The 41,129-nt window shown below is 34.8% G+C and carries 43 protein-coding genes and 1 riboswitch; of the genes, 33 read left to right on the top strand and 10 right to left on the bottom strand.

From position 1 onward, the window contains the following. A partial coding sequence (locus tag ACODS7_RS18975; RefSeq protein WP_488827307.1) for a collagen-like repeat preface domain-containing protein occupies window positions 1-821 on the bottom strand: 821 nt, incomplete at its 3' end. Between the two features lie 226 nt (window positions 822-1,047). Then, the gene (locus tag ACODS7_RS18970; RefSeq protein WP_243168088.1) at window positions 1,048-2,313 is read right to left on the bottom strand and encodes an ATP-binding protein; all 1,266 of its coding nucleotides are present in this window, start codon (window positions 2,311-2,313) and stop codon (window positions 1,048-1,050) included. A 139-nt stretch (window positions 2,314-2,452) separates the two neighbouring features. Here ACODS7_RS18970 and ACODS7_RS18965 point away from each other — a divergent pair, with 139 nt between their 5' ends. Further along, window positions 2,453-3,298, top strand: coding sequence for a DUF72 domain-containing protein (locus tag ACODS7_RS18965; RefSeq protein ID WP_016082293.1), 846 nt, complete (start codon window positions 2,453-2,455; stop codon window positions 3,296-3,298). A 215-nt stretch (window positions 3,299-3,513) separates the two neighbouring features. On the opposite strand, the gene ACODS7_RS18960 is transcribed toward ACODS7_RS18965, so the two are convergent. From ACODS7_RS18960 to deoD, 4 genes are all read right to left on the bottom strand, one after another. Further along, window positions 3,514-3,708 carry a DUF3924 domain-containing protein gene (locus ACODS7_RS18960; RefSeq protein WP_029441834.1) on the bottom strand — a complete coding sequence of 65 codons (195 nt, stop codon included), beginning with the start codon at window positions 3,706-3,708 and terminating at the stop codon, window positions 3,514-3,516. A gap of 121 nt (window positions 3,709-3,829) precedes the next feature. Continuing rightward, window positions 3,830-4,360, bottom strand: a complete 531-nt coding sequence (locus tag ACODS7_RS18955) for a tyrosine-type recombinase/integrase (protein ID WP_000806236.1) — start codon at window positions 4,358-4,360, stop codon at window positions 3,830-3,832. Window positions 4,361-4,467: 107 nt separating this feature from the next. Then, window positions 4,468-6,282, bottom strand: coding sequence for a sensor histidine kinase (locus ACODS7_RS18950; protein ID WP_029441835.1), 1,815 nt, complete (start codon window positions 6,280-6,282; stop codon window positions 4,468-4,470). Between the two features lie 309 nt (window positions 6,283-6,591). Further along, window positions 6,592-7,299, bottom strand: a complete 708-nt coding sequence (gene deoD, locus ACODS7_RS18945; RefSeq protein WP_000110707.1) for a purine-nucleoside phosphorylase — start codon at window positions 7,297-7,299, stop codon at window positions 6,592-6,594. Window positions 7,300-7,475: 176 nt separating this feature from the next. Between deoD and ACODS7_RS18940 the strand changes: the two genes are divergently transcribed. Next, window positions 7,476-8,264, top strand: a complete 789-nt coding sequence (locus ACODS7_RS18940) for a DUF8832 domain-containing protein (RefSeq protein ID WP_043935494.1) — start codon at window positions 7,476-7,478, stop codon at window positions 8,262-8,264. Between the two features lie 4 nt (window positions 8,265-8,268). On the opposite strand, the gene mprF is transcribed toward ACODS7_RS18940, so the two are convergent. After that, window positions 8,269-10,848, bottom strand: a complete 2,580-nt coding sequence (mprF, locus tag ACODS7_RS18935) for a bifunctional lysylphosphatidylglycerol flippase/synthetase MprF (RefSeq protein ID WP_000010853.1) — start codon at window positions 10,846-10,848, stop codon at window positions 8,269-8,271. A 183-nt stretch (window positions 10,849-11,031) separates the two neighbouring features. Here mprF and ACODS7_RS18930 point away from each other — a divergent pair, with 183 nt between their 5' ends. The 14 genes from ACODS7_RS18930 to ACODS7_RS18865 all read left to right on the top strand — a co-directional run bounded on the left by ACODS7_RS18930 (window position 11,032) and on the right by ACODS7_RS18865 (window position 24,085). Further along, window positions 11,032-11,421: a hypothetical protein gene (locus tag ACODS7_RS18930; protein WP_000584361.1), complete on the top strand. Its 390-nt coding sequence runs from the start codon at window positions 11,032-11,034 to the stop codon at window positions 11,419-11,421. Window positions 11,422-11,443: 22 nt separating this feature from the next. Next, window positions 11,444-11,935 (top strand): YpuI family protein, encoded by a 492-nt coding sequence (locus ACODS7_RS18925; protein WP_029441840.1) that lies wholly within the window; start codon window positions 11,444-11,446, stop codon window positions 11,933-11,935. Between the two features lie 105 nt (window positions 11,936-12,040). Beyond that, window positions 12,041-12,955, top strand: a complete 915-nt coding sequence (locus ACODS7_RS18920) for a superoxide dismutase (protein ID WP_001075742.1) — start codon at window positions 12,041-12,043, stop codon at window positions 12,953-12,955. A gap of 112 nt (window positions 12,956-13,067) precedes the next feature. Further along, window positions 13,068-14,192 carry a D-alanyl-D-alanine carboxypeptidase DacB gene (gene dacB / locus ACODS7_RS18915; protein WP_029441841.1) on the top strand — a complete coding sequence of 375 codons (1,125 nt, stop codon included), beginning with the start codon at window positions 13,068-13,070 and terminating at the stop codon, window positions 14,190-14,192. After that, window positions 14,185-14,781, top strand: coding sequence for a spore maturation protein SpmA (spmA, locus tag ACODS7_RS18910; RefSeq protein WP_000247811.1), 597 nt, complete (start codon window positions 14,185-14,187; stop codon window positions 14,779-14,781). Before dacB ends, spmA begins: the two co-directional genes overlap by 8 nt. After that, entirely contained in the window at window positions 14,778-15,308 is a 531-nt protein-coding gene (gene spmB / locus ACODS7_RS18905; protein ID WP_000029514.1) for a spore maturation protein SpmB, read from the top strand. The genes spmA and spmB overlap by 4 nt, the downstream gene beginning before the upstream one ends. Before the next feature lie 289 nt (window positions 15,309-15,597). Continuing rightward, complete coding sequence (gene rluB, locus ACODS7_RS18900; protein WP_029441842.1) at window positions 15,598-16,326, top strand: 23S rRNA pseudouridine(2605) synthase RluB; 729 nt, start codon at window positions 15,598-15,600, stop codon at window positions 16,324-16,326. Window positions 16,327-16,432: 106 nt separating this feature from the next. Beyond that, window positions 16,433-16,954, top strand: a complete 522-nt coding sequence (gene resA / locus ACODS7_RS18895; RefSeq protein ID WP_016082287.1) for a thiol-disulfide oxidoreductase ResA — start codon at window positions 16,433-16,435, stop codon at window positions 16,952-16,954. A gap of 121 nt (window positions 16,955-17,075) precedes the next feature. Next, a complete protein-coding gene (gene resB / locus ACODS7_RS18890; RefSeq protein WP_029441843.1) occupies window positions 17,076-18,701 on the top strand; it encodes a cytochrome c biogenesis protein ResB in 1,626 nt (541 codons plus the stop codon). Between the two features lie 14 nt (window positions 18,702-18,715). Further along, entirely contained in the window at window positions 18,716-19,873 is a 1,158-nt protein-coding gene (gene resC, locus ACODS7_RS18885) for a cytochrome c biogenesis protein ResC (RefSeq protein ID WP_243168089.1), read from the top strand. A 302-nt stretch (window positions 19,874-20,175) separates the two neighbouring features. Continuing rightward, window positions 20,176-20,892 carry a DNA-binding response regulator ResD gene (resD, locus tag ACODS7_RS18880; protein ID WP_016082284.1) on the top strand — a complete coding sequence of 239 codons (717 nt, stop codon included), beginning with the start codon at window positions 20,176-20,178 and terminating at the stop codon, window positions 20,890-20,892. Next, window positions 20,892-22,667: a sensor histidine kinase ResE gene (gene resE, locus ACODS7_RS18875; protein ID WP_029441845.1), complete on the top strand. Its 1,776-nt coding sequence runs from the start codon at window positions 20,892-20,894 to the stop codon at window positions 22,665-22,667. Before resD ends, resE begins: the two co-directional genes overlap by 1 nt. Before the next feature lie 136 nt (window positions 22,668-22,803). Further along, complete coding sequence (locus ACODS7_RS18870; protein WP_029441846.1) at window positions 22,804-23,385, top strand: cob(I)yrinic acid a,c-diamide adenosyltransferase; 582 nt, start codon at window positions 22,804-22,806, stop codon at window positions 23,383-23,385. An 85-nt stretch (window positions 23,386-23,470) separates the two neighbouring features. Next, on the top strand, window positions 23,471-24,085 hold the full coding sequence (locus ACODS7_RS18865) for a peptidoglycan DD-metalloendopeptidase family protein (RefSeq protein ID WP_016082281.1): 615 nt from the start codon (window positions 23,471-23,473) through the stop codon (window positions 24,083-24,085). A gap of 153 nt (window positions 24,086-24,238) precedes the next feature. On the opposite strand, the gene ACODS7_RS18860 is transcribed toward ACODS7_RS18865, so the two are convergent. Next, window positions 24,239-24,925 (bottom strand): hypothetical protein, encoded by a 687-nt coding sequence (locus ACODS7_RS18860; RefSeq protein WP_000711797.1) that lies wholly within the window; start codon window positions 24,923-24,925, stop codon window positions 24,239-24,241. Window positions 24,926-25,173: 248 nt separating this feature from the next. Beyond that, window positions 25,174-25,313, top strand: a riboswitch (FMN riboswitch). 162 nt (window positions 25,314-25,475) lie between these two features. Here ACODS7_RS18860 and ACODS7_RS18855 point away from each other — a divergent pair. Continuing rightward, window positions 25,476-26,054, top strand: coding sequence for an ECF transporter S component (locus ACODS7_RS18855; protein WP_000810856.1), 579 nt, complete (start codon window positions 25,476-25,478; stop codon window positions 26,052-26,054). Between the two features lie 121 nt (window positions 26,055-26,175). Here ACODS7_RS18855 and ACODS7_RS18850 read toward each other — a convergent pair whose 3' ends face one another. Further along, a complete protein-coding gene (locus ACODS7_RS18850; protein ID WP_001151993.1) occupies window positions 26,176-26,424 on the bottom strand; it encodes a ferredoxin in 249 nt (82 codons plus the stop codon). Between the two features lie 304 nt (window positions 26,425-26,728). On the opposite strand from ACODS7_RS18850, the gene ACODS7_RS18845 reads away from it, so the two are divergent. The 12 genes from ACODS7_RS18845 to ACODS7_RS18790 all read left to right on the top strand — a co-directional run bounded on the left by ACODS7_RS18845 (window position 26,729) and on the right by ACODS7_RS18790 (window position 36,695). Then, window positions 26,729-27,790: a YpbB family protein gene (locus ACODS7_RS18845; protein ID WP_029441847.1), complete on the top strand. Its 1,062-nt coding sequence runs from the start codon at window positions 26,729-26,731 to the stop codon at window positions 27,788-27,790. Next, entirely contained in the window at window positions 27,780-29,309 is a 1,530-nt protein-coding gene (gene recQ / locus ACODS7_RS18840; RefSeq protein WP_016082279.1) for an ATP-dependent DNA helicase RecQ, read from the top strand. The genes ACODS7_RS18845 and recQ overlap by 11 nt, the downstream gene beginning before the upstream one ends. Further along, window positions 29,309-29,872 (top strand): CPBP family intramembrane glutamic endopeptidase, encoded by a 564-nt coding sequence (locus ACODS7_RS18835; RefSeq protein ID WP_001025783.1) that lies wholly within the window; start codon window positions 29,309-29,311, stop codon window positions 29,870-29,872. The genes recQ and ACODS7_RS18835 overlap by 1 nt, the downstream gene beginning before the upstream one ends. 22 nt (window positions 29,873-29,894) lie before the next feature. Beyond that, complete coding sequence (locus ACODS7_RS18830; protein WP_001231555.1) at window positions 29,895-30,374, top strand: LysM peptidoglycan-binding domain-containing protein; 480 nt, start codon at window positions 29,895-29,897, stop codon at window positions 30,372-30,374. A gap of 67 nt (window positions 30,375-30,441) precedes the next feature. Next, window positions 30,442-31,218: a metallophosphoesterase gene (locus ACODS7_RS18825; RefSeq protein ID WP_243168090.1), complete on the top strand. Its 777-nt coding sequence runs from the start codon at window positions 30,442-30,444 to the stop codon at window positions 31,216-31,218. Beyond that, on the top strand, window positions 31,218-32,093 hold the full coding sequence (locus ACODS7_RS18820) for a MerR family transcriptional regulator (RefSeq protein WP_016082276.1): 876 nt from the start codon (window positions 31,218-31,220) through the stop codon (window positions 32,091-32,093). Before ACODS7_RS18825 ends, ACODS7_RS18820 begins: the two co-directional genes overlap by 1 nt. A gap of 77 nt (window positions 32,094-32,170) precedes the next feature. Further along, window positions 32,171-32,779, top strand: a complete 609-nt coding sequence (locus tag ACODS7_RS18815) for a genetic competence negative regulator (RefSeq protein WP_016082275.1) — start codon at window positions 32,171-32,173, stop codon at window positions 32,777-32,779. Between the two features lie 311 nt (window positions 32,780-33,090). Continuing rightward, window positions 33,091-34,377, top strand: a complete 1,287-nt coding sequence (gudB, locus tag ACODS7_RS18810; RefSeq protein WP_000225172.1) for an NAD-specific glutamate dehydrogenase — start codon at window positions 33,091-33,093, stop codon at window positions 34,375-34,377. Window positions 34,378-34,457: 80 nt separating this feature from the next. Next, entirely contained in the window at window positions 34,458-34,667 is a 210-nt protein-coding gene (locus tag ACODS7_RS18805; protein ID WP_016082274.1) for a hypothetical protein, read from the top strand. A gap of 92 nt (window positions 34,668-34,759) precedes the next feature. Next, window positions 34,760-34,996, top strand: a complete 237-nt coding sequence (locus ACODS7_RS18800) for a DUF3961 domain-containing protein (RefSeq protein ID WP_001983018.1) — start codon at window positions 34,760-34,762, stop codon at window positions 34,994-34,996. A 79-nt stretch (window positions 34,997-35,075) separates the two neighbouring features. Continuing rightward, window positions 35,076-35,606, top strand: a complete 531-nt coding sequence (locus ACODS7_RS18795) for a peptidoglycan recognition protein family protein (protein WP_001240655.1) — start codon at window positions 35,076-35,078, stop codon at window positions 35,604-35,606. Window positions 35,607-35,714: 108 nt separating this feature from the next. Then, window positions 35,715-36,695, top strand: coding sequence for a YpdA family putative bacillithiol disulfide reductase (locus ACODS7_RS18790; protein WP_029441849.1), 981 nt, complete (start codon window positions 35,715-35,717; stop codon window positions 36,693-36,695). A 35-nt stretch (window positions 36,696-36,730) separates the two neighbouring features. On the opposite strand, the gene ansA is transcribed toward ACODS7_RS18790, so the two are convergent. Further along, window positions 36,731-37,705, bottom strand: coding sequence for an asparaginase (gene ansA, locus ACODS7_RS18785; RefSeq protein ID WP_080117234.1), 975 nt, complete (start codon window positions 37,703-37,705; stop codon window positions 36,731-36,733). A 180-nt stretch (window positions 37,706-37,885) separates the two neighbouring features. Here ansA and ACODS7_RS18780 point away from each other — a divergent pair, with 180 nt between their 5' ends. The 4 genes from ACODS7_RS18780 to fni all read left to right on the top strand — a co-directional run. Further along, complete coding sequence (locus ACODS7_RS18780) at window positions 37,886-38,059, top strand: YpfB family protein (protein WP_016082271.1); 174 nt, start codon at window positions 37,886-37,888, stop codon at window positions 38,057-38,059. 129 nt (window positions 38,060-38,188) lie between these two features. Beyond that, entirely contained in the window at window positions 38,189-38,866 is a 678-nt protein-coding gene (cmk, locus tag ACODS7_RS18775) for a (d)CMP kinase (protein ID WP_098629016.1), read from the top strand. Between the two features lie 333 nt (window positions 38,867-39,199). Then, window positions 39,200-40,348, top strand: coding sequence for a 30S ribosomal protein S1 (rpsA, locus tag ACODS7_RS18770; RefSeq protein WP_016082270.1), 1,149 nt, complete (start codon window positions 39,200-39,202; stop codon window positions 40,346-40,348). A 12-nt stretch (window positions 40,349-40,360) separates the two neighbouring features. Next, window positions 40,361-41,129, top strand: a 769-nt coding sequence (gene fni, locus ACODS7_RS18765) for a type 2 isopentenyl-diphosphate Delta-isomerase (protein WP_488827287.1), incomplete at its 3' end; no start/stop codon positions are given.

The following is a 41,129-nucleotide window of genomic DNA, read 5'->3' as shown; positions in this document are numbered from 1 at the left end:
GGACCTTGAGCCCCAGTAGCACCTTGAGCGCCAGCCGGACCTTGAGCCCCAGTAGCACCTTGAGCCCCAGTAGCACCTTGAGCACCCGCTGGACCTTGAGCCCCAGTAGCACCTTGAGCGCCCGCTGGACCTTGAATACCTTGAGCACCTTGAGGTCCAGTAGCACCTTGAGCACCTGCTGGTCCCTGAGCACCTTGAGGACCTTGAGCCCCAGTAGCGCCTTGAGCACCAGCCGGACCTTGAGCACCGGTAGCGCCTTGAGCGCCCGCCGGACCTTGAGGTCCAGTAGCGCCTTGAGGTCCAGTAGCCCCAGTAGCCCCCGTAGCACCAGTAGTTCCTCCACCTAGGCAACCAGATCCATATCGAACTAAGATAGCTTGAATTTCTGAAATGAGTTTAACGAGATTATCGATAGCACAGCAATCAATTTTGAATAACTTAGCGATATACAATAAATAATTAAGCAGGCTTTGTAGTTCAACGTATAATGCTCCGCATGAGAAAGGTGTTGTTTTTAAAATAGTTAATAGGTTAGCAATAATAGAATTTCCGATTTGTTTTTGTGCAGGAGACAAATCTAAGCAATTAAGGAATTTCTGTAGGTTATTTAGGACATCAATCAAGTTATTGATATTAACTTGAGAATGGTTTTGAAAGACAGCTTGAATAGCTTGGCCAAGAACTTGAAGAAGTCTAACAAATTCTTTAAGTTCGGACTTAGAGATGTTGATATAACTACAAGCTCTTACTTCGCAACAATCATTACCATAAAATACTTTTCCTTTATTTTTATTGTTCATCTTTTCATTCCTTTCTTTCATAGAATAAATAGTCGTTACTATATATTAAAATGAAATTTAAATTAAATTCGTGATGGACAAACTACTATTTCTCAAAAAATAAGAAGTTTACCTACCTAACACGAACAATAAAAAAGTAGAAAAAAATCTATATGTTTTAAAGAGAATAAATTAGCATAAAAAACTCCCTTTAATTGTTAGAGTTTGCTTAACAATTAAAGGGAGTTCATAGAACAGCATTATCATTTTATAAGTTAATTGCTTCACGATTTACTTTAGGTAAAATCGGAATAGAGATAGTGAAGGTTGTGCCGTCTGGAGCACTAGTCATTTTGAGCGTACCGTTATGATTTTGAATGATTTTTTTTGTTACTGACAAGCCTAGTCCTGTTCCCGAATCCTTCGTTGAGAAGAATGGATCAAAGATATATTCTTGAATAGCTGGAGGAATACCAATTCCGTTATCTGTGAAAGTAATCCGAACGAAGTTATCTAGGCGATAACTAGTGATTTGAATAGAAAGAGGTTTTTCGCCTTGAGCATCGACGGCATTTTGAAATAGGTTTAAAAATACTTGAACAAGTTCATGTTGATCAATATTGACTAAAATATCATCTAATTCATTAGAAAAGTTATAATCAATTGAAATGTTATGCAAGAAGACTTCACTAGCTAGTAACTGTTGAATATAGTCGCGTAAAAATGTATTGATGGGAAACGGTTCTCTTGTAAATTCACGTGTTTTTGAAATCGCTAAAAATTTTGTAATAATATTATTTGCACGATCTAATTCAGGGATAAGCAAGTTTTTAAATAACTCTTTATTTGATGGAGAAACACTTTCTTGTAAAAATTGTAAGTATCCGCGTACTGTTGTAAGAGGATTTCGTACTTCGTGTGCAATTCCAGCTGCGATTCGTCCTGCTAACGAAAACTTCTCTGCATCACGTTCTGTATTTAAATAATGAAAGACACTAATAACTCTAAAAATCTCACCGTTATAATCACGAATAATTCGGTTATTTATAATGCCATAGTTTTTGTCTAAAACTTCTTCATTATATATTTCTGTTCCGGTTCTTAATGTTTCAATTGCTTTGATTTTTTCTTCCGGCAAGTTTAGTAATTGTTGAATTGGTTTTCCAATAATATCATTGCGTATTACACCGAAATCATCTGCGGCAACTTGATTACATAAAGTAATATTCCCTTTATTATCGACAAAGGTTACATGATGTGAAAAAGCATCAAAAATATGAACAAAGTGTTTTTCAAGTTGTTCAAATAAAAATAATGAATCACAAGTAAGTTGAAAATTAGCGTCTTTAGTCTCTTTTGGTATTTCTTGAATGGAATGAGTTGTTCTGGTTTTCTTTATTTGTAAACCAATATGTGGATTTTTGTATGTGAAATGATGTGGTAATTGATTCACAAGTTCTTCATAAAAACGTACTTTATTTTCTAGTTCTTCAATTCGTTTTTCATGAAATACAGTAGCATTGTTTGGAAGCATAAATAAATAACCCCTCATTTTAAAAATTCTTCCATATAGTATATCATATTTTTATAAGGATACTCTTAAAGAAAAGGCTACATGATGCAAAGTGTTTGGAAAATGAATAGAAGATGAAGTTAAAAAGGGAGGGATATATGTGCTGTTCATTGGGGTGACAGGATGGGGAGATCATAATTCTTTATACATAGATTCCTATGAAAATAGAAATAAATTACGAACATATAGCGAGTATTTTCCTATTGTAGAGGTGGATAGTTCATTTTACGCGATGCAACCTGCACGAAATTATATAAAATGGGCAATGGAAACGCCGAAAGATTTTTCTTTTGTCGTAAAAGCGTATCAGGGAATGACAGGACATATGAAAGGTGAAATTCCTTTTTCTACGTTCGATGAGATGTTTGATGTGTATAAACAGTCTATTCTTCCTTTAATAGAAGCTAATAAATTAAAAACAATTTTATTTCAATATCCACCATGGTTTGATTGCAAAAAGAAAAATGTAGATTTTCTTCGATATACGAAAGAAAAAATGGAAGGTTTACCATGTGCAATAGAATTTCGAAATCAAACATGGTTTTATCCAGAAATGAGAGATAAGACGTTACAGTTTCTAGAACAGGAGAAATGGGTTCATACAATTTGTGATGAACCACAGGCTGGAATAGGTTCGGTGCCACTCGTGCTAGAGGTTACGAATTCAGACATGGCATTAATACGTTTTCACGGTCGAAATGTTCATGGTTGGCTGGATAAAGGGGAAAATTGGAGAGCGGTTCGCTGTTTATATCGCTACAACAATAAAGAACTGGAAGAATGGATTGAACGACTAGAGCAATTAAAAAAGAAAACAAAGGATATATACGTACTGTTTAACAACAATTCAGGTGGGGATGCAGCAGATAATGCGAAACAGCTTATGAAAATGATGAACATTACATATGGTGAGCCGAAGCCGGAGCAATTAAATTTTTTTGAATGATAATAAACAAGAAAGGCACTGTACAAACAGGGGGAATGTACAGTGCCTTTCTATATGAAAAAGAGGGGTAACAATGTTACTGAGCGTTTGGTTGATTCATCAATTGTTGGCTTCATAATAAATGATAATGGTTATCATTATCATTGTCAATGGTTTTTCTAAAAATATATAAAAAACTTTGTATATTTTAAATAGAGATAAAAAAAGAACAGCGATTAATGCTGTTCTTTTCCGTTGACGAATTGTTGTAAATCAAAAGGAGTTATCGCTTGGATAAATTCTTTTGAGATAAGTGTTTGAACGAGAGTGCTCTTAGAAATAGAAGCACCTGTTTTCTTTTCATAAGCTTGTTTTAATAAATCAAGTTTTTCAGCCGTTTCTTGCGGTAATTCAATTGTAAGTGTGTTCATAATTTCTCCCCCTTATTATTAGAGTACCACTACAGTATAGGAGAGACAAGAAAAGAGAATATGAAATATAAAAAAGGTTACCATTTTTTTATATGGTAACCTTTTTTATGTATAAGAGCTATTAAGCAATACCGATATACTTTAAAGTTTTTGATGGAGTACTGTGATCAAAGAAGTGTTGTAAAAATGCAATATCAACACCTGATTTGTATGCACAATAGCCCCAAGTTTTTCGAAGTGTATGTGAGCTAATCCCTTCTAATCCAACTTCTTTTGCAGCTTTGTTTAAAATGTACCATGCATGTTGTCTCGTAATAGATTTTGTTCCTTTTTGAGATTTTAACAATGGTTCATTACGTTTCCAAGTTTTACGTTCTTTCATGTAGTCTTCGATTGCGTGCTGTAAGTCTTCATTTACAGCAAACCATTTATGTTTCTTCACTTTTTCATTGTAAAATAAAATGGAATGGCGAACATTTTCATTTTCATCGATTACATCACTAACTTTTAATTGTAAGATTTCACTTACTTTTAAGCCAGAATTTACAGCTAATACGAATAATAAGCCATCGCGTTTCGAAGATTGTAAAAGTATATTTTTGATAGTTTCTAATTGTTTTTCGTTTTGAATAGGTTGTCCTGCTTGTTTCATTTCACGCACTCTCCTCTTTTATATGTGTAAAGGAAAGGATTAACTTGTTTCTTACTATAAAGGGAGAGTGTGAATTTCATGTGAACTCCTAGTGAAATTAAGACAAATTATTTGACTTCTTTTACTTTTTGTAAATTGAAATAGAATACAACACTGTTAGTCGTATTATACACACCGTACTCGGCATGATGGAGGTCTAAAATGTTTTTTACAATAGATAATCCGAGACCGGTACCTCCGGTGTGACGGCTACGAGATGCATCTAGACGATAGAAGCGATCCCAAATTTTTTCAAGACTTTCTTCAGGGATAGGGTTTCCTGTATTTTCGATTTCGACTTTTACGGTATCTTCTGCTTCTATAATGGAGACTTGTATTTTTTCTCCATCTGGCGTATAACGAATTGCATTACTTAGTAAGTTCACAACTACTTGCTCAATACGACTACGATTTGCTTTAACAAGTATAGAAGGGTCTGCATCGACGTTCACTTGTAAATGCTTTTCTTCCATGCTAAATAATAATTTTGTATAGACTTGTTGCGTTAATTCACCGATTGAGAACGTCGTCATATCTAGTTTGTAAGTACCAGATTCTAACTTTGCTAATTCTAACATTTCAACAATCAGCCTGTTCATATTTTCTGTTTCTTCTAAAATAACATCAGTATAATACGATGTATCTTTACTAACACCATCTTTAATTCCTTCTGCAAAACTTCTAATTACACTTAGAGGTGTTTTTAATTCGTGTGATACGCCAGAAATGAATTCTTTTCTTGTTTTCTCTAATTGACGTTCACGTTCAATATCTTGTTGTAACTTTGTATTGGCAACATTTAATCGATCGATTCGATCTTTTAAATTTACAGATAATGTATTGATACTGCCGGAAAGCCCGCCAATTTCATCGTCGGCTGTAATAGGTAATTTCTCGCTGAAATCAAAATTAGCCATTTTTTTTGTAACACGATTCATTTTAATTAATGGCTTAACAATGATTTTTGAGTAGTAGAAGGATAACAAAATAATAACGAGAAACACGATGATTAAGGCATAAACATAATAATCTTTTAAAACGAGCATCGCTTCATTAACAGGCTGCAAAGATGCTATCGCAAAAGCGTATTCTGTAATCTTTCCGTTTTCCATAATAGGCTTTACAAAGATACTATTTTTTATATTTTCTCCGCCATCTAATATGAAAGTGTTTAATTGGTTCGAGTTAGAAGTACCATCTCTAATAATATCTGCAAAATATTGAACGGCTTGTAATGTTTCAATATCATTTGCAAGACGAACCTCAGCTTTGGATGGGAGCTGTAACTTAGTTATAACACCTGTAAAGACGATGCGAGTTGTAGATTTGTATCGGCTCCCAAGTCTATTCTTAGAAGGGTTACCATTAATTGACTGGAAATCCGAATAGAAATGTTCGTTTTGCCATTGATTGTAATTCGTTCCTAATTTTTGTGGTGTGATTATATTATTTTCTTGTACGACTCCATCAACATTGATTATTACATCTTTTTTTAAACCTAAATTTTCGAATTTATTATATTCTTCTGGTGTTAAAAGATTATTGAGTGGAATGGAATACTGTTTAGTATCGTTGGGATTATATACATCGATATAGTAATTGTTATCACTTTTAATAATACCGTTAGAATCCAAAAACTGCATATCGGCATTTGTTTTATCATGAAATTCTTGTCTTAGTTTTCTAACTTTTTCATAACTTTTATCACTTTTGTCATAATTATCTACGAATTTTTCAAAAGCAGTTTGGACTGTTTTTACTTTTTTATTAATATAAAATTTCTCTAAAAATAGAGATTGTCCTAGGAAAAAAAGTAGGAATATGATTGTAAATAAAGTTGATGTTAATAAAAATAGTTTAAAGACGATACTTCTGTTTTTCACTGCGTCACCTCTTATGAGAAATACTGTAAATGATTTCTTTATCCCGCTTTAACCGGCAATAAGACTCCCACTTCAAAATTCGGCAAATACAAGAGAGTTAGGTGGGAGATCAACTGCCCGTAAAAGTCCGATTGGCTCAACTCATAATCAGTGGGGAATGGGAAAAATCCCCACTGATTAAAGTTTCACTTTATTATAACAAACGTTACAAGAAAGTAGAGGGGAGAAATCTGTCTCTTTATAAAATAGTTATTTATAAAAAGTCACATAAAAAGAACTCACCAGACGTATGACGAGTTCTTTAATGTATTATTGTTGAATTGCTGCATCTAAAGCGATTTCAATCATTTCGTTAAATGTAGTTTGACGCTCTTCAGATGTTGTTTCTTCGCCAGTGAAGATGTGATCGCTAACTGTTAATACAGATAATGCATTTACACCGTATTTCGCTGCTAATGTATAAAGAGCAGTTGTTTCCATTTCTACTGCTAATACACCGTAATCTCCAAGTTTTTTAACCATGTCCATGCTTTCGCGATAAAACACATCTGCTGTTAAAACGTTACCGACACGAACGTGTAATCCTTTTTCAGTTCCAGCATCGTAAGCTTTCTTTAAAAGATCAAAGTTTGCAGCTGGCGCGAAATCAAATCCTGGGAATGTTAAACGGTTCATATTAGAATCAGTACAAGCCGTCATTGCGATAATAACATCACGAACTTTTACATCTTTTTGAATTGCACCGCAAGTTCCAACGCGAATTAAATTTTTAACTCCGTAGCTTTGGATTAATTCGTTTACATAAATAGAAATAGAAGGAACACCCATACCTGTACCTTGAACAGATACACGTTTTCCTTTATAAGTTCCAGTGAAACCTAACATACCACGTACGTTATTATAGCAAGTAACGTCCTCTAGAAATGTTTCAGCGATATATTTTGCACGTAATGGATCACCAGGTAATAGAATAGATTCAGCGATTTCGCCTTGTTTTGCTTCGATATGTACACTCATGAAAAGTCCTCCTTATAATGTATTGATAGAAATCAATATCATTTGCATTATACACTACGAATCCTTTCAATTAAAATCTTTTTATTATTTGTAATATGTGCAAAATAGGAGGATTTCATAAATCATAATCTAGAATATATATCTTAAGAAGTTTTGTATGAATAGAGACAATAAAAATGGTAGGTGATGTTTTGAAAAATCTTGTCATTGGGCTTATTGCGTTAGTACTTATTGTGGCAGGAGGATTTTACATAAAAAAATATCAAGAAAACGAAGAGACTGTAGGAGATGTTCAGGAAGTAAAGTGGGATGTTTCAAATGGAAAGGGAAATGAGAAAGTAGATATTGTATTTCAGTTGTTAAACAAAAAGAATAATGAAATTCGTGGTGTAAATGATCAAATTCGGGCAGTGATTGTAGACGGACAGCTAAAAAACATACAACAAATTAAACCTACATTTGCAGGGAACGGGTCATATAAGTTATCTTCCAAAATAGCGAAAGACGAAGAATATACAATATTTTTATACGAAGATAAAAATAAGTCCGTAGAGTCATTCGCTAGGAAAGATTTTGGTAGAACGAAAGAGGAGAATAATAAGAAAAAAGTGAAATTTCCAATCGACAGTGTACTTACAAAAAAAATAGGAGATTATGAAGTTTCTCTTTTATTTGGAGCATTACATCCGAATGAACCAGTTACGTTAACATTTCAGTTTCAAGCGAAAAAGGGTGAAAAATTGAAATTACATTCAGAGAGAGGAGAAGTAGAGTCACTCTATATCGTGGATGAAACGAAGGAGAACTTTTTATACGCTATGCCTGTAGATACGGATGAGCAATTACAATACCGGATTACATTTCCTGCCGAGGGCACGTATAAAATGTGGGGGGATTTCTATATAAATGGTAAGAAGTATGAAAAAGAATTTATTGTACAAGTGCAAAAAAGAAAAAACAGCTAAGAATTTAGCTGTTTTTTCTTTTTCCTATTAATTTTGTTACAGAGAGCATTGTAATTGGTAAAGAATGATTCTTCCTAAATGCTAAATATTTACCGCTCCATGCTGGTTTATATTTTTCTTTAAAATGTCGTAATCCGCTGAAACTATACGTATAACGAACGTTATTAAAGATTGCAGCAGCCACTCGTTCAGACCAGAAAGACTGTGTAGATAAACCAACATTTGAAAGTGGTGCCATACCAATATTAAAGGAGTGGTATTCATTTTCTTTTGCCCATTGGAATAAGTGGATGAAAATTGCGTCCATAATGCCGCTAGGCGCATCGGGATAATATCGCATTAAATCGACAGATAATGATCCGTTTTGATATACGGGCATGAATGTTGTGAATGCAATAATTTTTCCATCTGCATCAGATAATGTTGCGATAGGAGCGCGACTAATATATTCACGATCGAAGTATCCGAGTGAAAAACCTTTCTCTTTTTTTCCACCAAGCCATGCATCTGAAACTTTTCTTAATTCTTCATATAATTCGTCTGAGAAAGGTGGCTCGTGAATAGAGAATGTATAGCCTTCTCTTTCAAAACGGTTGAAAGTAGCTCGCATGCCAGCACGTTTCTTTCCTGTTATTGTAAATGTATTTAAATCAACAACAGCTTCTTCACCGAGCTTAAAGAAGTTATAACCAAAATCGTGATATAAACTCATCCATTTGCTTTCAATTTGGTAGAATACACAAATGTATCCAAATCGATCAGCCTCAGCTAAAAACTCTTGCAATACAGTACGATAGGAGGAAGGGTCCCCAATTGGATCACCTAGTACAATAAGTCGTTTTCCAGTTATTGAGAAGAGAATGAGAGCTTTTCCATCGCTACTGAAAAAGAACTGTTTATCTCCTAAAAAACCTAAATGACTAAGTACATTTCCGCCATGTTCATCTAAGAAGTTTTGTAATCTTTTATCATTAGCTGGTTGCCCGGGAAATTCATTTCGATAACGATTTGCAATGAGTGAACCAATTAGTAAAAAAGTAGGAACAAAAAAGGCAGCTGCTAATGCACTTCGTTTCACTTGTGTAATATTACGAACGACAAAATCAGGTTTGAATGCTTCTTTTGCACCTGCAAATAAAATACCTAAGTTTTTATATAAATATAACGTTACAAGTAGGAATATAAAAACTTTTACGATATCGGAAAGTGAGACTTCCATTTTCTCACGTACAAACCTTTTACGAAGCATATACAATACAGCGAGTACGATTAATAAAATAAACGTTTCTTCAACATCAATTCCTTTTAGTGTATTAAAAATAGCAGCTCCAATTAAAGAAACAATCGTCATATAATAAGAACGTTTTGTTCCGTAATATATTCCCCGTGAAAGAATGAGGAGGAGAATACCGAATGTTAGCGATAAGCTAAAAGAAAATTGAATAAGGTGTTTTGGAGCTAGAATATGTAAGGCGTGTGCCCGATTTATACTTGTCGGTAGAATGGTTGATAAAATAACCATTAAGCCAGCAAATACCGTTAAAGCAGCAGATGCCCAAGAACCTAACTTTCCTAGAAAGTCACGCTGCAAAGTCCATATAACACCAGTTGTCTCTAGTGCAGGCGCAATAAAAGGTTTATCTTCAAACTTTTTAATGGCTACTCCTGTCATTTCAAAAGCTGCAAAAATGAGACCAAGGCAGAATGGTAAGATGTAATAGACGAGACGATATAATAACATAGCAGGGAGTAAAACACCTGTATCGATGCCGTATTGCCCAAGCCCAGTTAAGAAGACAAGATCAAATGATCCAAGGCCACCAGGAACAAGACTAACGACACCAGCTAAAGCAGCAATGACATATACGCCTAAAAACTTTTGGAATTCGATTTCAATGCCAAATAATAGTAATATGACGTACATAACAATACCAGCAGATACCCATTCGACTAATGAAACTAATGAGTATAAAACAGTTGGATTTTTCTCCTCTTCTTCTTGTCCCTCTGTTTGCGTCGCTTTTCTATTTTTTAATTTAGAAAATCCAATATATATAGGGACGAAAAGAGCGAAGAAGATAAGAACAGGCCATAGCCATGGTTTTTCATGTAAAATAAATCTCGTGTCTAATATTCCGATAAGACCAAGAAATGAAAGAATGGCTAATCCATTAATAAAGGCAGTTGTCATCCAAGCGATACTTTTAATAAGTTTTCCATTTTCTTTTATGTATGGACGATAAAGCATTGTGCGTACGCCGGCTCCAACGAGACCGCCAAACCCGATAAATCCATTTAAAGTATTAGCAATCCACGAGATACGGAAAATCTTTTGGACAGGGATATCAGCTTTTAAGTAACGAAGCATAACATAGTCATAAAAGAACATTGTTGATACAGCAAATGCACCAAGTGTAATTGCTAAAAAGACTCCTCCAGTTGGAATGTTTTTGATTGTATCAATCGCTTCTAAAAAAGAAATGCCCGCTAATTCTTTTTTTGCTTGAAAGAATACAATTGTTAATACAACAAATGGGAAGATAATTTTCCCGATTTGTAAGAAACGTTTCCATGAAAACGACATAAATACAACTCTCCTTGTGTAAGAAAACTGAGACAATAATATTATTATGACAAACTTCAAGAAAAATAAAAAGGTAAATTCCTGTATAGGGGAGCTATTTTTTATATAGGTATATTTAAAAGAATATTTTGTTTATCAGAAAATTAAGTTAGAATAAGATGAAAGAAGGAGGAGGGGGAGTATATGATTATAAAAGGTTATGTAGGATATGAGTTAGAAAAAGCGAAACCTAATACATCAGAAGACTTTTTTAACAGATCTGAAGTGACATATATATTAAATGATAAAGAGAAAACTTTTTCGGTTTTATACGTTCGATATTTTGAAGAAGTTTTACAAGAAATTACTCCTTTTGAAGGAAATCCAGTGTATAAAGTAGAAGAACAAAACATATATTTGCGCGATATTGTAGCGATATGTTGTTTAGTGAAAGATAGGGAGCTTCGTGCGCAAAAACGTTTGTATTTAAATAATATGGAAGAATTTCAACAATATTTTGATGAGGGAACGGTGTCGAAAGTACAAGAAATATTGGCTGAATTACATAAAAATAAAAGAGTAGAAATAGCGTGAAATGGCAAAGGAGAGAGAAAAAATGTCTAATTTGATGGTTGAAAATCAAACAGAACAAGTTTCTATATTTTTAGAAGATGCTATTTATTTGATAACCAATTATGTAAATTATCATACGTTGCCTTCTTTATTAGAGGAGACACCGGCAGGGAATGAGCAATATTATAAAGGGTTATTAGCATCAATGAGACGACTTCTCGTTTTTTGTGAAGAAGGACATGATGCATGTTTTGTTTTGTTGAATAGTCAGCCATTTCGAAAAACAGCAGCTGAAAAAATTTTATATAAAATTTACCATCAAGTAATTGCAGAGTTTTTTTCACCGAAGAGTGATTATTGGTATGAAAATAGTCGGTCTGCATATACAGGAAAAAATTCTATCGTTTTTCAACAAACACCACCTGCATCTTTGGGGCAAGTGATGAAGAGTTTAGAAGGTAAATTTCAATTGATGCGTGAAGAACTAGAATATTATGAGACGGATTATCAGACAAAGATGTTACACAAATATTGATTGAGAAAAAGAAGCTAAGGTGACTTAGCTTCTTTTCCTTTTGTACAGTTATATAAGGGATTTTCGTTGAATATAGTTAAGTGGATAGCATTAGGGAGGTGCAACATGAATCAGCAAGGTGTATTTACAGATTACTTTCATGAAGTAGAAAATTGGTGTGAAAGTGTTCTTCATGTATTAGATAGCCGCGCAATGGAAGTGTATGATGTCCATATGCTTGCTTATAAAATTCAGACGTTATTAGAGCGTATGAAAGAGCATGAGTATGAAACAGATGCAGAGTTTATGTATGAAATAAGCGATGATGTAGAACATATTCAGCATCACTTGCAGGAAGTATTTATGCAAGAAGAAGAGGAGTATGAATTATATGAAAGAGGGGATAGTGAACGAGCTGTTCCAATTGGAGGACATACACTCCCACCATTACCTTATCCGTATAATGCGTTAGAACCGTATATTTCTAAAGAAATTATGATGTTACACCATGATAAACATCATCGTAGTTACGTGGAAGGGTTAAATAAAGCAGAGAAGATGATGGAAGAAGCGAGAAAAACAAATCAATTTGATTTAATTAAGCATTGGGAAAGGGAAGCGGCTTTTCATGGATCAGGTCATTACTTACACACAATATTTTGGAATAACATGAAAAAAGATGGTGGTGGAAGTCCAAGAGGTGCTTTTTCACAACAAATCGAACAAGATTTTGGGAGCTTTTTACGTTTCCAAAAACATTTTACAGAAGCGGCCTCTAAAGTAGAAGGTTCAGGCTGGGCAATTCTCGTTTGGGTGCCCCGGTCTGGAAGGTTAGAAATTTTGCAAAGTACACTTCATCAATTATTTACACAATGGGATACGATACCACTTCTTGTACTAGATGTCTGGGAACATGCGTATTATTTACAATACCAAAATCGAAAAGATGAATATATTAAAAACTGGTGGAATGTTGTAAACTGGCCTGATGTAGAAAAAAGGTTTGAAACTGCGAAACAAATTGAATGGACACCATATTAGACGCAAATTCCCTGCGTCTTTTTTAATGGAAGCAGAAGGAAGATTTCGTTCATATTTTAAAAGGCCAAGCATACACTTGTACAAAAAGTGCCAAAAGGACGTGGGGGGAAATATGAGACGAATTTGTGTAATCATTACGCTTCTTATTATGTACGCAAGCGTTATGCCGATTCCTACATATGCAAAGATGAACAGCAATGTCAGTGCTCGAAATGCTGTATTAATGGAGCAACAGTCTGGTCGTGTATTATACGGAAAAGCAGAACATGAGCCGCAAAAAATTGCTAGTATAACAAAAATCATGACCGCCTTGTTAGCTGCTGAATCAGGGAAGATGAAAGAAATGGTATCAGTTAGTAATGAAGCGGTGAGAGTGGAAGGATCGGCAATCTATTTAAAGCCTGGACAAAAAGTGAAGTTAGAAGATTTAGTATACGGACTTATGCTTAGATCTGGTAATGACGCAGCGCAAGTAATTGCTGAAAGTGTGGGTGGGAGTATAGATGGATTCGTATATTTAATGAATGAGAAGGCAAAAGAAATTGGAATGAAAGATACTCACTTCTCAAACCCTCATGGTTTAGATGGAGATGGATCACATTATTCGTCGGCTTACGATATGGCATTATTAACAAAATATGCAATGGGGAACGAGAACTTTAAGAAAATCTTTGGAACAAAAACGTATAAATCAGATTCTTGGGATTACCCGTGGAAAAATAAACATAAGCTGGTGACATCTTATTATGAATTTGCAACAGGAGGAAAAACAGGCTTTACGAAGAAAGCAGGAAGAACGCTTGTTACAACGGCATCAAAAGATGGACTAGATTTAATTGTCGTAACTTTGAGTGCTTCTAGTGACTGGGATGATCATATGAATTTGTTTGATAAAGGTTTTGAACGTTTCAAACAAACGAAAGTTTTAGGACAAGGAGCAATTGCTGAAATAAATGAAAAGAAGTATGCCAACCATGTTTATACGAAAAATGGTTTTTCAGTACCGTTAACTGAAGAGGAAAGAAAGAACGTGGTATTAAAAGTTGAACTTGATAAAAGTGCAAATCTTAAGGACGGAGTAAAGGTTGGAAAGACAGATGTTTATGTTGGTAATGAGAAAGTTGGAGAACGGAATTTATTTTATAGTAAACGGAAGTTAGTAGCTACAACGGGACTTTACTGGAATAATGTGAAAGAGATTTTTTCTTACATGATAGGTGTTGGGAACGATGGTTAATCTCGTATGGGTAGCGATGGCTGTTATTGGGATTGTATACGCCATGATAAACGGAACGATGGAAGAAGTGAATAAAGCTGTATTTGACGGGGCAAAAGATGCAGTAACGATTTGTATAGGACTTATTAGTGTTTTAGTATTTTGGCTTGGTTTAATGAAAATTGCAGAGGAAGCGGGACTGTTAAAAAAGTTAGTTACACTTTTTATGCCGATAGTAAAGAGGTTGTTTCCAGAAATACCGAAGGATCATCCGTCCATGGGATTTATTTTATCCAATATGATGGCAAACTTTTTTGGTCTAGGTAATGCAGCAACTCCTCTTGGTATTAAAGCGATGGAACAACTAAAAGAGTTAAATGGAGGAAAGGATTCGGCGAGCCGTTCTATGGTGACGTTTCTAGCATTAAATACATCGGCTATTACATTAATTCCTACGACAGTCATTTCGATTCGAATGACGTATGAATCAGCGAATCCTACTGAAATTGTTGGGGTAACTTTTATTGCACAAGTACTTTCTATGATTGGAGCAATTTGGATTGACCGCTATTTTTACCGAAGAAGGAGTAGAAAGGGGCGGAAAAAATGAGTATTGTAAATACAATTTCCTTATGGGTAATCCCTTGTGTAATTGGTTTTATCCTTTTATATGGGACGATAAAGAAAGTGCCGACGTATGAATCGTTCGTTGAGGGAGGAAAAGAAGGGATTCAAATTGCAATTTCCATTTTACCGTTTATGGTTGGAATGCTTGTGTCTATTTCTATATTCCGATCGTCAGGTGCGCTAGATGCAATGATATCAGTAATGAAGCCAATGTTAGATTTAATTCATGTTCCAGCAGAAATCGTTCCATTAGCACTAATACGCCCTATTTCTGGCTCTGCTGGTCTAAGTATTACGACTGATTTAATTGCCACATATGGGCCAGATTCATTCATTGGGAGATTAGCTTCTACGATGCAAGGGAGTACAGATACGACTTTTTATATTTTAACAGTATACTTTGGAGCTGTTGGTATTAGAAAAATGGGAGATGCATTAAAAGTAGGTCTTTTTGCAGATTTAATCGGAATTATTTGCTCGATTGTCTTTGTTTCTCTATTGTTTCAGTAAAGCTATTCATTTTTTATGCTATTTCGCGTATAATACGTATACGACCACTATTAAGGTGTAGCTTAATAGTGGTTTTTTTATGCAGTATTTTTGACAAAATGATGAACTTTTATTGTGAGAAATATGAAAAATATGGACAATAATAAAGGATAAAAACATGATTTGACCTTTATATGTTTATTATCATCGCTATGTTGTTTAAGTGAGATGGAGCGAATAACCGTAAAGCGTATGCGGTTGCCAAGTCTTTCTAATGTAAGGTAAGATAAATTCGAGGTGAAAAAAAGAAATGGAACGATTACAAAAAGTGATTGCGCAAGCAGGTATTGCATCGAGAAGAAAGGCTGAGGAATTAATTCAGCAAGGAAAAGTAAAAGTTAACGGAAAAATAGTGAAAGAGTTAGGAACAAAAGTAACTCCTCAAGATAAAGTAGAAGTAAATAACATCCCTCTTGAAAAAGAAGAACCTGTTTATTTTTTACTATATAAACCAACTGGTGTAATTTCAAGTGTATCAGATGATAAAGGTAGAAATGTTGTAACAGACTTTTTCCCTGAAATTACACAACGTTTATTCCCAATCGGACGTCTAGATTATGATACGTCAGGAGTATTATTAATGACAAACGACGGGGACTTCGCAAATATATTAATGCATCCTAAATATAAAGTTGAAAAAACGTATGTTGCAAAAATAAAAGGTCCACTAACAGGTGAGAAAATTCGTATGTTAGAACGCGGTGTTGCACTAGAAGATGGTAAAACAGCACCAGCACATGTGAAAATCATTTCTTGGGACAAGCGTAAAGAGATGGCTATTGTACAATTAACAATTCATGAAGGACGTAATCGTCAAGTGCGTCGTATGTTTGAAGCGTTAGACTGTAAAGTAGTGAAATTAAAACGTGAACGTTATGCTTTCTTAGAAGTAGGAAGCCTGCGACCTGGTGATGCGAGAGAATTGACACCACATGAGGTGAAACAATTACGCGCGCTTGCTTCTACAAAGCCAAGATAAGCTATAGAGTTAAAAATTCACCAGTGGAGTGCTCTGCTGGTGATTTATTCAATACAACATTTACAGAAGATAATACATAACATTTACCGAGGAGAGGAGAGGTAATATGAAGAAAAATCGCTTATTATTTCGCGTTATTATTCTACTCATTTTATGTGGTGCTGTAGGATTTACCCTTTATCAAGGATTCTTTGCTAATAAAGAGAAAATGCAAATCGGAAAAGAAGCACCTAACTTTGTTGTGACGGATTTAGAAGGGAAGAAAATTGAACTAAAAGATTTAAAGGGGAAAGGTGTATTTTTAAACTTTTGGGGCACGTGGTGTAAACCTTGTGAAAAAGAAATGCCTTATATGAATGAGTTATATCCAAAGTATAAAGAAAAAGGCGTTGAAATCATAGCGTTAGATGCAGATGAAACGGATATTGCAGTAAAGAACTTTGTGAACCAATATGATTTGAAATTCCCAGTTGCAATTGATAAAGGACAAAAGATTATAGGAACGTATGGAGTAGGTCCATTACCGACAAGCTTTTTGATTGATAAAGATGGAAAAGTAATGGAGCAAATTATAGGTGAACAAACGAAAGAACAGTTAGAAGGGTATTTAAAGAAAATTACTCCGTAATAAAGAAAGCCTTTACATAAGAGGTGCGTGTCTATAGTGCCTCTGGTTTAAAAATTCTGAGTATTGCGGTAACTCGAGGTTAGAATATACAATAGTACATATAGATACAGGGGCGGTGAGAGTGTTGAAAGAAATTAAGTGTGAATGTGGACATGTTAATCCGATAGGAACCGTTTTTTGTGAAGCTTGCGGGAAACCATTTGAAAGCAATGAAAATGCAAAACTATTGGATATGCGCTATGAGGGGAGTGCACGGAGATCTCTCACGCAAACAAAAACGATAGTCGATAAAATTTGGAGCTTTTTCTCTTCTGTAAAAGTGGGTGTATGGCTAATCGTTATAACTTTAGCTGCATCAGCGATAGGAACTATTTTTCCGCAAGAAATGTACATAACTCCAGGGATTGCACCAGCTGAATATTATAAACAAGAATACGGATTTTTAGGACAATTATACTATCAATTAGGATTTAATAATTTATACGGTTCATGGTGGTATATGATTTTGATTGCTTCTATCGGTATTTCACTTGTGATATGTAGTTTAGACCGCGTTATTCCGCTTTATAAAGCTTTGAAAAAGCAAGGCGTAAAAAGACATCCTAGCTTTTTAAAGAGACAGAGAATATATGGGACTGGTACACCGCAAGATGGTGACCTGGAAACAGTGCAAAAGAATTTAAAGAAAAGAAACTATAATGTGAAAGTGGAAGACGGAAACGTTTTAGCAGAAAAGGGACGCTTCTCGCGTTGGGGTCCATATGTAAATCATATCGGTCTTATTATCTTTTTATTCGGTGCGATGCTTCGTTTTTTACCGAGTATGTACGTAGACGAAGCACTTTGGTTACGTGATGGTGAAACGAAAGAAATACCAGGGACGGATGGACAATACTACTTAAAAAACGAGAAATTTATAAAAGAAGTTTATGATAAAAGTAAGGACAAGGAAGTTTTTGAGGAAGCGATTGATCGTGTAGGCGATAAAATGATTGCGAAAAACTTCCAAACGAATGCTGTATTATATAAAGCTGTGGGTGAAAATATAGTAGGGCAAAAACCAAAGTTGGAAAAAGTAAAAGAAGCGGAAATTCGAGTGAATGAACCACTGAAATTTGATCAATTTGCAGTGTATCAAGTGGATTATAAAGAAAGTGAATTTAAAAGTATGTCCTTCAACTTGCAAAATAAAGAAAATAATCAAAAATGGGGACCGATTAAAGTAGATTTAACGAATCCTAAGGAAAAATATGATTTAGGAAATGGTTATTCTCTAGAACTATTAAGCTATTTTCCTGATTTTTATTTTGATGAGAATGGAAAACCAAATACAAAAACGAAATTACCGAACAATCCTGCATTTGTATTTAAAATGTTTACACCTGAAACACCGGATGGTGAAGTGAGTTTTGTTGGTATTCAGCAAAATATAGAACCTGATGGAAACAACAAATACAAAATGTCGTTTGCAGGTGTTGAAATGCAAAATGCAACAGCACTTACTGTAAGAAAAGATTTAACGCTTTGGATTCTCGGTATTGGAGGATTTATATTTATGGTTGGTGTCATTCAAGGTATGTATTGGAATCATCGCCGTATTTGGATACAACGGGTTAATGATGAATGGTGGATTGCAGGGCATACGAATAAAAATTGGTTCGGTTTAAAGAAAGATATTGAAAGAGTAATAGAAGGTACAGCAATTCCACAGCCAAATGATAAAGTAATTGATAAAAAAATTAGTTAAGGTGGGGAAACGATATGGTGCAAATAAGTAGTAACTTTCTCTTTACCGCATTTATTTTATATTTAATTGCGACTCTATTTTTTGGGGGAGCCATTAAAGAAAAGGGTCATAAATGGGCAAATATAGGAATAACAATTACAATTTTAGGGTTTATAGCACAAACAGTATATTTTGTTACAAGGTGGATTGCATCAGGGCATGCGCCAGTTAGTAACTTTTTTGAATTCGGTACATTTTTCGGCATGATGCTTGTAGGAGCATTTATTGTAATGTATTTTATGTACCGCGTAAGTATAATCGGACTATTTGCATTACCAGTTGCGCTTTTATTAATTGCCTATGCAAGTATGTTTCCGAGGGAAATATCTCCGCTTATTCCATCATTAAAAAGTAATTGGTTACATATTCACGTGACGACTGCAGCAGCAGGACAAGCAATTTTAGCGATTAGTTTTATTACGGGCGTAATGTATTTATTGAAAAATGTAGATCAATCAACGAGAAGTAAACGGACATTTTGGCTAGAGATGGTAGTATTTACACTTGTTTGTACAGTTGGATTTATTGGAGTAACAATGGTATTTTCTAGTATGAAATATGAAGCGAAGTTTCAATGGATTGATAAAAATGAACAACAACTGGAAATGAAGTATAATCTTCCGGCTTTAGTTGGACCGCATGAAGGGAAGTTACTGACAGAAAATAAATTAGAACCGGCAGTTGAAGTTCCAGCGATTGTAAATGCGAAAAAATTAAATACTGTTATTTGGTCAGTGTTAGTTGGAACATTACTTTATATTGTATTAAGACTTGTTTTACGGAAGCGAGTATCGGCGGCACTTCAGCCGTTAGTAAAGAATACGAATAGTGATTTACTAGATGAAATCGGATATCGATCTATTGCAATTGGATTCCCGGTTTTCACATTAGGAGCGTTAATTTTTGCAATGATTTGGGCTCAAATAGCGTGGACGCGTTTTTGGGGCTGGGATCCGAAAGAGGTTTGGGCACTTATAACGTGGCTCTTTTATGCTGCAGTACTACATTTACGATTATCTAAAGGGTGGCATGGAGAGAAATCAGCTTGGCTTGCAGTAATTGGTTTTGCAATTATTATGTTTAATTTTATTGTAGTAAACTTAATTATTGCCGGTTTACATTCATATGCATAGAGAAATAAAATAGGAGAGTGCATGTCACTTTCCTATTTTATTTTTGTCAACTTTTCTTCTTTTTTGAGAAAAACATGACAAAGTAGCGGTTGATTTTGTAAAATGATGTCGAGGACATTATATACTGTTCAAAAAAAATACATAGTTTTGGAAAAAAATTGAACAAAATTTATTATTCTTGTGAAGCATAATATGGGAAGTGAAACATTTAGAAGATTGCTTAAATAAACGAGAATAGCGCAACATAATAGTAAAGAAGGGTAGGTGTGAACCGCTGAGGTGAGAGTACGCAGCGGGTAGAGATGGAAAATGAATCAAGAATTTTAATTGTAGATGATGAGGATCGTATTCGTCGTTTATTGAAAATGTACTTAGAAAGAGAACAATACACAATTGAAGAAGCAGATAATGGTGATACAGCTTTAGAAATGGCGTTGCAAAATGATTACGATTTAATCTTATTAGATCTTATGATGCCTGGTAAAGATGGCATTGAAGTATGTAGAGGGGTTCGTGAGAAGAAAGCGACACCAATTATTATGCTGACAGCAAAAGGTGAAGAAGTAAATAGAGTACAAGGATTTGAAGTTGGAACAGATGATTATATTGTAAAGCCATTTAGTCCACGTGAGGTCGTGCTACGTGTGAAAGCGGTATTACGTCGTGCTGTACCAACAACATTTTTTACACAAGATACAACAACAAAAGATGTTACTGTATTCCCGCACTTAACAATTGATAATGATGCACACCGTGTTACTGCAGATGGTAATGAAGTAAACTTAACGCCGAAAGAATATGAGTTACTATTATTTTTAGCGAAAGCTCCTGATAAAGTATTCGATCGTGAGCAACTGTTAAAAGAAGTATGGCAATATGAATTCTTCGGAGATTTACGTACAGTTGATACACATGTAAAGCGTTTACGTGAGAAGTTAAGCAAAAAATCACCAGATGCAGCGAAAATGATTGTTACTGTTTGGGGTGTAGGTTACAAATTCGAGGTTGTGAACGACTGATGCTTTGGAGAAGTGTAGTAGGGAAGTTATGGATGACCATATTACTTCTCGTTTCGTTTGTTCTTGGATTTGTTGCGATTTTACTTTCACAGTTTTTTAGAACGTATTATGTTGATATGAGTGAAGCTAGGCTTCAAAAAGTCGCAACAAGTGTTTCGGAGTTAATTGAAGAAGGTGCCGATGTAAAAACGATTGAGAATATCGCGTACAAATTCTCTGATCCACTTTCAAGGATTATTATTGTAGAAGATGGTAAGGAAATCTCTTCTTCACCGAAACAAGAAGGGTTAGTCACCCTTACAATGGATGATTTAAAAGAAGATAAAGAATTAGCTGCTGTTTTTACGGACAAAAAAGAAATTAAAAATAACGTTAGAAAAGCGTCTAATAGTAGGAAGAATAAAAACACCGAAAATGATATTATGATCGTAGGAAAACCAGTGCAATCAAAAAATCAAAGTGCAGTGTTCGTATATGAATCTTTACAAGTACCGATACAAGGTATGGAAAGAACGACTGATTTTATTTTCTTATCGGCTGGAATTGCGATTATATTAACAACTTTCTTTGCGTTCTTCTTATCTACTCGGATTACAGCACCGCTTCGTAAAATGCGTGAGGTTGCTTTTGAAGTGTCACGTGGTAAGTTTGATGCAAAGGCTCCTATGGTATCTCAGGATGAGATTGGTGAGCTTGCAACGGCCTTAAATCAAATGGGAAAACAGTTGAAGTTCAATATGAACGCCTTGCAACAAGAAAAAGAGCAGTTAGCAAGTATTTTGAGTAGTATGGCAGATGGGGTTATTACGTTAAATCAAGAAGGTGAAGTTGTAGTAATCAATCCGCCGGCCGAACATTTCTTACAAGTTTGGCAAGAAGAAAAAGAGATAGAGCTAAGTAAAAAACTACCTTCTGAACTTGTGGAACTATTCCATCTCGTTGTAGAAAGCGAACAACAACAAGTTGTTGAAATTAATTTACAAAAAGGGAACTATGTAGTTCTTATGACGCCGCTTTACAATCAAACGAAAATTCGTGGAGCTGTAGCAGTACTGCGAGATATGACGGAAGAACGTCGTCTTGAAAAGATGCGTCAAGACTTTATTGCGAATGTATCGCATGAACTTCGTACACCAATGGTAATGCTACAAGGGTATAGTGAAGCGATTTTAGATGATATTGTGCAAACGAAAGAGGAAATTGATGAGTTTGTTCAAATTATTTATGATGAATCTGTTCGTTTAGGTAAACTTGTAAATGAATTGTTAGATTTAGCTCGTATGGAAAGCGGTCATGTAGAGTTACATATTGGTGAAGTGGATATACATCCGTTTGTTGAAAAAATTGGTCGTAAATTCCAAGGGATTGCAAAGGATAAAGAAGTTGAACTAACAGTTGATTTCCGAAATCCGATCGAAGAATATGCGTTTGATGCAGATCGGATGGAACAAGTGTTGACGAACTTGATTGATAACGCAATTCGTCATACGAATGCGGGTGGACATGTAACGCTTGTAATTGATACGAAAAATAATGACCTCATTTTTGAAGTGCAAGATTCGGGTGCAGGCATTCCAGAAGAGGATATTCCATTTTTATTTGATCGTTTCTATAAAGCTGATAAAGCAAGAACACGTGGGAAAAAGGGTGGAACAGGACTCGGGCTTGCGATTGCGAAAAACATTGTTCAAGGTCATGATGGTAAAATTTCTGTTTCAAGTGTTGTTGGAGAAGGAACTACATTCTCTGTATATTTACCGAATCGTATAATTTAGATATACGTTTTTAAAGTTGATAATGAATAAAGTTCTGCTGTTTTTTATTTTTTTGTAAACTCAATTAAATAAAGAATGGTAGAACTTTTTTCTATCTTGGTCGAATTAAGAATAACAAGAGAGGTGCTGTGAAGAAATGAAATTATATACAAAAACAGGAGATAAAGGAACGACAAGTGTAATAGGTGGCAGGGTGGATAAAGATGATATCCGTGTGGAAGCTTATGGAACAATAGACGAGGCAAATTCTCATATTGGATATGCAATGACTAAGCTTCAAGGCGGGGCTTTTAGAGATATTTACAATGAGCTCGAAAATATTCAACATGAGCTATTTGATTGCGGAGGAGACTTGGCAATAGTGGAACAAAAAATTCCTTATAAAGTGACAATTGAGATGGTTGGTAGCTTAGAAAGAAAGATTGATTTGTATATAGAAGAAGCCCCGGCATTAGAGCGCTTTATTTTGCCAGGTGGTAGCGAGGCGGCGGCTGCTATTCATATTGCACGTACCATTGTAAGAAGAGCAGAACGCTCTATAGTATCATTGCAAAAAGAAGTGAATATAAATGAAGTTGTCTTAAAGTATGTAAATAGATTATCTGATTATTTGTTTGCGATAGCTAGAGTAATAAATGCCCGATTACAAGTGAAAGATGTGGAGTATAACCGTAGTGCATTAGTTTTTCGTGACAAGAAAGAGAAGGAAGTGAAGTAATTCACTTTCTTTTTTTTGTATACTTTTTTCTGTAATATACCAAAATAGAGAAGGTATGGTGTTAACTAGAAAACGGAGGATGTATATGAAAGTTTTAAAATGCGGCGTCATGTTATTGAGTATACTGTTTGTATCTCAATTACATGTTTACGCAGAAGAAAATCGATGGACATGGCCTGTTGAAGGTCAGATAAGTGATTATTTTGGGACAAGGCATGGAAAACACTATGGTATTGATGTGGCTGCGCCGATTGGAACGCCTGTGGCAGCTATCCAAGATGGTAAGGTAACGAAGTCTTATTATTCAAGTAGTTATGGAAATGTTGTATTTATTAAACACGGAGAATATGAGGCTGTATATGCACATTTAAATAAGAGATATGTGGATCAAGGAGATTATATTTCAAAAGGAGAAAAAATTGGAGAAGTAGGGAACACGGGAGAGTCGCGAGGTGCACACTTACATCTAGAACTTCATCAAGGAAGATGGACGATGGCGAAAAAGAATGCGATGAACCCATTGCTTGTTTTAAGTGAACAAAGAAATGAAGTTGTTTCTTCATCATTATATGTCGTACAAAAAGGGGATACTTTAGTTAGTATTGCACGGAAATTTAGTATGACACTTAAGGAAATTAAAGAAAAAAATGGATTGCAGCAAGAGCTAATTTATCCTAATCAACAATTATATGTTAAGTGAAGGCAACGTCTCAAAATTTAAACTTTGAATATTCTTAAATAAGGTTCAATGTAAATGAAATTATATGGGCGCTTCTGCTAGAAGTATTGAGTGAATTAGAGTATCTATATCTAAAAGAAAACCGTCCCAAAATTTATTTTGGGACGGTTTCTTTTACCAAAAAATAAAGACACATATAAATCCAGAAATAGCTAAATAGCTATATAAGTAAAAAACTTTTGTTCTTGTTTTCTCTTTTGTTCGAAACAGTACGATAGTCGGTTCAATTAAACCGATTGTCAAACAAAGTAGGCCAAGAAGCATACAACCAATTGAAATAGAATACAGGGCGATTTGTGGTGCTTGAAATGGAATCATCCATTTTAATAAAAATGCAATAAGTGCAGTGTAACAAATGCTACCGATGTATTTATTCAGTGGTGTATTAGAACGAAAACCGGGAAGTTTTTTTAAGAAAGAGCGGGAAACAACTTCTGTTTGTAAAGATGTATGCTCTTCAATAATTTTTTGAGCTTCTTTTCCTTTTTGAAAAAGAGATAAGATCCAATTTCGCTCACCCTGAAAAATAAATTGAGAAGTTGTCAAATAGTGATCAATCTTCACTTTATTCCAACTCTTCCACGGATGACGCTCACACAATTTTAATTTACTTTCTGTTTTTTTATCATACTGATAAATACTGATGCCATCTTCATCGAAAGTAGCATAGTATGTCTCGTTTGAGAATGTACCTAAATCGATTGGGCAGTAGAAAAGTAATTCTTTTTTTAAATAAAAGTATTCTTTTCTTAAATTTTTTTTCATCGCTTCTCGAATAGAATGTCTCTTTTCTTTTTTCATGACATTTCCTCCATAACTCAGAAAATGTTCTTATCTTAACAATTCAATATCTTATCACTTTTAATTATATATGACTAGGGAATTCAAAAGAGAAATGCCGAATAATAAAAAATATGGATTGTATTGTAAAATATCTCGCAATTTATTTGTTGTTACGAAAAATAAACAACTAATTATAAATAAGTTACAATTTTTTAGTTCACAATGTTATGAGGTTGTTGTATAATGAAGGGGAAAATAGAATATCGGTCTATCTTCGGGGCAGGGTGAAAATCCCGACCGGCGGTGATGAACTATTTATGATTTTGTTCTAAGCCCGCGAGCCGTTAAGGCAGGATTTGGTGCGATTCCAAAGCCGACAGTATAGTCTGGATGGGAGAAGATGGAGGTTCAAGCGTTCAAAAAAGATATGGATTTGAACGTCTGTTTGATGTGCCTTAAATTCTCCCTTTGTGTAAAACACAAAGGGTTTTTTCGTTCTATGAAAAAATAGGCATAGCAGAACCTTTCCACTTTCCATGAGATGATCGATGGAAAAGGAGAGAGAAAGATGAAACAAAAAAACAGTGTAGTGCAGATGGTGAGTGTAGCGATGCTAAGTAGTATTGCATATTTACTAATGATGTTGGATTTCCCGTTCCCAGGGCTTCCGCCATTTTTGAAAATTGATTTTAGTGATGTACCAGCTCTAATTGCAGCAATTATCTTTGGACCAGTAGCAGGAGTGATTGTAGAGGCGATAAAGAACATTTTACATTACGGGATTCAAGGAAGCTTAACGGGAGTACCAGTTGGAGAAATTGCAAACTTTATTGCAGGATGTTTATTTATTGGACCAGCAGCTTTCTTATTTAGAAAGTATCGTACTGTAAAGAGTTTAACGACAGGATTAATGCTAGGGACAATTACAATGGCACTTATTATGAGTGTATTAAACTACATCATCATATTCCCGGCTTACACTTGGTTTTTAAATTCACCGGCTATGTCTAGCGAAGCTATAAGAACAACGGTTGTAACGGCAATCTTACCATTTAATTTAATTAAAGGAATTGTTGTAACAATTGTATTTGTAGCATTATTTTCACGCCTGAAAGTATGGGTGTTTGCAAAAATGAAAAATGCATAATAAATATTAAAACCATTAGTAGTGTGGAACTACTAATGGTTTTTTATTAAGGAAAATAAAATTCAGATACAAAAAATGCCCCTCATCAATATGAGGGGCATTTTTTGAAGTTAATAAAAGACTATTCGAATTTTAAAGCGTCTCCGTCGAATGATTCGTCAGCAACTTTAATTGAGTCAGTTGGACAGCCTTCGAATGCATCCATCATATCTTCAATTAATACATCTGGAATTTCAACGATACCTTGGTTATCGTCTAATGTTACAAATGCAATACCTTCATCATCATAGTCATAAATGTCTGGTGCAGCAGCGCCACAAGCACCACATGCAATACAAGTATCTTTATCAACGATTGTATATTTTGCCATCTTTTTTCCCTCCTGATAATATGTATGTGAAAAGCTCGCCATAAAAATTATAACCTTATTGTAAAACGGTTTGTGAAACTTTTCAACATAAAATTATAATGATAATGATAATGCTTATCAATTAGAGTGTCAACTTATTTTTGAATTATGTCATAAGATTTTCAAAATACGTAAATGTGATTTCGTTTGATACAATAGAATATATACAAGTATATATTTCTTATAGGATAAGTTTAATGAGCGACAGTAGATAGTGTAATTGTACTGAAAAGAATGAAGTTAAGATTGGAAGGTGGAAGCGGTCATGCAAATACAATATACTTTGTTGCATTGTTTAAAACAATTGAATGGTGAAAGAACCGTTTCTTCTATTTATTATTTACTAAAGGGCAAACGTTCTTCGCAAACTTTACAAGATGGAAATATGTTCCGGATTTCTTTTTTATTCGGAATATATAAATCATTAAATAGAAATGACTATGATGGTGAAGTTGTAAAGTTGTTGCAAGCGGATTTTATTCAAGAAATACATGAAAATACATATGTGTTAACACCTACGGGTAAAATGCAGTTACATAAATGGGAGGAAGTTTATGCTTTTCCAGCGCATTTGCATGGTTTACATTATGGTGAATTAGGTGAAACATTTTGGAAAAGATTATCATTGATTATTCAAACCATATCAAATTTACAACAGAATAATACGAAGTTTATCCCAATTCAACAAGATACAGAAATAATGATGTGGGTAAAACGTTTTCTAACAGGAAGGCCATATAAGAGAAGTGAGTTGGCGAGGAAACTATGGACGGAAGTACATAATCTTTTGGAAAAGAGTAATGCGATAGAAGCGACGATTGTAACATATCGACTAACGGGCTATGAACGTATTGGTTGTACATTGCAACAATTAGCAGAAATTACGAAACAAGATATATTTAAGGTGTATTTTTTATTTTGGGGTACAATGCATTTCTTTATACAAGAAGTACGTGATAAAGAAAATGAATTTCCACTATTAGCTGAAATTATATCTTATCCAAATGAGAGAGCTGAATTATTTAGTTTATCCACGAAAAAAACATATAATTTTTGGAGACAAGGGCGTTCTTTAGAAGAAATAGCAACGATTCGGAATTTAAAGGTTGCAACGATAGAAGATCATTTTGTTGAAATTGCTTTGCGAGAAAAAGATTTTTCTATTGAAATGTTTATGGAAAAAGAAAAGATAGACAAAGTAATAAAAGTAATTGAAGCATTACAAACGCGGAAGTTACGTGTTTTGAAACAAGAGGTTGGAGAAGATATCTCTTATTTTGAAGTTCGTCTTGTATTAGCGCGGATGGAGGGTGTAAATGAAACTTGAAGAATATTTATATAAGTGGTTTGGATATTCTGAATTTCGTCCAGGGCAAAAAGGAGTTATTACAGATTTATTAGAAGGAAAAGATGTGATAGCAATGCTTCCGACTGGAAGAGGGAAATCTATGTGCTATCAGTTTCCGGGGCTTATGCGAGAAGGAACAGTGCTTGTTGTATCACCGTTATTATCTTTAATGGAAGATCAAGTGACACAATTAAAGTATGTTGTGAAAAACCGAGTGATAGCATTTAATAGTTTTCGGACATTAAATGAAAAAAGAGAAGCGATGAAAAAATTATCTTCATATAAATTTATTTTTGTTTCACCAGAGATGTTACAGTCGGAGTTATTAATTAGGGAATTGAAGAAAATTCATATTTCATTATTTGTTGTTGATGAGGCTCATTGTATTTCTCAATGGGGTTATGATTTTAGACCGGACTATAAGAAACTAAATGTAGTTATTGAAAATATTGGTTCTCCTACAGTATTAGCATTGACAGCCACAGCGACAAAAGGGGTACTGCAAGATATCGCAGACAGTTTAAATTTAAAGGGTGCCGCGGAACATGTATACTCTATTGATCGTCCTAATATTGCAATGGAGGTGCAATTTGTAGAGACGATAGAAGAAAAGAAAGAGGCGCTTTTGGAGCAGGTGATGTATTTACAAGGGCCGGGGATTGTATATTGTTCAAGTAGAGCGTGGACAGAAAGGTTAACGGAATACTTGAGAGGAAAAGGTGTTACTGGTGTAGCTTTTTATCATGGTGGTATGGAACATGAAGAGCGTATGTTAATTCAACAACAGTTTATGAATGATCAATTGCAGCTTGTAATATGTACAAGTGCATTTGGTATGGGGGTAAATAAGGCGAATACGCAATATATTATTCATTTTCATTATCCAACTAATATAGCTTCTTACTTACAAGAAATCGGAAGAGCTGGAAGAGATGGCGAACCGAGTATAGCTATTTTATTGTGTAGTCCGTTGGATCATGATTTACCAATTTCAATCATTGAGGATGAATTGCCAAGTAAGTCGCAAATACAATTTTTATTTTCTTTACTACAAGAAAGAATGTTTCAAACGAAAGAATTACCAATAGAAGATGTAGAAGAAATTTGTTATAATGCAGCAAGATTTAATGAGCAATATTGGCGTTTCGTTCGTTATCATCTCGAACAGGTTGGAATTATACAACAACGAAGATTATTATTAGAGGGTTTGTCAGATGAAATTATGAACCGATTAATAGCTGAAGTAGAAATAAGGTTGCGTAATAAATATAGTGAGTTAGAAAATATGAAGTCATGGATACGAGTTAAAGGATGTAGACGTGAATATGTGCTGCAACAGTTCGGTTATAGGAAAGAAAAAGAGTTAAATAATTGCTGTGATTATTGTGGTATTACAAAAGAAGATTATAAAAAAAGACGAGCGCAACAATCGGATTTCGACTATAATTGGGAAACAGAGTTACAAAAGCTTTTCGGCCTAGAAAAGATGGGGGAATGATGAACATTCAAAGGCATAATGTTGAAGATATGAGTCCGCAGGAAATAAGGCTGAATCTATATATAACACAGTTAATTATTATCGGTATTGGCTGTTTACTAGCATATATATTATTTCAAGATGTAAAAGAAGTGTTTAATTTATGGAGATGGGAACCAGTATCTATACTTATTATAGGTGGTTTGTTAGCGATTGGTATTGTGTTATTAGATTATGTTGCAATGCGAGTGTTTCCAGAGTCTTGGTTTGATGATGGTGGTATTAACGATAAGATGTTTCGAGGAATGTCGGTTCTGCATTTACTCATTATTACGTTCGTAATCGGTTTTGCAGAAGAATTTTTATTTAGAGGTGTAGTGCAGACTCATTTTGGAATTGTAATTGCGAGTTTCGTATTTGCAGTGTTACATATTCGTTATATAACAAAGCCATTTTTGTTTTGTTTCGTCTGTTTCATTAGTTTTGTCTTTGGCTATGTATTTGAATGGACAGGGAATTTGTTTATAACAATCTTTGCACACTTTCTTGTTGATTTTATAATGGGACTCCAATTAAGAAAATAAATGGAAGGTGGTGGTGAACAACATGAGGAAACGAATTCCTGATTTTGAAGAGGAATTAGAAGTTGAGCGAGTAGAAGAAAAAGAAAGTTTACCGCCGCGTAGTGAAATTCATAGAAATAAAGAGAAAAAACAAAAGTTTAAAATAAATCATATTTTCGTCCGGGTTTTAACATTTCTATTCATTCTGCTGCCAATTAGTATTTTGTGGTATACGGATAAATATATTCAGGTGAAGGGCGATAGTAATAATGCCGGGAAAAGTGCGTTTGAAGTAATCTTCTTTGATTCAGCTAAATCTGAGTCGCAGAAACAGTCTGAAAAAGCGATAACGCATACTGTGAAAGAGGGAGAAACTTTAGAAAGTATAGCGAAGCAATATTTTTCAGATGAAAATGGGGTTGAAGTAATTAAAAAGTATAATAACTTGCAAGAAGATGAAGTGAGTGCAGGTCAAGAATTAAAAATTCCGATAAAAGATAAGTCCACAAAGCAAGAGAGCTAGCGAATTAGGCGATCACAGTTTGTTATAAAAGCCTAGGGTTATCTTTATGATGAGGGGAGTAAAAAATATGATATGGATTATATTATTCAGTACTCTCATAGGAATGGGGATTTTATTACTTCTTGTGATGTATAAAGAAGCGACGCGTAATACAGTGTTGGAACATACTTTAGTATTTAAAGAATTTCCGAAAAGTTTTCAAAAAGTAAATGTGTTTTTTATTTCTGATATTCATAGAAGAGTCATTTCAAATTTGTTAATTGAACAAGTAAAAGGAAAAGTAGATCTCGTAATTATCGGAGGAGATTTAGCAGAGAAAGGTGTCTCTTTATCAAAAATCTCTGCGAATATTCAAAAGTTAAGAGAGATAGCTCTTGTATATTTTGTGTGGGGAAACAATGATTATGAGATAGAATATCATGAATTAGATGCGTTATTATTAGAAAATAACGTAAAAGTTTTAGATAATACAAGAGTAGTATTTGAGTCTGAATTAGGCGAGAAGATTTGTTTGCTCGGTATAGATGATGTTGGATTGCACCGTGATCGTCTAGATTTGGCATTGGCGGATTGTAAAGAAGATGGTTTTCGTATCTTAGTTAGTCACAACCCTGATATAATAAAAAAGATGTCTGGAAGTGAACAGATTTCACTTGTATTAAGTGGACATACGCATGGAGGACAAATCCGATTATTCCCATCTAAAAAATATTTAAAAGGTGGCGTATATAACCATTTGAATACGATTCTCTTTGTTAGTAATGGGTACGGAACAACATTGATACCACTTCGTTTCCGAGCACCTGCTCAAACACATATTATTACATTGTGCGGAGGGAAATGATGCCAACTCTTAGTGGGAAATATAATATAAAAGCTGTTTCAAATATAATTGGAGTTCAGCCGAGTACGCTTCGCGCATGGGAAAGACGATATCAAATTATTGCCCCAAAGCGGAATCAAGCTGGGCATCGTTTATATACAGAAGAGCATATTCAAATTTTAAAATGGTTAATGGAAAAAGTTTCTTCCGGTATGATGATTGGACAAGCAGTTCAGTTATTAGAAGAGAATCGTTTGCAGAGTACAGTTCAAAAAGAGATACATTTCGATAAAGAAGTTGTTTTAGTGGACGATTTGCTACAAGCTTTGTTAAAATTTGATGAAATTACAATTGCTGCATTATTAAACGAAGCTTTTAGTATATATTCAACAGAAAAGGTTGTTGCCAATATCGTTCTTCGAGTGACAGACAAATTATTAACGTCAAAAAATAATAATGAGATTTCAATAGTGCAATTTCAATATGCACTATCATTTTTACAAACGCGTCTAGGGATGGTGTATCACAATGCCGCAATGTTTTCTTCTTTACACAAAGTTATTGTGTTAGAAAAGAATGCATTGAAAGGATTTATTTTTTCAACTTATTTACGCTTAAAAGGATATGAGGCGATATATATTAGGACAAGCTTAGCTGAAGATGGTATGTTGTTAGCGGTAGAGGAAATACAGCCGAAATATGTATTTGTATCTTTTGCTGATGAACAAGAAATGAAAAAGACGATGAACTTTATAAATTTATTACAAGAAAAAAGGGAATCTCTTTCTGTTGGATTTATCGGAAAGCTAGGCGTTCTAAACCAGTTGGACATTGAAACAATCTTAATTGGTGATACGAAAGAAGAATGGGATGAATGGTTAAAAATGTCGGAATAGTTGTTCGAAAAGAACCATCTATTTTCTATTTCATATAATAAAAATTAGATGCATTGGTTACGTAGGGAGGGTATGAGATGAGGCTGGAACGATTAAATTACAATAAGATAAAAATTTTTCTAACATTTGATGATTTATCTGAACGAGGATTAACGAAAGAAGATTTATGGAGAAATGCGCCGAAAGTACAGCAATTATTTCGTGATATGATGCAAGAAGCAAATAAGGAATTAGGATTTGAAGCAGATGGTCCGATTGCAGTTGAAGTGTTTTCTCTACAAGCACAAGGGATGGTTGTAATTGTAACGAAAGAAAATCAAGAAATGGATACAGATGATGAGTTCCGTGACGAGTTTATTGAAATGCAAGTGACTCTAGATGAAAGTGAACATATATTATATGAGTTTGCTACGCTAGATGACGTCATTAACCTGTCGAATCGCTTATATAACCTTGGTGTAACTGGCGGAAAGCTATATACGTGGGATGAGCGCTTCTATCTTTGGGTGGAAGAAGAGGAACAAATTCAATTGTTAAAGGCGGATTTTATAGCTATTTTAGCGGAATACGGCAATCCGTCTACAGCAACCATTTATCGCATCATGGAGTACGGTAAAGAATTAATGGATTTTAACGCGATAGAACAAATACACAATTACTTTGTGAAAAAACAAAACCTCAGCTAATACAACATAGCTGAGGTTTTGTTTTTATTTGGATAAGGGAAGGTATGATCGTAAATACTCGAACATACTTTTTGAAAATAAAATATGTAGTTTTATGGGAGTGTGACTGAGGAAAATAAAAAATATTTAAATATTTAAGTATTTTACTTTTCTAAAAGTAATAAAAGGACTATAATAATAGTGAAAACGCTTGCAACAAAAAATAGTTTGTATATATTTGTTAGCGTTTTCTATTGCATTCCAAATTTAAGGGTGTATACTAGGCAATGAAGGTTTACTAAACAAGTGAAATTACAGGGGGTTTACTTACTATGGTAGCCGAAAAGGGAACTCAAACAAAAACACAACAACAAAGGGAACAACATTTTGAACTATTGAATTCAACACAAATTGTTATTAGTGAAGCGTTAGAAAAATTGGGTTATCCAAACGAAGTATATGAATTATTAAAAGAACCAATTCGTATGATGACAGTGAAAATACCAGTTCGTATGGATGACGGGACTGTTAAAATATTTACAGGGTATCGTGCACAACATAATGATGCTGTTGGTCCAACGAAAGGTGGAATTCGCTTCCATCCGAATGTAACAGAAAATGAAGTGAAAGCACTTTCAATCTGGATGAGTTTAAAATGTGGTATTGTTGATTTACCATATGGTGGAGGTAAGGGTGGAATTATCTGTGATCCACGTGAAATGTCATTCCGTGAGTTAGAAAGATTAAGCCGCGGTTATGTACGAGCAATTAGCCAAATCGTAGGTCCGACGAAAGATATTCCAGCTCCAGATGTATTCACAAACTCTCAAATTATGGCATGGATGATGGATGAGTATAGCCGTATTGATGAATTTAATTCACCAGGATTTATTACAGGTAAACCGCTTGTATTAGGTGGATCACATGGACGTGAAACAGCAACAGCGAAAGGTGTAACAATTTGTATTCGCGAAGCTGCGAAAAAACGTGGCATTGATATTAAGGGTGCACGCGTTGTTGTTCAAGGGTTCGGTAATGCTGGTAGCTTCTTAGCTAAATTTATGCATGATGCAGGTGCGAAAGTTATTGCAATCTCAGATGCTTACGGCGCGTTACATGATCCAAACGGATTAGATATTGATTATTTATTAGACCGTCGTGATAGCTTCGGTACAGTAACAAAGCTATTTAACAATACAATTTCAAACAAAGAATTGTTAGAACTTGATTGCGATATTTTAGTTCCAGCTGCAATTGAGAACCAAATTACAGAAGAAAATGCTAATGATATTAAAGCGAAAATAGTTGTTGAAGCTGCAAATGGTCCAACAACATTAGAAGCGACTAAAATTTTAACAGATCGCGGAATTTTACTTGTTCCAGACGTGTTAGCAAGTGCTGGTGGTGTAACGGTATCTTACTTTGAGTGGGTACAAAATAACCAAGGTTACTACTGGACTGAAGAAGAGGTAGAACAACGTTTAGAAAAAGTAATGGTAAAATCATTTGATTCTATTTATGAAACAGCACAAGTTCGTAAAGTGAACATGCGCTTAGCGGCGTACATGATTGGTGTTCGTAAAATGGCTGAAGCAAGCCGCTTCAGAGGTTGGGTATAAAATATTATATCTTGAGAAAACGTGATTTCCTTTCGAGGGAATCACGTTTTTTTGTTGAAGTATTAAATGAGGTGTTGTATATGGAGAATGAAATGCTGGAACGAGTAGAACAATTAGAAGAAAAGGTTAAGAGGTTAGAGGGAGAACTTGCAAGGACGGTGAAAGCTCGAAAAATAAGTACTGTTCGGATGTTCGGGGAAGGGCTACTGTTTTTGATATTTGGTGTGGTTGTAGTAGGGCCGATTATTGCCTTTGTAATCTCAATTTTTACTTGGATTGCTGAAAAATAAAACAAAAACAAAAAGAACGCTTGTTCCGTGCGAACAAACGTGCTATACTCTCCTTAGATAAACAAAACGGAAATGATTTTAAGGAGAGATAAATGATGAAAATGACAGTAGACCAAAGATTTATGATGCCAGCAGATGTTGTAGAGCGAGTGGAAGTATTACGAAACAAACAAAGCAAGCGTGGCACATTATTACAATCGGTAAACAAATTTTTCGGCTTAGATACGAAAGAAGATTGTGTTTGGTTTTACGGTTTTTATGGAGTGGCTGTAAGTATCTTGTTGTTTATGGTGTTCACTTCAAATATTTTCGATTTTCTCTTCGCGTAAGAAATATGCGATAAGGACATTGCTACCGAATACATATATAAGGAAGTAAGGTAATCTTCTAGAGCGGGAGTTGGTAGCAATGGCGATGTTTCCTATAGAGCGCAACTATATTGGATATGGAAGTTCACGACCGGGGATTCCTCTAACTAAAGTGAGATTTATTGTAAGTCATGATACGGGGAATCCTGGAAGCAATGCGATAGGAAATCGAGATTACTTTAATGAATTACAACCGAAAGCTTCGGCGCATACATTTATAGATGATAAAACAATATTGGAGATTATTCCTATAAATGAAGTTGCGTATCATGTTCGATATGGTGTGCCGACGGATAATGACTTATACGGCTATGACGCGAATAAGGCGGCCATTGGAGTGGAACTTTGTTATGGCGGTGATGTTAACTTTTGGGAAGCATATAATCGTTTTACATGGTATCATGCGTATTTATGCCAAAACTTTGGCTTAAATCCGAAAAAAGATATCGTGTCACATAAAACGCTTGATCCGGCTAGAAAGATTGATCCTGAGAATGTATTAGGGAAACAAGGTATTAAATTTCAGCAGTTTTTAGCAGATGTCTATCGGATGTACGTTTCGTTTAGATGACAAATATATGAAAAATGAATACAATAAAGATAGGTGCCTACTGCTGTAAGTAGGTTTTTTCTTGTTTTTATAAATAGTGTATTGGTAGAAGACTAGGAGTGGACGAGTATGCAGAAAGAAACAGTTATTATAATCGGAGGCGGTCCGTGCGGATTAGCGGCAGCGATTTCGTTGCAAAAGGTAGGGATAAATCCATTAGTAATTGAAAAAGGAAACATTGTAAATGCCATTTATAATTATCCAACTCATCAAACATTTTTCTCTTCTAGTGAAAAATTAGAAATTGGTGATGTAGCTTTTATTACAGAAAATCGTAAGCCAGTTCGAAATCAAGCGCTTGCGTATTATCGTGAAGTAGTAAAACGTAAATCTGTACGTGTAAATGCTTTTGAGCGAGTGGAGAAAGTTCAAAAAGATGGAGAAGTTTTTCAGGTTAAGACGACAAAGCGTGACGGAAGTAAAGAAATATATATAGCGAAATATATTGTTGTAGCAACTGGATATTATGATAATCCAAATTATATGAATGTTCCAGGTGAGGAATTGAAGAAAGTAGCTCACTATTTTAAAGAGGGGCACCCTTATTTTGATCGAGATGTAGTAGTTATAGGTGGGAAAAACTCGAGTGTAGATGCCGCGTTAGAACTTGTTAAAGCTGGTGCGCGTGTAACGGTACTGTATCGTGGAAGTGAGTATTCACCAAGCATAAAGCCTTGGATTTTGCCAGAATTTGAGGCGTTAGTACGGAACGATACAATTCAAATGCATTTCGGGGCTCATGTGAAAGAAATTACTGAGCATACATTAACATTTATAGTTGATGGTGAAGCTTTTACAATCCAAAATGATTTTGTATTTGCGATGACTGGTTATCATCCTGACCATAGCTTCTTAACAAAGATGGGTGTTCAGATTGATGAAGAAACAGGACGTCCGATTTATACAGAGGATAGAATGGAAACGAATGCTGAAAATATTTTCATTGCAGGTGTCATAGCTGCTGGAAATAATGCAAATGAAATATTTATCGAGAACGGTAGATTTCATGGAGATGCGATTGCACAAACTATTGCATCAAGAGAAAAATAAAAAGGAGCTGTCGGGAAAACCTCGACAGCTCCTTTTTATTCGTGCATAAACATATTTTGAATGGATTCATGAGAATTTGTATTCTCTAATGCGACAAGTAATTTAATGCGTGCTTTTTGTGCATTTAAGCCGTATGTGAATACAATGCCCATATCTTTTAAGTGTTTACCGCCACCTTCATACGAATATACGTCTTGAACGATACCGTTGAAACAGCGAGAAACTAATACGACAGGAATACCTTTATTTAATAATCGTTCTAGACTAGGAAGTGTTCTTGGAGGTAGATTACCTTGTCCAAGCGCTTCGATAACAATACCGTCTACAGGAAGATTTTCGATTGCTGCTAATAATGTATCATCCATGCCGGCATATGCTTTTAGAACAACTACATTTTTAGACACTTTGTTTATCGTATATGTTTCGTGATGTACTAAAGCGTGATGGAAGACAACACCGCGTTTTGTTACCATTCCAATTGGTCCATATTGTGGGCTTTGGAATGTTGCGACATTACTTGTATGTGTTTTCGTTACATTTGTAGCGCAATGAATTTCGTCGTTTAATACGACTAAAACACCTTTTCCTGCAGCTTCATCACAACTAGCAACTTTTACAGCTGATAAGAAGTTATATAGACCATCAGCACCTAACTCATTGCTAGAGCGCATTGCACCTGTCACAACGATCGGAATAGTTGCTTGTACTGTTAAATCTAAGAAATAGGCTGTTTCTTCTAATGTATCCGTGCCATGCGTAATGACTACGCCATGAATATTGTCTTGTTTTACTCTTTCATCAATGATGACTTGTAATTGTAACATTTCGCTCGGTGTCATATGAGGAGATGGTAGATGGAACACATCTTCAACGATTAAATCAACATCGCCTTCTAAATCAGGAATGAATTTTAAAAGAGGATTTTTTTCACCTGGTTGTACGACCCCAGTTTCTTTATCTTCCTCCATTGCAATTGTTCCACCTGTGTGTAAAACTAGGATTCTTTTCAATGCTTATACCCCTTTCAAGTAAAAAAATACATTTAGAACATAACATGTTTTGAGTAAATTCGACAATGGAAATGTATAAAAGTATGCCTCGAAAATGACAATAAAATTAACTGCTATATGTACGATGTATAAAATCGTGAAACGAAATGTGCAAATATAGTATAGGAGGGAGCAATTACGGTGAAAAAGATGGAGACAATTTTTATTCGTATATTAATAATACAATTCATTTGTCTTTCTGTTGTACAATTGTTATTTATACATAAATCATCAGTGAAATATTTATCTAAAATTGTTTATTACGAAGGTGTCATGGTAAAAAACAAAGCAGAAATCTTGCAGGTGAATAGGTAGTTTTCATTTTCTTCTATGAAGGATTATGCTACAATAATTGAGGATTTAATGACGTGAAGCAAATGAGAAGAAGCAGGGTGAACACCTGCTTTTCGTTTTGTTTTATAAGTGAAAAAATGAGGTGTTACAATGGATAAACGAATTTCAATTGCTATAGATGGTCCAGCAGCTGCTGGGAAAAGTACAGTGGCAAAAGTTGTTGCGAAGGAACTTTCTTACGTTTATATTGATACAGGCGCGATGTACCGTACGCTTACATATGCAGCCCTTGAACAAAAAGTAGACATTGAAAATGAAGAACAGCTAATGGAAGTTGTAAAGAATGTAAATATTGAGTTTCAGCAAGGAGAAAATACACAGCTTGTATTTTTGAATGGACAAGATGTTTCTGAAGTAATCCGTACACCTGATGTGACGAATCGAGTATCTATTGTAGCGAAGCATCGCCTTGTTCGTGAAGAAATGGTACGTCGTCAGCAAGAGTTAGCGAAAAAAGGCGGCGTTGTAATGGACGGCCGTGATATTGGTACACATGTATTACCGGATGCTGAAGTGAAAATCTTTATGCTTGCTTCTGTTGAAGAAAGAGCGGAAAGAAGACATTTAGAAAATTTAAATAAAGGTTTCGATTCTAATTTAGAGCAGCTAAAAGAAGAAATTGCTCAGCGTGATAAATTAGATTCAGAACGCGAAGTTTCTCCACTAAAAAGGGCTGATGATGCATTGGAATTAGATACGACTTCTTTATCAATTGAAGAAGTTGTCCAAAAAATTATGAGTATTGTTTCAGGAGTGTTTGCGAAATAAAGAAAGGGGATAGTCCTCTTTCTTTTTTTGTTTAAATAGAAATGTAAAGGATACGTGAATTGTGAGTCTCTTTCCTTGACAAATGAGCTGATTTGTAAGAAGTTAGTTAAAGAGGAATAAAACTGTCAGAATATATTCGCTATTATATTTCAAAACATACTTTTTTCAAGCTGGTTTTGCTGTATACTATTTATATAGGTTTAATATATTTTCTTGTGAATGATATTGAAAAAGAGTATGTGATGAGAAATTCTTAAACATGCAAATGAAAACTTTGTTTTCATTTCGTATATACATAAAAATGCTTTGTCAATTCTGTAGGGAGGTATTTCCATGGTAGAGAAAATGAATGAAGAAGTTATGGATTCAAAAGAATTACAAGTTGGTGACGTTGTTACAGGTTCTGTAACGAAAGTTGAAGAGAAACAAGTGCTTGTAAATGTTGGATACAAAACAGATGGCGTAATTCCAATTAGTGAATTAGCTAACGTTCATATTGAAAAAGCAAGCGATGTTGTAGAATTAGATCAAACACTAGAGTTGAAAATTATTAAATTAGAAGAAGATGATCTTGTCTTATCTAAACGTGCTGTTGATGCAGAAAAAGCATGGGTAGAATTACAAGAGAAATTTACTTCTGGTCATGTATTTGATGTTACTGTAAAAGATATCGTGAATGGCGGATTGGTTGTGGACCTTGGTGTTCGCGGTTTTATCCCAGCTTCACTTGTAGAAGTACATTATGTAGAAGACTTTACTGACTATAAAGGTAAAACATTAGCGGTGAAAATTGTTGAATTAGACCGTGAAAAAAATCGTGTAATCCTTTCGCATAAAGCGGTAGTAGAATTAGAACTAGATTCTAAGAAAAAAGAAGCAATTTCTTCATTAAAAGAAGGGGACGTTGTTGAAGGAACAGTGCAACGATTAACTGACTTTGGTGCTTTCGTTAACGTTGGTGGCGTGGACGGTTTAGTTCACATTTCACAAATTTCACACGAACGTGTAGAGCAACCTTCTGAAGTATTAGAGCAAGGTCAAAAGGTTAAGGTAAAGGTGTTATCTGTTGATGCTGATACACAACGTATTTCTTTATCAATTAAAGCAGCTCAACCAGGACCTTGGGAAAACGTTGCTGGTGAAATAAAAGCTGGAGATATTCGTGAGGGAGTAGTAAAACGCCTTGTTACATTTGGTGCATTCGTTGAGATTTTACCTGGCGTTGAAGGACTTGTACACGTATCGCAAATTGCAAATCGTCACGTGAAAAACCCGAGTGAAGTATTGGAAATGGGACAGGAAGTAAAAGTGAAAGTACTTGAAGTTCACGTAGCAGAGAAACGTATTTCTTTAAGTATAAAAGAAGCGCTTGAGGAAAATAATGTAATTGAAGATTATAGTCAGTATGAGCCAAATGCTGATTCTGCTACTTTCCAATTAAGTGATATTATTGGTGAACAACTGAAAAAATTAAAGAAATAATGAGGGGTACAAGTGGTAAGGGCAAAACGTAAATTAGATCATATTGAATACGCTCTTTCTACTGGTCAGTCTCGTACGCATGGCTTTCATGATATTGGTTTTGTGCATCAAAGCTTGCCAAATTCAAATTATGACACAATAACATGTGAAACAAAAATCGGCGAACTTTCACTAAGTTCGCCGATTTTTATCAATGCGATGACTGGTGGTGGAGGAGAGAAAACGTTACATATTAATGAGCAATTAGCATATGTAGCGAAACATCATAACCTTGCTATGGCTGTAGGTTCGCAAATGGCGGCGTTAAAAGATGAAAGTGAGGCTGCTTCTTATAAGGTGATCAGAAAGGTAAACCCAAATGGTATTTTCTTTGCTAATTTAGGTAGTGAGGCAACTATCGAGCAGGCGGAGCGTGCCGTTGATATGATTGAAGCGAATGCATTGCAAATTCATTTAAATGTCATACAAGAGTTAACGATGCCAGAAGGAGACCGTGACTTTACTGGTGTACTTCAGCGAATCGAGAAAATTGTTTTAAATAGTAAAGTTCCTGTCATTGTAAAAGAAGTTGGATTTGGGATGAGTAAGGAAACGGTACAACAGTTAGCAAACGTAGGTGTAGCAGCAATTGATATTGGTGGACAAGGTGGTACGAATTTTGCTGCTGTTGAAAATGAAAGAAGACAGCGAATGCTTTCTTATTTTAATAACTGGGGCATACAAACACATGCCCATCAACTTAAGCCTTTTTACTACCCCCAAGTACAAAAAAACGTTATTC

Source organism: Bacillus sp. FG16 (genome assembly GCF_057809515.1).
This window is presented reverse-complemented; position numbering and strand designations above follow the sequence as displayed.

Excerpts from the sequence above, each read along its gene's own strand:
- ACODS7_RS18920 (WP_001075742.1), top strand. The coding sequence starts at position 12,041 with ATGAATCAGCAAGGTGTATTTACAGATTACTTTCATGAAGTAGAAAAT.
- gudB (WP_000225172.1), top strand. The coding sequence starts at position 33,091 with ATGGTAGCCGAAAAGGGAACTCAAACAAAAACACAACAACAAAGGGAA.
- recQ (WP_016082279.1), top strand. The coding sequence starts at position 27,780 with ATGAAACTTGAAGAATATTTATATAAGTGGTTTGGATATTCTGAATTT.
- resD (WP_016082284.1), top strand. The coding sequence starts at position 20,176 with ATGGAAAATGAATCAAGAATTTTAATTGTAGATGATGAGGATCGTATT.
- spmA (WP_000247811.1), top strand. The coding sequence starts at position 14,185 with ATGGTTAATCTCGTATGGGTAGCGATGGCTGTTATTGGGATTGTATAC.
- deoD (WP_000110707.1), bottom strand. The coding sequence starts at position 7,299 with ATGAGTGTACATATCGAAGCAAAACAAGGCGAAATCGCTGAATCTATT.
- ACODS7_RS18795 (WP_001240655.1), top strand. The coding sequence starts at position 35,076 with ATGGCGATGTTTCCTATAGAGCGCAACTATATTGGATATGGAAGTTCA.
- resC (WP_243168089.1), top strand. The coding sequence starts at position 18,716 with ATGGTGCAAATAAGTAGTAACTTTCTCTTTACCGCATTTATTTTATAT.
- mprF (WP_000010853.1), bottom strand. The coding sequence starts at position 10,848 with ATGTCGTTTTCATGGAAACGTTTCTTACAAATCGGGAAAATTATCTTC.
- ACODS7_RS18845 (WP_029441847.1), top strand. The coding sequence starts at position 26,729 with ATGCAAATACAATATACTTTGTTGCATTGTTTAAAACAATTGAATGGT.
- rluB (WP_029441842.1), top strand. The coding sequence starts at position 15,598 with ATGGAACGATTACAAAAAGTGATTGCGCAAGCAGGTATTGCATCGAGA.
- ACODS7_RS18925 (WP_029441840.1), top strand. The coding sequence starts at position 11,444 with ATGTCTAATTTGATGGTTGAAAATCAAACAGAACAAGTTTCTATATTT.
- ACODS7_RS18805 (WP_016082274.1), top strand. The coding sequence starts at position 34,458 with ATGGAGAATGAAATGCTGGAACGAGTAGAACAATTAGAAGAAAAGGTT.
- ACODS7_RS18825 (WP_243168090.1), top strand. The coding sequence starts at position 30,442 with ATGATATGGATTATATTATTCAGTACTCTCATAGGAATGGGGATTTTA.
- resE (WP_029441845.1), top strand. The coding sequence starts at position 20,892 with ATGCTTTGGAGAAGTGTAGTAGGGAAGTTATGGATGACCATATTACTT.
- ACODS7_RS18930 (WP_000584361.1), top strand. The coding sequence starts at position 11,032 with ATGATTATAAAAGGTTATGTAGGATATGAGTTAGAAAAAGCGAAACCT.
- ACODS7_RS18960 (WP_029441834.1), bottom strand. The coding sequence starts at position 3,708 with ATGAACACACTTACAATTGAATTACCGCAAGAAACGGCTGAAAAACTT.
- resA (WP_016082287.1), top strand. The coding sequence starts at position 16,433 with ATGAAGAAAAATCGCTTATTATTTCGCGTTATTATTCTACTCATTTTA.
- ACODS7_RS18855 (WP_000810856.1), top strand. The coding sequence starts at position 25,476 with ATGAAACAAAAAAACAGTGTAGTGCAGATGGTGAGTGTAGCGATGCTA.
- ACODS7_RS18850 (WP_001151993.1), bottom strand. The coding sequence starts at position 26,424 with ATGGCAAAATATACAATCGTTGATAAAGATACTTGTATTGCATGTGGT.
- ACODS7_RS18820 (WP_016082276.1), top strand. The coding sequence starts at position 31,218 with ATGCCAACTCTTAGTGGGAAATATAATATAAAAGCTGTTTCAAATATA.
- ACODS7_RS18940 (WP_043935494.1), top strand. The coding sequence starts at position 7,476 with ATGGTAGGTGATGTTTTGAAAAATCTTGTCATTGGGCTTATTGCGTTA.
- cmk (WP_098629016.1), top strand. The coding sequence starts at position 38,189 with ATGGATAAACGAATTTCAATTGCTATAGATGGTCCAGCAGCTGCTGGG.
- rpsA (WP_016082270.1), top strand. The coding sequence starts at position 39,200 with ATGGTAGAGAAAATGAATGAAGAAGTTATGGATTCAAAAGAATTACAA.
- ACODS7_RS18860 (WP_000711797.1), bottom strand. The coding sequence starts at position 24,925 with ATGAAAAAAGAAAAGAGACATTCTATTCGAGAAGCGATGAAAAAAAAT.
- ACODS7_RS18790 (WP_029441849.1), top strand. The coding sequence starts at position 35,715 with ATGCAGAAAGAAACAGTTATTATAATCGGAGGCGGTCCGTGCGGATTA.
- ACODS7_RS18865 (WP_016082281.1), top strand. The coding sequence starts at position 23,471 with ATGAAAGTTTTAAAATGCGGCGTCATGTTATTGAGTATACTGTTTGTA.
- ACODS7_RS18815 (WP_016082275.1), top strand. The coding sequence starts at position 32,171 with ATGAGGCTGGAACGATTAAATTACAATAAGATAAAAATTTTTCTAACA.
- ACODS7_RS18800 (WP_001983018.1), top strand. The coding sequence starts at position 34,760 with ATGATGAAAATGACAGTAGACCAAAGATTTATGATGCCAGCAGATGTT.
- ACODS7_RS18970 (WP_243168088.1), bottom strand. The coding sequence starts at position 2,313 with ATGCTTCCAAACAATGCTACTGTATTTCATGAAAAACGAATTGAAGAA.
- dacB (WP_029441841.1), top strand. The coding sequence starts at position 13,068 with ATGAGACGAATTTGTGTAATCATTACGCTTCTTATTATGTACGCAAGC.
- spmB (WP_000029514.1), top strand. The coding sequence starts at position 14,778 with ATGAGTATTGTAAATACAATTTCCTTATGGGTAATCCCTTGTGTAATT.
- ACODS7_RS18955 (WP_000806236.1), bottom strand. The coding sequence starts at position 4,360 with ATGAAACAAGCAGGACAACCTATTCAAAACGAAAAACAATTAGAAACT.
- ACODS7_RS18830 (WP_001231555.1), top strand. The coding sequence starts at position 29,895 with ATGAGGAAACGAATTCCTGATTTTGAAGAGGAATTAGAAGTTGAGCGA.
- ACODS7_RS18835 (WP_001025783.1), top strand. The coding sequence starts at position 29,309 with ATGAACATTCAAAGGCATAATGTTGAAGATATGAGTCCGCAGGAAATA.
- ACODS7_RS18870 (WP_029441846.1), top strand. The coding sequence starts at position 22,804 with ATGAAATTATATACAAAAACAGGAGATAAAGGAACGACAAGTGTAATA.